The following is a 55281-nucleotide window of genomic DNA, read 5'->3' on the forward strand; positions in this document are numbered from 1 at the left end:
TCAGGGGCGGGTCGCTTCAACATGACCCAGTGAATCAAAAACCCCCGGCAAAAGCCAGGGGTTTGTCAGCAGTCTGAACCCGGCCTCGCGCCGGGTTTTTGTTTTTGGGGAAGGCCGCGATTGTCGCGCCTATGCGCCTCCCTCTTTCTCCGCCGCCTCCTGCTTCAGCGTGGCGATAAACCGCTTGGTGCGTTCGCGCTCCGGATTGCCGAACAGCTTGGCGGATGGCCCTTGCTCGACGATCACGCCAGCATCGAGGAACACCGCCTCCTGGGCGATCTTGGAGGCCAGGCGCAAATCATGCGTCGCCATCACCATGGTCGTTCCCTCGCTGGCGAGCTGACCCAGCACATCGACCACCTCCTGCGCCAGCTCCGGATCGAGCGCCGAAGTCGGTTCGTCGCACAGCAGCACCTTCGGCGACGGCGCCAGGGCGCGGGCGATCGCCACGCGCTGCTGCTGGCCGCCCGACAGCGTCGCCGGCCAGGCATCGGCCTTATGCACCATGCCGACCTTCTCCAGCAGCGCGAGTGCCCGCTCATGTGCCTTCTGCGGCGACCATTTGAGCACCGTAACCAAGCCTTCCATGACATTTTCGATGGCGGTGCGATGCGGAAACAACTGGAAATTCTGGAACACCATGCCGGTCTGCAGGCGCAGACGCCTTATGTCCGCCGCCGGCACCTTCCCGCCCGGGCGGAACTCAAGCGTCTCGTCACCGATCCGCACCGTGCCCGAGGTTGGGATCTCCAGCAGGTTGATGCAGCGCAGCAGCGTGCTTTTCCCCCCGCCGGAAGGGCCGACAAGCGCGGTGACGCTGCCTTCGGCGATGGCGACAGTCACCCCTTTCAGCACGAGATTGTCGCCGAAACGCTTTTCGATGTTGGTGAGGCTGATCATGAGCGTGCCTCCAGGAAGCCGCCGTAGCGGTTGAGCCGCTCCTCCAGTCGCGTCTGCAAGGCCGACAGTACCGAACTCATCGCCAGATAGAGGATCGCCGCCTCGACATAGAGGATGAGCGGCTCATAGGTGGTGGCGACGATGCGTTGCGCCGCCTGGAACATTTCCGGCACGGTGATGGCGGCGGCCAGCGACGTGTCCTTGACCAGCGAGATGAAGGTGTTGGAGAGCGGCGGCACCGCCACCCGTCCGGCTTGCGGCAGAATGGTGCGCCGCATCGCCTGGCTCCAGGTCATCCCGATCGAATAGGCGGCCTCCCACTGGCCCTTGGGCACCGAGCCGATGGCCGCGCGGATGATTTCCGACGTGTAGGCCCCGATGTTGAGCGTGAAGCCGATCAGCGCCGCGGTGAAGGCGTCAAGCAGGATGCCGACCGACGGCAGGCCGTAGAAGATCAGGAAAAGCTGCACCAGGAGCGGCGTGCCGCGGAAGATCCAGACATAGAAGCGCACGAGCGCAACCAGCGGCTTCGGGCCGAACAGCCTGCCGAGCGCCGCGCCCAGCCCTACCGTCAGGCCGAGCAGGAAGGACAGCAACGTCAGCGGCACGGTAAAGATCAACGCTGCCCACAGCAGCGAGGGCAGCGAGTCCAGCATCAGTTGCAGCCAGTGCGGCACGAAAGATCCTCCGGAATGGACGGGGAACGTCATCGAAGCGCGAATGCGCCAGCCATATCACGACAAAAGCGGCGAGCCGTCAAAGACGACTCGCCGCTGGATACGTCGCAGGACGACAGCCGGCCCCGCTTGGTGAATTACTTCGAGACGTCCTGGCCGAAATAGGTGTCGGCGATCTTCTGGTAGGTGCCGTCCGCCTTGATGTCGGCCAGCGCCTTGTTGATGGCCGCGACCAGCTCCGGATCGCCCTTGCGCACGATGACGCCGGAGTAATCGGCATTCTCTTCCTGGGCAGCGATCTTCACATTGGCGTCGGGCTTGTGCTTCTTGAAGTCGAGGAACGACAGGCTGTCATTGATGGTAGCGTCCGCACGGCCGGTCAAAAGCAGCTGGATCGACTGGTCGAAGCCGTCGGTGCCGACCAGTTCGGCGCCATTGGACTCGGCCAGCTTGCCGAAATTGGATGTCAGCGACTGCGCCGACTTCTTGCCCTTGAGGTCGGCGAAGCTCTTGATGTCGGTGTTGTCGCCGCGCACGATCAGCACTGCCTTGGAGGCGATATAGGGATCGGAAAAGTCGTACTTGGCCTTGCGGGCGTCGGTGATGCCGACTTCGTTGATGACGGCATCATAACGGTTGACGTCGAGGCCGGCGATCAGCCCGTCCCACTTGCCTTCGAGGAACTCAGCCTTGACGCCGAGCTTATCGGCGATCGCCTTGGCGATCTCGACATCGAAGCCAACCAGCGCGCCGGAAGCGTCATGGTAGGTGAAGGGAGCGTAGGTGCCCTCCGTACCGACCTTGATGATTCCGGCCTGCTTGATGTGGTCGAGATTGGCGCCGGCGTGGCCCGATGCGACGGCCAGGGCCTGCAACGTTCCGGCGATGATGAGTGACTTGAGCCATTTCATTTTTCTGTGATCCCGTCCTTGGCCGGTAACCCGGCATGTTGTGAGGGTTGGAAAATGACAGATGCAGGTCGAAAAAATAAGGAATGAAATTTCAAAGAGAGCGTGTTCCAGAAATCAAATTCTCCGGAAGGAATTCATTCGCAGGCTCGGAAGTTGCAGACAGCTGCGCGACGCTAGCGCTCGCCCTGCCCGCACCGGCGGAACCTTTCTCGCGCATGACAGTTTTGGCTGTTGTAGGGCACGCCGCCGTCATTTCAAGCCGGTGTCTGCCATTTGCCTCGCCGAGCCACGGAGCGCCTTATGATGGAAGACACGGCAGGACGGATCATGGTCCGCGCGGCAATGAAGGCGCCCTATCTCGAGCGCGAGGAAGAGCATCGGCTGGCATTGCTCTGGAAGAAAGACAACGACCAGAATGCGCTGCACAGCATCACCGTCGCCCACATGCGGCTGGTCATTTCCATGGCCTCGAAATTCCGCCATTACGGACTGCCGCTCGGCGATCTGGTTCAGGAGGGCCATGTCGGACTGCTCGAGGCCGCCGCCCGTTTCGAACCGGAGCGCGAGGTGCGGTTCTCGACCTACGCGACGTGGTGGATCCGCGCCTCGATGCAGGACTACATCCTGCGCAACTGGTCGATTGTGCGTGGTGGCACCAGTTCGGCGCAAAAGGCCCTGTTCTTCAATCTCAGACGCTTGCGTGCGCGTCTCGCGAACGGCGCCGAGCCGCTCTCCAACACAAATCTCTACCGCGAGGTTTCGGTTGCGCTTGGTGTATCCGAGGCTGATGTGGCGATGATGGATTCACGGCTGTCGGCTCCGGATTCTTCGCTGAACGTGCCGCTGGCCGACGATGCGGGCGGCACCGAGCGGATGGATTTCCTGGTCTCGGACGATCCCTTGCCGGACGAAATTGTCGGCGACAAGATCGATGTCGCGCGCCGCTCGCTTTGGCTGAAGGAAGCGCTTCACGCGCTCAACGCGCGCGAACTCAGGATCATCGAGGAACGCCGGCTGAATGACGAGGGGGCCACGCTCGAGGCGCTCGGCGAGACGCTCGGCATCTCCAAGGAACGTGTCCGCCAGATCGAGGCGCGCGCCATGGAAAAGCTCAAAGTCGCGCTGGTGAAGCAGAATCCGGAATTCATGGCGACCGCCGCCTGATCTCCCGCTCGGGCTTTTATTTGTCGGTGACGATCTTGACCTTGTCGCCGGCCGAAACCGCGGCCCCCGGCGACAGCGCATTGAGCACGCGGAACAGGTCGAGCTTGCGGTCGACGCCAACCATCTGCGCGGCAAGCGATCCCATGGTCTGTCCCGGCTGCACGGTGAGCACACGAATATGCAGTGGCTTCAGTGCCGCCTTCTCGGCGGGGCTGAGGATGCGGAAGGAGCCGCTGACCGAGCGCGCCACCGTTTCAAGCGAGGTGCTGGCCGAGGGGGCCGCGGTCAGCAATCGGTAGACCTGGCCGCCGGCGCGGATCACAGCGATATCGAACTGCCAGCCTTCGGCGCCTGCATGCGCAGTCGCCGCCTCATTGCCGTTGATGGTTTCCTGCTTGACGGTGCTGTCGTCGAGGCCGGCCACCCAGCCGCTTCTGATATAGTCGGTCAGGGCGCGGTTCTTGTCGATCGAAACGCCGTCGAAGCGGATCGCTATGTCGCCGGGACCGGTCGCCGTCACAGCCGCCGCCGAATTGTCGATGATGAAACCGTCCGGCACCGTGAACGACACGCCCAAGCCTGGATGCAGGAAGGTTTCGCCGCGCACATAGCCTTCTTCCGGCGTGTCGCCGTAAAGCAGGCCGTCTATGCCGGCGAGGAAGGAATCGCGGTCGCGTGTACCGAAGCCGGGCGCACCGAACTGGCGGGCGTGCCGCTGTGCCAAATCGATGCGTTGCGGCGTGTTGGGGTGCGTCGCCAGGAAGTCGAGGCTGGCGTCGGTGGCGCCGCTGATCGAGCGGAAATCGGTATAGGCCGACATCGACTGCAGGAAGCGGCCGGCGGCATAGGGATCATAGCCGGCTTCGCCGATCGACTTTATGCCGATGGCGTCAGCCTCAAGCTCCTGGTTGCGCGAGAACTGCGCCAGCCTGAGCTTGCCGCGGATGAGTGCAGCCTTGGCGGTCGGGCTGTCGCCAAGCACATCGGAAACGACCTTGGTCGCCAGACCTTCCTCGGCCTCCAGCTGCTGGCGCTGCAGCCCATGATTGGCGGTGACGTGGCCCATCTCATGCGCGATGACGGCGGCGAGCTCGGACGAATCATTGGCCAGCGCCAAGAGGCCGCGCGTTATGTAGAGATAGCCGCCCGGCAGCGCGAAGGCGTTGACGTTGGGCGAATTGAGGATGGTGATGCGATAGGTCTGGGTCGGGTTCGCCGACACCACGGTCAGATTGCCGACCACCTTGGCGACCATGCGTTCGAGCTTGGGATCGGAATATTCGCCGCCATAGGTCGCCAGGATGCGCGGATGCTGCGCCTTGGCGAGCTCCGCGAGCTTGTTGTTGGCGGCGACATTGTCGACCGTGATCGGCTTGTCGGATGGCTGGAAGCCTGATTCCTGGACTTCCGGAGGCGTGAACATCTGGCAGCTTGCCAGCGCCACGGCAAAGCCGGCCAGCGCCAGAAAGCGCGCCAGCGGGTTCATTCGTAGCCTGTCAACGCCGATCGCCAGAACGGCTTCCTTTCAGGTCCCTGCGCATGACCACATGCGCAAAACAAACTGCTACAGTATCCGTCACGCGCCCCTCGGAGCATGCGGCGGAAGCTGTAGGCAAATCACGGCCTGTGCCGGACCGGTATCGAGCGGACCTAGCCACACTACTCCAGTCATGGCAAGCAAGCGCCACATCGCATCGGGCCGGTTTGAGCGTAAATTATGTCCGCTTCCGGGCAATATCTCGTGATAAGGAATCCCCGGCCCCGGCTCCGATATAGCGCCGGAATGCCTCCGGACCAGCCCCGGCAAAGAAATCATCCGCCGTGCCGATAGCGGCGACCGCGCCGTTCTCGAGAAACACCACCCTCTGACCCATGCGGCGGGCATCTTGCGGCTGATGCGTGACGAACAGCACCGTCATGCCACGCTCGGCATGCAGGCCGGCAACCAGGTCGAGCATATCGTCTCGCAAGGCGGGCCCAAGCGAAGCGAAGGGCTCGTCGAGCAGCAGCACCGGGCGGTCACGCACCAGCACGCGAGCCAGGGCGACGCGCTGGCGCTCGCCGCCGGAAAGTTCGCGCGGCAGCCGCTTCTCCTTGCCGGCAAGGCCGGTGCGCGCAAGCGCATCGGCGATCGCAGCGCGATCGGCTTCGGCCAGCCGCAACGATGGCGAACGGCCGAGCCCGACATTCTGCTCGACGGAAAGATGCGCGAAAAGGTTGTTTTCCTGAAAAACCATCGACACTGGCCGCGTCGCCGGTGGCGCGGTGCTGACATCGGCCCCGCCGATCAGCACGCGACCGGATCGCGGCGGCTCGAACCCGGCCACCAGATTGAGCAGCGTCGACTTTCCGGAGCCGCTCGGTCCCATGATCGCGGTGATTTGCCCCGCCGTGAACTCGGCATCGAAGGTGAACAACGTCTCGCCATAGCTGAACGAAACCTTGTCCAGCCGCACCGAAACCCCTTTGCCGCCAGCCGCCCCGTCAGACATTGCGGGCCGTTTCCTTTCCCAGCCGGTCCGCTGCCAGCACCAGTGCCAGGCAGACAAGGCCGAGCAGCAGCGCCAAGCCGGCGGCGTCCTCGGTTCGGTAGCTGCCCATGCGCGCCAGGAGAAGGTAGGGCAAGGTCTGCACGGAATCACTGCCGAACAGGGCGATGACGCCGAGATCGCCGAGCGACAGTGCCATGGCGAAGGCAAAAGCGGTGGCCAGCGGGCGCCGCAACGTCGGCCAGTCGACCAGCCACAGTCTTGACCAGCCGGAAATTCCGAGCTGCGCGCAAAGCCGCTCGTGACGCTCGCTTGCCGCATCATAGGCGGGACGGATGGCGCGCAGCGCGAAAGGCATCGCCATGACAGCGTTGACGGTGACGACCATGAGCGGCGCGATGGCAAAGATATCGCCGACATGGCGCAGCAACAGGAACCAGCCGGCGCCGACGACGATCGGCGGCACGACCAGGACAAACCCGGCGCCGGTATCGGTGGCATGTTCGAGCAGTGTCCTTGCCCCGAAGCGGCGGTTCGACGCCAGCGCCCTGCGCGCCATGGTCAATGCCAGCGAAAGCATCACCGAAAGCAAGGCCGAAAGGAAAGCGAGCACAGCACTGGTCAGCGTCGCCTGACGGACAGTGGCCTCGCCGGCAAGCCGGCCGAGGTCGGCGCCAAGTCCGGCCGCCACGGTCGCCACCATCGGCCCGGCAACGAAGAGCAAGGCCAACACGATGAGCGTGGCATTCAGCCAGGCTTCGGTCCTGTTGACGGAGAGATAGCGGCGCGGCGCGACCGGCAGGTTGATGTCGGCGACGACGTCGGCTCCGAGCCGGGTCAACGCCAGCACCATGATGAAGGTCAAGGCGATCTGCAGCAGTGTCAGCGCGACAGCCCTCGCGGGATCGAAATCGAAGCGCAATGCCTGATAGATGCCGACTTCGAGCGTCGTCGCGGCCGGCCCGCCGCCGAGCGTCAGCACGATGGTGAAGGATGTGATGCACAGCATGAAGACAAGTCCGGCGACACCGGGCAGCGCAGCACGCAGCGTCGGCCATTCGATCAGCCGGAATGCCGGCTGCGCCCCCATGCCGAGTTGGCTCGCCAGCCGCCACTGGTCGGAGGGAATGGTCCGCAGCGCCTCGAGGAGCAGACGTGTGGCCAGCGGCAGGTTGAAGAAGACATGGGCGACGAGAATGCCGGACAGGCCATAGATGCCCGGCCAACCCTGGCCGCCGACGGCGCTGAGAAAGCCGGAGAAATAGCCGGCGCGGCCATAGAGCGCCAGGATGCCGAGCGCCGCGACGATCGCCGGCAGCGCCAGCGGCACGGCGAAGAGCTGCAGGATGAAGGCACGGCCGAAAAATCGTGGATGCCGCGACAGCGCCCGCGCCACGAACAGGGCCGGCCCGACCGAGAGCAGCGTCGACAGGGCCGCCTGCCAGAGCGTGAAGCGCACGACCCGGAACAGGTAGGGATCGAACGCAGCCCAAGCGCCGGAAAAATCGCGAGCGCCTTCGACAAGCAGCCCCGCAAACGCGCCGCCGATCAAAATGGCGATGGCGGCGAGCCCTATCATGCCGGCTGTGGTGCGGGGATCAGAGCGGGTTTGCACGCCGCACCGTCAACGATTGGGTGAAGCTTGTGGAGCGTCGCCGTAGAGCGTTCATCTCACGAGATTAGCCCACAAAACCTACTTGCTCATCACCGCCAGCCATTCATCGACCCAGGCTTTGCGGTTGGCCGCCACCTCCTCCGGGCTGAACAGCAAGGTTTTGGTCGGCTTGACCAGTTTGTCGAAGGCGGGGTTGAGCGGCTTGTCGGTCTTGCCGGCCGGGAACATCCAGTTGGTCTCGGGGATGGCGTCCTGGAATTTCGGCCCGGTCATGAAGGCCATGAACTTTTCCGCCAGCGGATTCTTGGCGCCGGCCGTGGTGATGCCCGCGACCTCGATCTGCAGATATTCACCTTCCTCGAACGACGCCGCCTGATAGCGCTCGGTGTTCTCGGCGACCATGTGGTAGGCCGGCGAGGTGGTGTAGGACAGCACCATCGGCGCCTCGCCCTTGGTGAACAGGCCATAGGCCTCGCTCCAGCCCGGCGTCACGGTCAGCACCTTGGTCTTGAGCTTGGCCCAGGCCTCCGGCGCCTTGTCGCCATAGACCGACTTCACCCACAACAGCAGGCCAAGACCGGGCGTCGATGTGCGCGGGTCCTGGATGACGATCTTGTCGTCGGCGCTACCCTCGACCAAATCCTTCAGGCTTTTCGGCGGCGATTTCAGCTTCTGGGTATCGTAGACGACGGCGAAGTAGCCATAGTCGAAGGGAACAAAAGTATCGTCGCTCCAGCCACCCGGCACGTTGACGTCCGTTATTGCGCCATGTGGCGCGAACAGGCCCGAGGCCTTGGCATCGGCGGTGAGATTGGTGTCGAGACCGAGCACGATGTCGGCTTTGGTCGAAGCGCCTTCCAGCTTGACGCGGTTGAGCAGCGCCACGCCATCGGCGACCGAGACGAACTCGAGATCGCAGCCGCATTCTGCCTCGAATTCCTTCTTCACCACGGGACCTGGACCCCAGTCGGCGGTGAAGCTCTCATAGGTGTAGACGGTGAGCTTATCCTTGGCCAAGGCCGGCCCGGACAGGGTCACTGCCGTGGCGGCGATCAGAAAATATAAAAGCGTGCGCATCGGCGCCTCCTTCGTTTGCGTTGAAAGGAATTGAGGCGTCGGAGTGTCCGAAACGTCTAATCCCTCCGCCGGTACAAACCGGATCAGGTTCAGCGGGTTGGCGACACTGCCTCTCAGCCGGCCCGCGAAATTCGCGTCCGGCACCCCGTTAGAGCGTTTCGACACATAGGCCGGGCCGATGACCCGCGCAAGTGGGACTTTGCCGCCTTCCGTTTCCCGTGCCGGGCTGGTAAGGCGACGGGATATGAGCACATTCACCATCCTGCTTGGCGGCGACCTCATCCGCACGCCTCGGCTCGACCGCCAGGTCGAAGGCTCGCGCGTCATCGCTGCCGACGCCGGCATCGGCCATGCGCGGATGCTGGGCCTCGTGCCGGAACTGTGGGTGGGTGATTTCGACTCGGTCCCGGCTGATCTGCCCGCCGACCTCGCCGCCGTGCCGCGGCAAACCTTCCCGGCGGAAAAGGACAAGACCGACGGCGAACTGGCGATCGCGGCCGCACTGGAGCGCGGGGCGACCCGCCTTGTGCTAGCGGGCGCCTTCGGCGGCAAGCGCGCCGACCACGCCTTCCTGCATCTGGCGCTTGGCCTGCGGCTGGCCGAAGCCGGAATGGATGTGTTTCTGACCAGCGGCGCCCAGGAAGGTGTTCCCTTGCTGCCCGGCAGGGCCGGCTTCGATTATGCCGACGGCACGCTGTTCTCGATTCTCGGCTTCTCCGAACTCTCCGGCCTGACCGTCACCGGCGCCAAATGGCCGCTCGACAAGGTCGAGGTGGCGTTCGGTTCGTCGCTGACCATTTCCAACGAGGTCAAGTTCGGCAAGACCGGGGGCCGCCTCGACATCGCGCTCGGCCATGGCCGCGCGCTGCTGCTCGCCCATCCCTATCCATTGCCCGAAAGCTGACATGGCCCCGCCTCTTCTCAATCTCGACGGGATAAGACTGACCTTCGGCGGCGCGCCGCTGCTCGACGGCGCCGCCTTGACCGCTTCGGCCGGCGACAAGATCGCGCTGGTCGGCCGCAACGGGTCCGGCAAGTCGACGCTGCTCAAGATCGCCGCCGGCCTGATCGAACCACAGGACGGCGAGGTGTTCCGCCAGCCTTCGGCGACGGTGCGTTATCTGCCGCAAATGCCCGACATGGACGGCTTTGCAACCGTGCGCGCCTATGTCGAGGCCGGGCTCGGGCCCGCCGACGATCCCTACCGCGCCAGCTATCTGATGGAGCATCTCGGCCTGTCGGGCGAAGAACGGCCTGGCGACCTGTCCGGCGGAGAGGCCAGGCGCGCCGCGCTTGCCCGCGTCATGGCGCCGGAGCCCGACATCCTGCTTCTTGATGAGCCGACTAACCATCTTGATTTATCTGTCATCGAATGGCTGGAAGAAGAGCTCGTCCGGACCTCCTCGGCGCTCATCGTCATCTCGCATGACCGCCGCTTCCTCGAGCGCGTGTCGCGCGCCACAGTCTGGCTCGATCGCGGCCAGACGCGCAGGCTGGACAAGGGCTTTGGCCATTTCGAGGAATGGCGCGACCTGGTGCTGGAAGAGGAAGAGCGCGAACAGCACAAGCTCGGCCGCCAGATCGTGCGCGAGGAGCACTGGCTGCGCTACGGGGTGACGGCGCGGCGCAAGCGCAACATGCGGCGCCTAGGCGAGTTGCAGACCATGCGCCAGCGTTTTCGCGGCCATCGCGGCGCCGAAGGCACCGCGATAATGGTGGCAAGCGACGCCGCCGAATCCGGCAAGCTGGTGATCGAGGCCAAGAACATCGAGAAGAGCTTTGGCGACCTCACCGTCGTCAAGGGGTTCTCGACCCGCATCCAGCGCGGCGACCGCGTCGGCCTTGTCGGGCCGAACGGCGCCGGCAAGACGACACTTCTGAAGATGCTGACCGGCGAATTGGCGCCGGACGCGGGTTCGATACGGCTTGGCACCAATCTGGAGATCGCCACGCTCGACCAGAAGCGCGAGGCGGTCGACCCGCAAGAGACGCTGGCGCAATATCTGACCGACGGGCGCGGCGAGAACCTCGTCATCAATGGCGAGCAGCGCCATGTCGTGTCCTATATGAAGGATTTCCTGTTCAAGCCGGAACAGGCCCGCACGCCGGTGCGCGAGCTGTCCGGCGGCGAACGGGCGCGGCTGATCCTGGCGCGCGTGCTGGCACGGCCAGCAAACCTCCTGGTTCTCGATGAGCCGACCAATGATCTCGACATGGAGACGCTGGAACTGCTGCAGGAACTGGTCGCCGGTTTTGCCGGCACCGTCATCCTGGTCAGCCACGACCGCGATTTCCTCGACCGCACAGTCACCAGCATCATCGCGCCGGACGGCGGCGGCCGCTGGGTCGAATATGCCGGCGGCTATTCCGACATGCTGGCGCAGCGCGGCGGCACCAAGCTTGACGACCGCAAGGCGCGCGCCAAGGCGGAAGCCGGCGATGCGCCGGCACCGGGCAAGAGCGATCCGGCGGCGCCAAAAGGGCCGGCGAAGAAATTGTCGTTCAAGCAGAAGTTCGCGCTGGAGTCCCTACCCAAGAAGATCGAGGCAGTGACCGCGTCGATCTCGCGGCTGGAGAACAACATCGCCGACCCGGCCTATTACGAACGCGACCCGGCCTCGTTCCAGAAGACGATCGCCGCCCTCGACAAGGAGCGTGCGACGCTGGCCGCGCTCGAGGAAGAATGGCTGGAACTGGAGATGCTGCGGGAGGAGATGGAAGGGTGAAGAGCGGTCGGCCGTAGGCCGATCGATTGACAACGATTTGTCGACTGAAGCGACGAGCGCCCGGAGCCATAGTGGGGCGCTCCTTGCTGCGCCTGAGCATTGCCTCCACATCGGAATGCGCATACATTATGCGCATGTTGCGGAGGCCATTATGCGTAAGATTGCCTTGAATGCGATCCGTCAGCCAGCAAATCTGTCGATCGACTCGAAGCTCATGCGGGAAGCCAAGGGGCTTAACGTGAATGTCTCGCGCGCTGCGGAAGCCGGCATCGCGGAGGCGGTGGCAGCTGAAAAGGGGCGGCTGTGGAAGCTTGAGAACCGTACCACGATGGATGCGTGGAACGACTACATCGACAAGAACGGCATCCCATTGGAAGAGTATCGGCAGTTCTGATGCCCCGCTATGATGTCTTCGCCGGTCGCGTTGAAGACAACTATTTGCTCGACGTCCAATCCGACCTGCTCGACAATTTCAAGACGCGGGTTGTCGTTCCGCTTCTGCCGGTCGCAACGGTGCCGCCGCCAATGCGAAAGCTTCATCCGATCTTCGAGATCAATGGACGGAAGCTGGTCATGGCGACACACCTGATCGCCACCGTTCCCGCAAGCGAATTGGTTGAAAGTCGGCTGAACCTGGCGAAGCATCACGATGACATCGTTGCCGCGCTCGACATGCTGTTCCAAGGATTCTGAACGGAGGCGACCGTCACGCCGCCCGTCTCAACCCGCCGTCTCAGCCCGCCGTCTTGGCCTGCCAGGCCTTGATCGCCTCGTCGAACACCTTCTCGCCGGGAATGCCCTTTTCCATGGTCAGCAGTGCCCGCCGTCCGGTCTTGTAGACGACCGGCACGTCGATCCAGTCCTGGCCGCGCAACAGGGTCATGTTGGCGTCTTCGTCGGCCTTGGTGTCGTTGAGCGCGACGAGGAAGAAGCCGTCGGCGATCTTGGCCGGGATGCCGATCAGCGGGCTGCCGGCGTCCTGTTCCGAACTCTTCATGGCAACGCGCAATATATTGTCGACGCCGCCGCCCTCGAACCCGTCTGGGGTCAGGAAGATCATCTCGATGATATGGCTGGCCGGCAGGGTCTGGTCGGTGTTGCGACGGATGGTCATGCGCAACTGGATGTCCTTGCCGGGAATGGTCGCCTCGGCACGGATCGCAGGCTCTGGCGGCAGGTCGCCGCCGGGCGATTCCTGCACCAGCGACCAAACGATGCTGCCGGGCTCGGCTGAACCCTGCGCGGTGCTGGTGCGCTCCTCATAGAAGATCGCCTTCTGGCCGACCGGAACCGAGGTTGGCGCCACGGCCGGAGCCGGTGCCGCCGGCGGCGTTGCGGCTGCCGGTGCGGGCGGCGGCGTGGCGGCGGCATCGGCCGGGGCCGCGGGCACGGTTCCGTTGGTGGGCGGTGTCGCGGGCGGGGTGCCCGCCGCGGGCGTGGTCGCGGCTGGCGCGCCTGCCGCGGGCGTACCGGCAGCAGGCGTATTGGCAGCCGGCGTATTGGCAGCCGGCGCGGGAACCGCCGGCGCTGCCGTGGCCGGCGCATTCGTTGCCGTTGGCGGTGTCGTCAGCGCGGCGACGGATTCGCCCTCGCCTACGCCGCTTTGCCCGCCGGCTGGGCCGGGGTCGGTCTCGCCGCCTTCAGGCGTCAGCCGCTGCGTGAACTTCGTGCCTTCCGCGCCGGTCGCGGGCGCCGGCGGCGTGGCCGCGGCATCGGTCGCCGGCTTGGCCGGCGTCGTTTTCACCGGCTCGGTTTTGGCAACAACCTTGCTGCTCTCCAGGCCCAGCATCTTGCCGAAGGCATCCTTGTTCAGCCAGATGCCGTAGCCGCCGCCGGCAACGACCAGCAGTGCGACGACGGCGGCGATCAGCCCGCCATAGCTGCGCTTGCGTTCGGCCGGCCGCAAACGCTCGAAAGTGTCGGTGGCGGCAGGCGCTTCGTCATCGGCAAAGACGTCGTCCTGGTCGTCGTCCCGATCCGCGTCCATCCCCGGCAAGGTCTTCTCGGAAAAGTCCGGAGCGGGCTGCACCGGCGCCGGCCTTTGCCAGCCAGGCTCGACCTTGGCGGCTGGAGCGGGCCGGTAGGGTTCGGGGTTCGCCGCCGGCTGTGCCGGCTTGTACGGCTCCGGCCTGACCGTGGCCGGGGCGGGCCGATACGGAGACGGAGCAGGAATTGCGGCAGCCTCCGCCTTGGCCGGCTGCTTGACGTGGTTCGACTGGTTCTTGTTGCGGTCGATGGAGGAAAAGATGTGTTCCAGTTCCGCGAGCGGATCCGGCTCGGGCACACTCTTGACATAGTCCCGCTCGACGCCGGCAATGGCGTCGTCCAGCGCGCGTTTCTGTTTGTCTATGGCCTCGGAAGCCAGCGGCGGCGAATATTCCGCCAGCTTCTTCGCCAGCATGGCGCGCACGCTGTTATAGATGCGCGTACGCTTCTCGGGCGTCTCGTCGCCGTGCTTCTCGAACGCGTTTTTCAGAACAGCAACGAAATCTGCCATGCTTCAGTCGACCTGTATTTTTTGCCTCCGCGCCGGCCCCCGCAAATCAGCCGCGATGCCCGGAAAGGCTTCAGAAACTAGTCTTGAAACGGATCGGTCACAAGTATCGTGTCGTCCCGTTCCGGGCTGGTGGAAAGGAGTGCGACCGGCGCGCCGATCAACTCCTCTATGTATCGGACATATTTGACGGCCTGGGCCGGAAGATCATTCCAGCTGCGTGCGCCGGCGGTGGTGCCCTTCCAACCCTCCAACGTCTCGTAAATGGGTTCCACGCGAGCCTGGGCGCCCTGGCTTGCCGGCAGATAGTCGATCGTCTCGCCGTCCAGCCTGTAGCCGGTGCAGACCTTGATCTCATCCAACCCGTCGAGCACGTCGAGCTTGGTCAGCGCGATCCCTTTGATGCCGTTGACGGCAACCGCCTGGCGCACCAGCACCGCGTCAAACCAGCCGCAGCGGCGCTTGCGCCCGGTGACGACACCGAATTCATGGCCGCGCGTGCCGAGGAATTCGCCGATCTCGTTCTTCTGCTCGGTCGGGAACGGACCTTCGCCGACACGCGTCGTGTAGGCCTTTGTGATGCCGAGAACATAGCCGATGGCGCCCGGGCCGACGCCGGAGCCGGCGGCGGCCTGGCCGGCGACCGTGTTGGACGAGGTGACGAAGGGATAGGTGCCGTGGTCGATGTCGAGCAGCGTGCCTTGCGCGCCCTCGAACAGGATGCGCTCGCCGGCGCGGCGCTTGTCGTCGAGCACCTTCCAGACGCGGTCCATGTAGGGCAGGATGTCGTTCGCGACCGAGGTCAATTCCTGCATGATCGCATCATGCGTGACTTCGTCATGGCCGAGCCCGCGACGCAGCGCATTGTGGTGCGTCAGCAGCCTGTCGACCTTCAAGGGCAAAGTTTCCAAATCCGCCAGATCCATCACCCGCACCGCGCGCCGCCCCACCTTGTCCTCGTAGGCGGGGCCGATCCCGCGTCGGGTCGTGCCAATCTTTGTTCCGGAATTTGAAGCGGCATCCTCGCGAAACCCGTCCAGCTCCCGGTGTATGGACAGGATAAGCGCCGTGTTTTCGGCTATTTTCAGGCGATCCGGCGTCACGTCCACGCCCTGGCCTTTCAGTTTCTGCACCTCGGCGACGAAAGCATGCGGATCGAAGACGACGCCATTGCCGATGATGGACAGCTTGCCTTCCCGCACGACGCCCGAAGGCAGCAGCGACAGCTTGTAGACCTTGCCGTCGACGACCAGCGTGTGGCCGGCATTGTGGCCGCCCTGGAAACGCACCACGACATCGGCGCGCTCCGACAGCCAGTCGACGATCTTGCCCTTGCCTTCGTCGCCCCATTGCGAGCCGACGACCACCACATTGGCCATGTTTCTTTTCCCTTGAGACGCCGCCGCGCGGCTTGGATATGGTTCGAAACGACAGGCCTCTATAACGTCAAGACCTCGCGAGTGCGACCTTTCTTTGCCGCCGAAAATGCCCTGAGGCACAACAATTTTCGGCTTTGACATCATTTACTTGGGCTGACCGGGGCAATAGGCCGGCAAACACCGCGGCCCATCCCGCGGCCGGAAGCCCGCGATGCATCGAAACGCCTACATGTTCCTGCTGCTCACCACCTTGCTGTGGGGCGGCAATTCGGTGGCCGGCAAGCTGGCGGTCGGCCACGTCTCGCCGATGACGCTGGTCTTCCTGCGCTGGATGCTGGCCGTGGCGATCCTGCTGCCGATCGGCTGGCGCACGATCCAGGAGGATTGGCCCGTCGTGCGCCGTCACTGGCTCGTGCTGGCGGCGCTTGGCGCCAGCGGCTTCACCCTGTTCAACACCATCTTCTACACCGCCCTCAACTACACCACAGCGATCAATGTCTCGATCGAACAGGCGGCGATGCCGATCCTGATCATGACAGCCAATTTCGTTTTCTTCCGCCTCCGCGTGAACTGGGCGCAGATCGCCGGCGTGGTGCTGACCATCTTGGGCGTCATCCTGACCGCCTGCCATGGTGATCCGCGCCGGCTGCTGACGCTGGAGCTCAATTTCGGCGACGCCATCATGCTCGTCGCGGTCGTTCTCTACAGCAGCTATTCGGTCGGGTTACGGCTGAAGCCGGCGATGCGCTGGCAAAGCCTGATGCTGGCCATGTCGTTCGCCGCGCTCATCACCTCACTGCCCTTCTTCCTGTGGGAAGCCGCCGTCGGCAAGGTGATCGTGCCCGACGCCCGCGGCTGGGCGGTCATCGTCTACACGGCGATCGGCGCTTCGGTCATCTCGCAGATAACCTATATCAGGGGCAACGAACTGATCGGCGCCAATCGCGCCGGCCTGTTCATCAATCTGGTGCCGATCTTCGGCACGCTGCTTTCGGTGCTGATCGTCGGCGAGACCTTCCAGCTCTATCAGGCGCTGGCGCTGGTCCTCGTTCTGGGCGGCATCGGGCTCGCCGAATACAGCGGCCGCAAGATGGCGTCTGGCTTCTGAGGTCGCGCCTAAAATTACTGCACCAATTCTTTGCGCACCGCCGCGATATCGTCCGACGAGACCGCCGGAGCGGAATTGCCCCAGCTGCCGCGCACATAGGTCAGCACGTCGGCGATTTCCTGGTCCTTCAGCCGCCATGCCAATGAGGGCATCGAAGGCGTCGTCGGCGCGCCGGCCGTGTGCACGGCCTGGCTTCCGGCGAGAACGATGCGGGCCAGGGTCTCGGGATTGCCCTGCGCGACGATCGAGTTGCCGACAAGCGCCGGGAAAAGCGCTCCGGCCCCGGCGCCATCGCCGCCATGGCAGGCCGAGCAATTGTCATGATAGATCGCCGCGCCCGCCACCATCCGCGCCTCGTCGGGCTTGGGCGCCTGCGCATTGCCGGTGTCCGGCCCCAGGCTCTTCAGATAGACGGCCACGGCCTTGAGGTCGGGATCCGTCATTTTGGAGGTCGAGTTCTCGATCGCCTCGGCCATCGGACCGGATGCGATCGAATGCGCGTTGACGCCGGTCTTGAGGTAGGCGACCACATCCTCTTGCGACCATTGTTCCAGGCCGGATTGAGCATTGTTGGTGATGTCGGGGGCGAACCAGCCTTGCAGCGAGGCGCCTTGCAGGAAGCCGCTGTCTTGGTCCGCTCCAAGGAACGATTTGGGCGTGTGGCAGGTGCCGCAGTGCCCGGCGCCCTGGACGATGTAGGCGCCGCGGTTCCATTCCGCCGATTTGGAGGGGTCGGCCTGGAAGCTTGCCTCGCTGAAGTTGAGAAGGTTCCAGCCCCACATCGCCAGCCGGATGTTCAGCGGGAACGGCAGCTGGTTGGCTTCGACCTTGTTCGAGACCGGGTCGACCGTGGTCATGTAGGCCCACAGGTCGGAAATGTCCTGCTCGTTCATCCTGGTATAGGCGGGGTAAGGCATGGCGGGATAAAGCCGCACGCCATTGTGGCCGACGCCGGTCTTCATCATGTTGCGGAAATCTGCCTCGGACCAATTGCCGATGCCCGTCTCGTGGTCGGGCGTGATGTTGGGCGGCACCAGTGTGCCGAAAGGCGTTTCGAGCGGCAGGCCGCCGGCCAGCGGCTTGCCGCCCGGCCTGGTATGACAGCCCGCGCAATCGCCGAGCACGGCCTGATACTGGCCACGGATGATCTGGTCGGCCTGGTCGGCGGCGAGCGCCGGGGTGATCGCCAGCATAGCGGCGCCGGCGGCGGCGGCGAGCGTCCTCATGCCTGCACCAAGGGCGCGCCGGGATTGCGCAAATAGTGATTGCGGATGCCGTCAGCGGCGCGGTAGGCGAGCGCGCCGACCGTTCCCGTCGGATTCTTGCCGGCATTCTGCGGAAAGGCCGAGGCGCCGATGACGAAGACGTTGGGCACATCCCAGCTTTGCAGGAAGCTGTTGACCGCACTCTTCCTAGGGTCCGTTCCCATGATGGCGCCGCCCGTATTATGGGTGCTTTGATAAGGGACGCTGTCCCAGCCCTTCTTGCGGCGGCCGACATTGTACTGCTTGCCCCCAAGCGTCTTCGCGATCTCCTCCATCCGGTCGCAGAGATAATTCGACATTCGGATATCATTGTCGGGAAAATCGAAGGTCATGCGCATGAGCGGCCGGCCGAAGCGATCCTTGTAGGTCGGATCGAGGTCGAGGTAGTTGGTGCGCGTCGCGTAGCTGCTGCCCTGCGAGGAGAAGCCGAGCGTGCTTTTGTAGCCCGCGACGGTCGCCTTCTTCCAGGCGCTACCCCACTTCGGCGTGCCGGGCAGCGTCGGCCTCGTCCCGATCGGACGTCCATTGGTAGGAATGCAGTTGATGCCCGCGCCGCCGACGAAATCGAGGCCGCCATGGTCGAAAGCGTCGCCATTATAGTCATCGATCGTCTGTCCGAGCGCGCCCGCGGCAATGAATGGGTTGAAGTTCTTGTCGTCGAAGAACACCTGCACGCCGGCATTGGTCTGGTAGCAATAATTGCGCCCGACGGTGCCCTCGCCGGTAGCGGGATCGTAGATCTTGCCGATGCCCGACAGCATCATCAGCCGGGCATTGTGCAGGCCGTAGGCGCACAGAAGCACGAGATCGGCCGGCTGGAAGAATTCCTGCCCCGACGTATCGACGTAAGTGACACCTCGCGCGGACTTGCCGCCGGCGGCGAGATCGACATGCAGCACCTCGCTGTCGGTGCGCACCTCGAAATTGGCCTTCTTCATCAGCACGGGAAGGATGGTGGTCTGGGCGCTGGATTTGGAATAGTTGGCGCAGCCGAACCGCTCGCAGAATCCGCAGTAGGTGCACTGCCCCATGGTGATGCCGAGCGGATTGACATAGGGCCGCGACATGTTGGCGGACGGTGTCGGGAACGGGTGCAGTCCCATGGACCTGCCGGCATTGGCGAACAGGGTCGGCGCGTAGGTCATCTCCATTGGCGGATTTGGGTAGTCCCGGGACCTCGGATCCTCGAACGGGTTGCCACCTTCCTGTATCTGTCCCTTGATATTGCCGGCCTTGCCCGAGATTCCCGCCAGATATTCGAACTGGTCGTAATACGGCTCCATCTCGGCGCCGGTCACGCCCCAGTCCTCGACCTGGAGATCGGCGATCCGCGCCGCGCCATACTTCTTGGTCAGGTTGGTCTTGATCTGGAAGTCGGAGTCCCAGAACCGCCAGGTGTGGCCGTTCCAATGGACGCCTGCGCCGCCGACGCCGTTGCCGGGCAGGAACGAGCCGAAATCGCGCATCGGCAGCGCCGTCTGCGAAGGGTCGTTGCGCATCGTCATGGTTTCGACTGCTGGCTGCAGGAACAGGTCGCGCCGCACGCTGTAGCGCAACTCGTCCTGCGCATAGCCGATGTTGAAATCGGTCGCCGTGTCGCGCCAGGGACCACGCTCGATGGCCAGCACGTCCAGGCCCTGATCGGTCAGTTCATGCGCAAGGATGGACCCCGTCCAGCCGAGGCCGACGATCACGACGTCCTTGCGGGGCAGTATCGTCGTCATGGTCAGCTCCTTTTTACGAGCCATTCCGGGCTGCCCTCGATCGAGACGGGCGGCCGCGGATAGGGCTGATTGTGCTTGCTGACGTGATCCCGGTAGTCATAGCGCGCGCCGGGGAAACCAAGCATGCGCCACGACACCATGTCCTTGTTGCCGCCATACACCGGATCGGCAAAGAACCCTTCCATCGTGTTCTGCAGCAGAAGTCCGAAGAAGCCGGCAGCCTTGACTCCATTGGGCAAGTCGACCTTTCCAGCTTCCATCGCGGCCAGGAACGTATCCTGATCGGCCGGCTGGAGTTCGGCGAATGTCTTGCCATCGCGCTGCTTCAGGAAAGCGTCGATGGCGGCGAGGCCGGAGCGGTAGCGCTGGGCGGGGTTTGCCTCGCCCTGGTAGCCCTGCGTGGGCAATCCCGGCAGAAACGGTCCTTTTGTGTAGAGCCGGCTCGACGTTCCGAACGCGCCCGTCAACTGACGGTCTATATAGACGGCGCAGCCGGCCTCCTTGCCGCCCATCGACAGATCGTCGGCGGGGATGATGCGGTCGACGATAGCCTCGACCAGCGCGGCTTCCTGCGGCGTGAAGAACTGCCAGCCGCCGGACACCACCTGCACCGGAGGATCGGAAGACAGCGGCGCCCAGGGCAGCGAGCCAGACAAGGATCGGGCAAAACCTGCCGATGTTGCCGTCACTGTAAACATCGCAGCCGAAGACAGAAAAAGACGCCGGCTCAGTCGGACAGTATTGCGATGATCCATCGAAGGCACCCCGACAGCAACAGAGGCGCGCCGGATGTTACGCGCAAAATCATGACCAACTCAGTTAAGTTTAGATCGCATCCATCAATTGACCGCAGCGTGCGGAAAGAAACCGGGATCGTCAAGCAGATCACAAAATCGTTAGATTGGGCCAGACCTTATGCTTATCTACATCCGCTAATGTACTGACGGCTAAAAAGGATATCTTGCAGCAGCTTGACGCAAGGACGCCGTTGGCGCGACGCCTGCGGCGGCGCCCGCAACGACGCAAGCCCTCGGGCGGCTCCAGCGGTCGTGGAGACGCCCCGCATGCATGCCGGCAAACGGGGCGTCTGATGTATGGCTTGTCACCTCAGAGGGCGTGGGGGAGCTAGATCCCGCCCACATCGAACCGCAGCCGCTTTGCCGAATCGATCGACTTGTGGCCGCGCACCTGCTCCAGCACCTTCTCGGGGAACGGGGCGTCGAGATAGAGCAGTGCGATAGCGTCACCGCCCGGCCGGTTGCGGCCGAGCTGGAAGTTGGCGATGTTGACGTCGTTCTCGCCGCAGACAGTGCCGAGCAGGCCGATAATGCCGGGCGCATCGGCATTGGTCGTATACAGCATGTGCTGGCCGACCTCGGCGTCGAGATTGATGCCCTTGATCTGAATGAAGCGCGGCTTGCCGTCCGAAAAGCAGGTACCGGCGATCGAGCGCGTCATGTGCTCGGTCTTGACGGTCAGCTTGATGTAACCGTCGAAGACGCCAGATTTGTCGCGCTTGACTTCGGCGACGATGATGCCGCGCTCCTTCACCATGATCGGCGCCGACACCATGTTGACGTCGGCGACCTGCGGCCGGATCAGGCCGGCCAGGGCGGCACTGATCAGCGCCCGCGTGTTCATCGTCGCGGTCGAGCCGTCGAACAGGATCTCGACCTCGCTGATCGGATCCTCGGTGACCTGGCCGACAAAGGCGCCCAGCACTTCGGCGAGCTTGACGAAAGGCTTCAGCCGCGGCGCCTCTTCCGCCGTGATCGAGGGCATGTTGATGGCGTTGGAGACCGCGCCCTTGATCAGGTAGTCGGCCATCTGCTCGGCGACCTGCAGCGCGACATTCTCCTGCGCTTCCGCCGTCGAGGCGCCAAGGTGTGGTGTCGCCACCACGTTCTCCATGCCGAACAGCGCATTCTGCTCCGCCGGTTCGACCTCGAACACATCGATGCCGGCGCCTGCCACCTTGCCGCTCTTCAGCGCCGCGACCAGGTCGGCCTCGACCACCAGCCCGCCACGCGCGCAGTTGATGATACGCACGCCATTCTTCATCTTGGCGATCGCCGCCGCATCGATGATGTTGCGGGTCTTATCGGTCAACGGCGTGTGCAGCGTGATGAAGTCGGCGCGGGCGAAGAGTTCGTCCAGTTCCACCTTGTCGACGCCGAGCTCCTCGGCGCGCTTGTCCGACAGGAACGGATCAAAGGCGACGACGTGCATCTTCAGCCCGACGCCGCGTGTGGCGACGATCGAACCGATATTGCCGCAGCCGATGACGCCCAGCGTCTTGCCGGTGATCTCGACGCCCATGAAGCGGTTCTTCTCCCATTTGCCGGCATGGGTCGAAGCGTTGGCTTCCGGGATCTGGCGGGCGAGCGCGAAGATCATCGCCACGGCGTGTTCGGCCGTCGTGATCGAATTGCCGAAGGGCGTGTTCATCACGATGATACCCTTGCGGCTTGCCGCCGGGATATCGACATTGTCGACACCGATGCCGGCGCGACCGACAACCTTGAGATTGGTGGCCGCGTTGATCAGCTTCTCGGTGACCTTGGTCGCCGAACGGATGGCGAGGCCGTCATACTTGCCGATCACTTCGAGCAGCTTTTCCTTGTCCTTGCCCAGGTCGGGCAGATAGTCGACCTCGACGCCGCGATCCTTGAAGATCTGCACGGCGGTGGGAGAGAGTTTGTCAGAGACGAGAACGCGGGGCGCCATGGCGGCCTCCTTGAAATGAAATTGATCCGGGAACGGACGGCCCTCAGGGCCGCCACGGAAACTCTCAGGCGGCCGCTTTGAGCGACGCCTTCTGGCTGGCAAAGGCCCAGTCGAGCCAAGGCAGCAGCGCTTCGAGATCGGAGGTCTCGACGGTTGCGCCGCACCAGATGCGCAATCCCGGCGGGGCATCGCGATAAGAACCGATGTCGTAGGCGACGCCTTCGTTGTCGAGCGTCGAGACGAGGCCCTTGGCAAACGCCGCCTGTCCATCAGCGTCGAGCGCCGCGATATCGGCGTCGGTGAAGGACAGACAGACCGACGTGTTCGAGCGTGTCGCCGGGGCCACCGCAAGATGGCCGAGCCAGGATGATCTTTCCACGAACCGGTCGAGCACGGCGGCATTGGCATCCGCCCTGACAATCAGCGCATCGAGGCCGCCGACCGACTTCGCCCAGTTCAACGCGTCGAGATAATCCTCGACGCAAAGCATCGACGGCGTGTTGATGGTTTCGCCCTTGAAAATGCCCTCGATCAGCTTGCCGCCCGAGGTCAGGCGGAAGATTTTCGGCAGCGGCCATGAAGGCTTGTAGCTCTCCAGCCGCGCTACGGCGCGCGGCGACAGGATCAGCATGCCATGCGCGCCCTCGCCGCCCAGCACCTTCTGCCAGGAGAAGGTCACGACATCGAGCTTTTCGAAGTCGAGCCTTTGCGCGAAGGCCGCTGAAGTAGCGTCGCAAATGGTCAGGCCCTTGCGATCGGCGGGAATGAAGTCACCGTCCGGCACGCGCACGCCCGAGGTCGTGCCGTTCCAAGTGAAGACCACGTCGCGATCGAAATCGATCTTGGTCAGATCAGGCAGCGCGCCATAACCGGCCTCGATCTTTCTGATATCGGCGAGTTTCAGCTGCTTGACCACGTCGGTGACCCAGCCGGAGCCGAAGCTTTCCCAGGCGACCATGTCGACGCCGCGTTCGCCAAGAAGAGACCACAGCGCCATCTCGACGGCACCTGTGTCGGAAGCCGGCACGATGCCGATGCGGTAATCGGCAGGAACCTGGAGGATTTCGCGGGTCAGCGCGATCGCCTGTTCGAGCTTGGTCTTGCCGATCTTGGCGCGGTGGGAACGGCCGAGCGCGGCAGCTTTCAGCGCCTCGACCGACCAGCCGGGACGTTTTGCGCAGGGACCAGAGGAAAAATTGGGATTTGCCGGACGGAGTCCGGGCTTCGTAAGCGTCGTCATCGTGGTCTATCCTTCCAGATAGTGGCCCCTCGTTGGGGAGGGGTGGCCCACGGACGGCGATATGCGTTCAGACATCGGGCGTCAAGAGGAAAGTTTTTGTCGCTGCCGGGATACCGGATGCATGTCGCCCAAAAGGTGCGCGGCGGTTTTGGGGCTACGACATGCGTCGAGAAGAAGGCCCGCAAGCAGTATTTCGTGATTCAAATGCAAACGGCGGACCACAGGGATCCGCCGTCAAAGCCCCGTCTTTCCCAAACCTTACCAGAGGTCGTAGCGTAGCCCGAGCTTGACCGTCTGGTAGTCTATGCCCTTGTGAATGTTGAAGGCGCCATTGTCATAGGCGACATACTTGCCGTCCGGCACCGAGAAATACTCATAGCCCAGATCGACGGAAACGTTCTTGGTAACCTGATAAGATAGCCCGGCGCCGATCGAGTAAGCGAAGTTGAATTTGGCAGCCGTATCGGTTTGGCCATCATACCCTGCGGGATCATTGCAGAAAAACCCGCCAGTTCCGGCGGAGTTGACCGGTGTTTCCACGCAATCCTTCGCGCCGATGCTCTTGTAATATTTGTTGTACGCAAGGCCGATGCCGCCGCCGATATAGGGAGTGATCCCAACATAAGTGCCGAGATCGACATAGCCATTGGCCATGAGACTGTACGCTTTGTTATTGCCATTGTCGACCTGATCGCACAACTGCGATGCGGGCGCGGAATTGATCGTTCCGAAACCGTCATCTACGAGCGTAGTGCCTTTGCAGGTGGTGGAAAGTTTCTGGTGATCGGCGAATTTATTGGTCGGCAGAATCCCGCCATTCAGTTCCACACGAAGATAGTCGTTGACGTGATAGCCCATGCCGACGCTGCCCGTAAAAAGGCTGCTCTCGGACGTAAAGCTGTTCAGAGGCCCGCTCGAGACCTCCTCGTGATCGAATGGATGGCTGAACGCATATCCAACGTCGCCGCGCAGATACCACCCCGAGCCGACTTCGACCGGCACATAATCCGGCGCCTGGTCGACATAGATCGGCGGATCGTAGTCGGCGGCGATTGCAGGCGTCAGCGGCAACAGCAGTGCGGCAAGCGCCAGCGCCATACGCGATATTGGTATCATGGTCCCCGGCTCCCGAATTCGGCGCCGTCAAACAAGCAACGGCGGCCAACGTTTCATGAGCCATTGTTAACCATAGTGGTTAAGTGCCGGTTAAGGCTAACAGAGGGTTAGCGAATTGATTTCGAACGGGCTGACCTCGGCTCATCTCAAACGAAAACCGCCCGGCTGATGCCGGGCGGTCGACGAATTCCTGGAAACTTCGAAGCGATTACTTGGTGTAGATCGGCTCGGGCTCCGGCTGATAGGCCACCACCGGCGCGGCGCAACCGTTGTTGCCGCCGAACTGGTAACGCAGACCGCCGCGCACCTCGTGGGTGTTGAAGCCGTGATCGAAGCCCGGCCCGGCGCCCGGCGTGGCGCCGGCTGGACCATACTCGAACATGCGACCGCCTTGAATATGGGAGAAACGGTAACCAGCATCGAGGATGACTTTGTCGGTCAAGCAGTAGGAGGCGCCGGCCATTACCGCGTACGCGAAGCGCCAGCTGGATGTTCCGGGGTTGGACTCGGTTGCGCCCGGGGTCGGGTCGTAGACAGTATCCCATTTGACGCGCGCTCCGCCGATACCGGCGCCGACATAGGGCGTGATGCCGTGCCAGGTGCCGATATCGACATAGGCATTTGCCAGAAGCAGCAAGGCGCTCATCTTCGACGACTCGACCGAGACCGTGGTGAGATCCGAGGTGCCGCCGTTGAAGTTCGACTTGAACCAGTAGTCGGCGGTCAGGTCGGTGCGGAAGTGTTCATTGATCTTGTAGCCGACGCCGCCGCCAAGCGAGAAGCCGCCCTTGAGCTTGCCATAGTCGAAGGACTTGCTCCCGGCGACCCCGACAGGAGGCCCGCACGGGCAAGGCGCGGCGCCGTAGGTGATGTAGTCGATGTCACCGACCTTCGACTTGTGATAGTCGAGGTCGCCACGGATATACCAGCCGCCGACATCGACCGGTTGCTCATAGACCGGCGGCGGCGCTTCTTCGACTTGCGGCTCGGGCAGGTCAGCTGCGAACACCGGCCAGGCCGAGCCCGCGAACAGCAGCGCGAACAGGGCCTTTCTTGCTGTATTGAACATGCTTGTCACCCCTAGAAACCTCGGAACGGCGATCGCGTCCGAATAAGATTGGCTTTCAGGCGTGGATAATGAATTGCAAAAGTTAAAAGGCGTTTAACCCTGTCGATTAACCACGAATCTCCAGAATCCCGGAGATCTGGCAAGGATTTCGACAGAAAGAGACCGATCCTTTGCCAACAAAAAAGCCCGCCGGAGGGGCGGGCTTCGATGCAATGTAGGCGGCGGCGTGACGCCTTCGAGGCTGGCGGGGATCAGGCGGCGCTGCTGCGGGTTTCCGAGATGACCCCGACGATGTCGTTGACGACGGCCTCGACCAGTTGCGGATCGTCGCCCTCGGCCATCACACGGATCAGCGGCTCGGTGCCGGATGGACGGATGACCAGCCGCCCGGCTTTGCCGAGACGATGGCGGGCGTCCTCGATCGCGGCCTTGACCGGGGCTTCCTCCAACGGTTTTCCGCCGGCGATGCGAACGTTCTTCAGCAGTTGCGGCACCGGCTCGAACTTCTTCGACAGTTCGCTGACCGGGCGGCCTTGCCGCTTGATGCAGGCCAGCACCTGCAGTGCCGAGACCAGCCCGTCGCCGGTGGTCGAGAAGTCGGACAGCACGATGTGGCCCGACTGCTCACCACCGACATTGAGCCCATGCGCGCGCATATGCTCCACGACATAGCGGTCACCGACCTTGGTGCGATGCAATTGCAGCTTCATGTCGCCGAGAAAGCGCTCGAGGCCGAGATTGGACATGACCGTCGAAACGACGCCACCGCCAGCCAGCCGCCCGCTCTGGTGCCAGGACTCGGCAATCAGCGCCATGATCTGGTCGCCGTCGACGATGGCGCCGTTCTCGTCGACGATGACGACCCGGTCCGCATCGCCATCAAGCGCGATGCCGATGTCGGCGCGCACTTCGTGCACCTTTTTCTGCAGATCGGCGGGATGGGTCGAGCCGCATTCCTTGTTGATGTTGAAGCCATTGGGTTCGACATTGATGGCCACGACTTCGGCGCCCAGTTCCCACAGCGCCTCGGGCGCCACCTTGTAGGCCGCGCCATTGGCACAGTCGACGACGATCCGCAGACCCGAAAGCGACATCGAGCGCGGCAAGGTGCGCTTGGCGAATTCGATGTAACGGTCATGCACGCCGTCGACGCGCTTGGCGCGGCCAAGCCCGTCGGAATCGGCGAGCGCCAGTTCGATATCCTTGTCGAGCATGCTCTCGATGCGCTCTTCGATCTCGTCGGACAGCTTGTAGCCGTCTGGGCCGAACAGCTTGATGCCGTTGTCGTAGTAGGGATTGTGAGAGGCCGAGATCATGACGCCAATGTCGGCGCGCAGCGAGCGCACCAGCATGGCAACCGCCGGGGTCGGGATCGGGCCGAGCAGAAACACGTCCATGCCGGCGGCGCAAAGGCCGGCCACCATCGCGTTTTCGATCATATAGCCGGACAGCCTGGTGTCCTTGCCGAGCACGACACGATGGCGATGGCTGCCGCGCTGGAACGAAAGGCCGGCGGCCATGCCGACCCGCATGGCGATTTCCGCGGTCATCGGAAACTTGTTGGCGCGCCCGCGAATGCCGTCCGTGCCGAAGTAATTCCCTGCCATGCCAGTCAGTTTCCTTGGTTGTCCTTAGCCGGCACGTCATGCCACAATTGGCCGTCGCGCCTCGATCACATTGTGTGATTATACGTTACCAATCCTTAGAAAATCATTGTTGTGCGTTGCACACAACATGGCCGCAGCCTAGCACGGAGACGCTGTGGCGTCACATATACCAGCTTTGCCAGCCATTCGGCGCGGATACATCCCGAGAATTCTTGCCTCGGCGGCAGTCAGGCCGAATGATTTCATCACCTTGTCGTTAGAAAGCGATTTCGGCGATATATAAGCCGCCTGGCATCTGGCGCAACCGACCGTTGAGCGTTATTGATTCGCTGGGACGTATAATGGGCTGCAGCCACGGAGAAACGCTATGCTCATCCACCGAATTGCTACTCTGACCGGCCTTGCGGTCGCGACGTTGTTCCTGGCCGCGCCAGCCAACGCGCTGACGATGGCCGAGTGCAGCACGAAGTACAACGCCGCCAAGGACGCTGGGACACTTGCCGGGGCGACCTGGAACCAGTTCCGCAAGGCACAGTGCGGCACTGACGCCGCCGCCACCACCGACACCAAGGCGGCCACGACCAAGGCTGCTGAAACCAAGCCGGCCGAAGCCAAGCCGGCCAAGACCACCAAGGCCGCCGCAGCGGCCAGCGACAGCACGGCCAAGGGCCTGACCGCCAAGGAATGCAGCACCAAGTACCAGGCGGCCAAGGCCGCCGGCACATTGAACGGCATGAAGTGGAACGACTTCCGCAAGGCCGAATGCGCCGCTGGCGCATCCGCCGCCGCCGACACCGTCAAGCCGGCGACCACCAAGGCTGCGACCACGACGGCCGCAGCTTCTGGCAAGGGCCTGAGCATGGCCGAATGCAGCACCAAGTACCAGGCTGCCAAGACGGCGAACACGCTGAAGGGCATGAAGTGGAACGACTTCCGCAAGGCCGAATGCGGCGCCAGTGCCTCGGATGACGACAGCGTGCCCGCTCCAAGCGAGGCGAGCTACACCAAGGAACCCGCAAAGCCGACGACGGTTGCCCCCAAGGGCGTCACCTTCCCGTCCGCGATCTCGGCGAAATATGCCAGCGAGACCCCCGGAAAAGGCCGCATGCATACCTGCCTTGACCAGTACTATGTCCTCAAGGACGCCAACGCACTCGGCGGTCTGAAGTGGATCCAGAAGGGCGGCGGCTTCTACAGCCTCTGCAATGCCAAGCTGAAGGGCTGAGCCGCGCATAGCATCCCCCCGGGATCGATGGGGCATGACGGTGAATTGAATTAGATGAAATCTGGCAAGGCCAGGCAAAGGCCCGCGATGCATCTGCTTCGCGGGCCTTTTGTTGCGCACGAAGACGCCAGGGTCTTGCTCGCGTCTGCATATCGCGGAAGCTGCCTGCATCATCAATTCGCTTACACTCTCGCCGCGAGGCTGATTGGTAACTCATGAAAATTCTGATTGAACATATCAGGAACAAACAGTATACAAAAGACGTCTGAACTTGTCATCAACCAGGAGGATCTTATGCCCAGTTTAAAATTGGCGGTATTGGCTGTGACGGCATTGGTTGCTTGCGGCGTCGCCCCTGCAAGCGCATTGACGATGAAGGAATGTGGGGAGACCTATCGGACAGCCAAGGAGAGCGGCACTCTGAATGGCATGGACTGGGCCGCTTTCCGCAAGGAGAAATGCGCGACGTCGGCTGCGGAGAGTGTCAGCGCGGATAAGGTCGAAACCGCACCGCAGCCGAAAAAGGAAACCAGCGCGGCACTTGCCCCCACCGTAGCGCCAGCGGGCGTAACATTCCCGACCACCCTCGCCGCCGAGTTCGAGACCGAAAAGCCCGCGAAGGCACGGATGAAGACCTGCCTGCAGGGTTACCATGGCAACAAGGAGGCAGGTACGTTGAACGGCCTTCGCTGGATCCAGAAGGGCGGTGGTTATTACAGCCTGTGCAATGCGCGGCTGAAAGCTGAATCATAAAAAGCGATAACGGCGGAAAGCGGTTCACCGTTTTTCCCGCAGACGTGGCCGTTATCCTCAGGCTGTCCCGAGGATCTGCTGTCGGGCGACATCTGGACCTCGGGCTAGCCCGAGGGTGACGTTCCAAATGTACGTCCGGCCAGCCTCCTGATGCGATGTCGCCCAAAGGTGGTTTGGGGGCGACGACATACTTAGAAGCAAAGACTTAAAGCGCGTCGGGGATAGCGTCAAAGAACAGAGCGGTTCTGCGTTCCGTGAAACGGTGAACCGCTCTGGTCTAGCTTGACGGCTGTGGCTCCATGCCGCCTTCGGGCTCGGGACCCTTCTTGCGGCGGCCGCCGGACTTCGGCACGGCCGAGCCACGGCTCGGCGGCGTGTCGTCGCCGAGGTCGCGCGAGGGCTTGTTGCCCGCGATCAGCTGCTTGATCTCCTCGCCCGACAGCGTCTCGTATTCGAGCAGGCCCTGCGCCAGCGCGATCCATTCCTTCTTCTTCTTGGTCAGCACCGACTTCGCCGTCGAATAGGCCTCGTCGATCAGGCGGCGCACCTCGCCGTCGATGATCTGCGCGGTCTCTTCCGAAATGTTCTGCGTGCGCGCCACCGAATGGCCGAGGAACACTTCCTCCTGGTTGTCGCCATAGGCGACATGGCCGAGCTTGTCGGAGAAGCCCCAGCGCGTGACCATGGCGCGCGCCAGCTTGGTCGCCTGCTCGATGTCGGAGGAAGCACCGGACGTGATGTTCTCCTTGCCGAACTTGAACTCCTCGGCAACGCGGCCGCCCATCATGATGGCGAGGCGCGAGACCATGTATTTGTAGCTCATGGAATAGCGGTCGCCTTCCGGCAACTGCATGACCATGCCGAGCGCGCGGCCGCGCGGGATGATGGTCGCCTTGTGCAGCGGATCGGCCGACGGCACGTTGAGCGCCAGGATGGCGTGTCCGGCCTCGTGATAGGCGGTCAGTTCCTTCTCGGCCTGGGTCATGGCCGACGAGCGGCGCTCGGCGCCCATCATGATCTTGTCCTTGGCGTCCTCGAACTCGGCCATGGTGACGAGGCGCTTGTTGCGCCGCGCCGCCATCAGCGCGGATTCGTTGACCAGGTTCATCAGGTCGGCGCCGGAGAAGCCGGGCGTACCACGGGCGACGACCTTGAGGTCGACATTGGGCGCCAGCGGCACGTTGCGCACATGCACCTTGAGGATCTTCTCGCGGCCGACGATGTCTGGGTTCGGCACCACCACCTGGCGGTCGAAACGGCCTGGACGCAGCAACGCCGGATCGAGCACGTCGGGCCGGTTGGTGGCGGCGATCAGGATGATGCTTTCGTTGGACTCGAAGCCGTCCATCTCGACCAGCAGCTGGTTCAGAGTCTGCTCGCGCTCGTCATTGCCACCGCCGAGGCCGGCACCGCGATGGCGGCCGACGGCATCGATTTCGTCGATGAAGATGATGCAGGGCGCATTCTTCTTGGCCTGGTCGAACATGTCGCGGACACGGGACGCGCCGACGCCGACGAACATCTCAACGAAATCCGAACCCGAAATGGTAAAGAACGGCACGTTGGCTTCACCGGCGACCGAACGGGCAAGCAGCGTCTTGCCGGTGCCGGGAGGGCCGACCAGCAGCACGCCGCGCGGAATCTTGCCGCCGAGGCGCTGGAACTTCTGCGGATCGCGCAGGAATTCGACGATCTCTTCGAGGTCTTCCTTGGCCTCGTCGACGCCGGCGACATCCTGGAAGGTGACGCGGCCATGCGCCTCGGTAAGCAGCTTGGCCTTCGACTTGCCGAAGCCCATGGCGCGCCCGGAGCCGGACTGCATCTGGCGCATGAAGAATATCCACACGCCGAGGATCAGGATCATCGGCAGCCACGAGATCAGATAGCCGAACAGCGAATTGGAGCCGTCGGTCTCGGGCCGCGCATTGATGGTGACGTTCTTGTCCTGCAGCCGCGAGACCAGCTGGGGATCGCCGGGCGAATAGGTCTGGAAGCCGCTGGAATTGTCGGTGTAGTTGCCGGTGATGCGGGCGCCCGCGATGGTCACCGTCTTGACCCGGCCGGCCGCGACGTCCTGCAGGAACTGCGAATAAGGCACATCGCTCGAAGCCCCGCGCGTCTGCGGCGTCTGGAACAGATTGAAGAGGGCGATGAGCAGGACCGCTATGATCGCCCAGAGCGCGAGGTTGCGATAGTTCGGATTCATCAATTGTCCCGTTGGCGTCCGCGAGCGGACAGCATCATGAGAGGAAACTTGGGCCTAACATAGGGAGAGCGTACCCCCTTGCCAAGCAGAACAGCATGTCTGGGTTAAGCTTTCGCCCAGCATCAACCGGCACGAGGGCCACGCAATGGCAGGGCGGGAAGCGGTGCCGCGCCGATCAACCCGGCGACGGCGCGAGCCGGGGCCAGGTCGAAGGACGGCAGGAAGCGGGCAAAGGGAGCAACGACCGGCGAGGCCGCGAACCCTTGCGATGTCGGCCAATCGGGCTCCGGACCCACCTTCTCTGCGGCTTGCAGCCAGCCTGGTTCCGCCGCCAATGCCGCGCGCAGCAGGCTTGGCGGGGTTTCGTCCCGGCCTACAGCCAGCCGCTTCGCCGCCATTGCCCCGAATGGCGCGATCAACAATGCGCCGCCGGCGTCGTTCAATGTGATTTGGCGGCGCCCATCCCAGATGGCGGCGTCGATCGTTGCCGCCGCCGCCGGCAAATCGCGCATCTCCCGACGCAGGAAGATGCCGGCGCGCCGGAAGTCGACCACTGTCCGCGACAATGTGGCGCAAAGAAATCCGGCTTTCAGCCGGGCGAACAACGCCCCGCCGCGGGCCTGGTCCGGCAGGAAGGCAATCCCGCCTGACGTCGCCAGGAGAACGCGCAGTGCGTATATCGCCGCCCGATCGGCGCCGGCGCCGAGCAGGGCCGGATCGAGCCGGATGAGGCCCGCCGCCGGCTGGCTGGCAAAGCGCTCGATCAGACGGGCGGCCTCACCGCCAAGCCGCGTCCGGTCGCCGGCCTGCCGCGCGGCCAACGCCAGCGCGTCGTTCACGCGCTGCGCGCCGGCCTCCCCGGCAAGGGCTGCGCGCATGCGCGGCCGCTCGAAGGCTTCATCGGCATTGGTCGGGTCCTCGGCCCAGCCGACCTGTTGGCGCCCCAGGAAATCGCGCAGCGCATGGCGCCGCACGCCGAGAAGCGGTCGCACGATCCAGTCGCGCCAGTCATGCAGGGTGGCGGGCGCCATGCCGGCGAGGCCCCGCCCCTCGTCGCGGATCGCATCGTTGCGATCGCGCCGCATCAGCACCGTCTCGGCCTGGTCGTCCGCTGTATGTCCGGTCACGATCAGGCCGATGCCTTCCGCCCGGGCGGCGCTGGCCAGCAGCCGGTAGCGCGCCTCGCGCGCCGCCGCCGGCAGGCCGGTCGACGGCTTGGCGCCGGACCAGGCCAGAATGCGGTGCGCCATGCCGCGATCCGCGCAAAGCTTCGCCACGGTCCGCGCCTCATCGGCCGAACCTTGCCGCAAACCGTGGTCGATTGTGACCGCGAGCAGCTTCGCGGACGGTGCGGTTTTGTCGAGATGCTGTTTGAGAAGGAGAAGGAGCGCAGTCGAGTCGCTGCCCCCGGATACGGCCGCTACGGCGCCGTTGGAAAAATCGATATGCGAAAAGAGTCCGGTCGAAAGATCAGGCCCGGTATCGAGCATCAATCCATGTCGCCAAAAAGCGGTCCCGGTTTTGGGACTGCGAGACCCCCAGAAAAAATCAGCACGCAGCCAGGGCCTTCTCCTGCTTGACGCGTTCCTTGAGTGTGCTGGAAATATCGGGATAGCGCTTGCCGACCTCGCTGAAGGTGGCGCAGGCAACATCGTGCTGCTTGAGACCGACCAGCGACACGCCCAGCTTCAACAGCATGTCGGGCGCCTTCTTGGCTTTGGGATAATCCTTGCTGGCGGCGAGGAACACTTCCGCCGCATCGCGGTATTTCTGCTGGCCAAGCAGCGATTCCCCCAGCCAGTAATGCGCGTCCGCCGCCTTCGCGTCCTTGGGGAAGCGCGAGATATGATCGCGGAAACCCTGTTCGGCGGTGCCGTAGTCACCCGACAGGATGAACTGGTAGGAGTTCCGATAGAGCTCTTCGGGATTGTTGGTCGCGGGCAGCGCCGCGACCACCGTGCCGCCGGACTTGCCGGCCTTGGCTGGCGCGCTGGCGGCTGGTGCCGTGTCCTGTGCCGGCACGGTTGCCTGCGTGCTGCCGCCGGCATCGATCACATTGCCGTTCTTGTCGACAGTGATGGATCCAAAGGTCTTTTCGGGCGCTCCCTTGCCGGGGATCACCTTGCCGGGGTCACCGTCGGGTGACTCGACGATGACGTCCTCGACCGTCTTGCCGCCTGTGGATTGATCGCCGCCCGGCGCGGCGCCGGCATCGGCCGGCGCCTGGGTTGCCGGGGCCGAGGCCACGTCGGTGTTGGTCCCGGTGGTGGCATCTGATTTCTTCTGCGCCGGCGGTTGTCCACCTTGCGAGCCGCCTTCAAGCTGCTGGAAGCGGAACTCGTTGTCTTCCTGCTGTTTGCGGATCTGCTCCTGCATCTGCAGGATCTGGAAATTGAGTTCCTCGACCTTGCCGGTCAGCTGCCGCATTTGGTCCTCGAGCCCGGTCACGCCGGCGCCGCTCGACTGGGCGAGCTGGACCTGATCTTGCTTTTTCTTCTCGCCGAAAAGGCTGGGCAACTCGAGTGTCGGCAGATGGAAGGAAAAGCCGGTCTCGGCTGTTTGCCCTGTACCGCTCGCCGAAGCGGTTACGCCTGATAGGAGCAGCAGCGCCAGCGTGCCGCTCAGAACCGATCTCAAATGCATGTGTCTCTCGCCGTCCAATCGTTAGCTTGTTCGCGCCTTCCAATCGATGTGAGACCAGCCAAGCGCCCTCGGCTCATAGCAGGGCGCGAGACTTCGGCCAAATTTTGTTTCGGGTGTCAGGACATGAAAAAGGCGGCCCGAGGACCGCCTTTCGCAAAGAGGTGTTGTATTTTTGCCATCTGTGCCGTGCGCGCCTTTCGGCGCGCGACGCCTCAGGAACCAGCGCCGCTGAGCGTGGTGACGGCGCGGCGATTCTGCGACCAGCAGGAGATGTCATCGCATACGGCGACCGGACGTTCCTTGCCGTAGGAAATCGTCTTGAGACGGCTCGCCGAAACGCCCTTGGAAACCAGGAAGTCGCGCGTGGCGGCGGCACGGCGGGCACCGAGCGCCAGATTGTATTCGCGCGTGCCGCGTTCGTCGGCATGGCCTTCGACGACGATGGCATACTGCTTGTACTGGTTCAGCCACTGTGCCTGGCGCGACAGCGTCGTCTGTGCGTCGGCACGGATCGAGGTCGAGTCCGTATCGAAGAAGATACGGTCGCCGATGTTGACGGTGAAGTCCTGTGCCGAGCCGGGTGTTGCGGCACCCGCGCCATTGAGGCCAAGGTCAGCGGCGCTGTTCGGGGTCTTCTTCGAAGCGCAACCGGTGATGGCGAGCATCGCCACCAGCGCGATCATGGCCGGGTTTCTGGTCAGTGCTGCGATACGGCCCATGCCGCCTCTCCTTCGTATTCGAGTGATCATGTTCGAGTGATTTCGTTGATCACCCAGTAACCACGTTTGGGTTAACCGGCATTCAAGAAACACGGTTAAAATTTGGTTTAGGCTGCCCGTCCGCAGCTGTTTTGTCATAGGCCACAGTTGGCGCGGACCCTAGGCGGAAATGCGGCCAAAACGCGACGAAGGCATGGAAAAGGGGAATGTAAGGGGGAATTGAAGAGTTGGAGAACTGAAGAATTGAAGAAGGATGTTCACCCTAGCTTCACTCTGAGGTTCACCAGCATTCCGTACACCTGGCCATACGATTGTAGCCACTCGTCCCGTTGCGCCTGGAGATGTATTCGAGATCGAACGCGTATGAAATCCACGTCTCCACTTCACTGCACGATCCTATGGCCATCGAAATGAACCGGGCAAATTCAGCTTTGGAGTGGGTCTGTTTGGCAAATCCCTCGGCCAGATTGGCGCAAATCCCTTTGCTGGAACGCCGCAACTGATCGGCCAGCGCGTATTGCTCTATCTTGGGAAAAGCGAGGGTGGCCTTGTGAACCGCCAGAGAGACCACGTAAGCGCGCTTGTAGACCTCTAGATCCTTTGCTCGCTTAACGTAGCCCTCTGCTTTCACCATCTCTTCAATTCTTCAGTTCGCTAATTCCCGTTCTATTCCAGCAGCGGTGACCAAGCCGGATCTGAAGCAAAATTCGTCGTCGGGATCGGCTGCTCGTTGCGGCCGGTGAGATCGACGGAAACCAGTTTCGGGCCGCCATTGGCGTCGCGGAAGAACATCAGCACGCGGCCATTCGGCGCCCAGGTCGGGCCTTCCTGCTGGAAGCCGGACGACAGGATGCGCTCGCCCGAGCCGTCGGTCTTCATGACGCCGATCTGGAATTCGCCGCCGCTCTGCTTGGTGAAGGCGATGAGGTCGCCGCGCGGCGACCACACCGGCGTCGAATAGACGCCGTCGCCGAACGAGATGCGGGTCTGGCCCGATCCGTCGGCGCCCATGACGTAGATCTGCGCGCGACCGCCACGGTCGGAGGTGAACACCACCTTGGTGCCGTCGGGCGAGTAGGAAGGCGAGGTGTCAATGGCGGTCGAGTTGGTCAGCCGCGTCGTCGAACGGCTGCGCAGGTCCATGGCGAAGATGTTGGAATTGCCGTCGTCGCGCAGCAGGCTCATGATCACCTTCTGGCCGTCGGGCGAGAAGCGCGGCGCAAAGGTCATGCCTGGAAAATTGCCTACCAGTTCACGCTGCCCGGTCTCGATCTGCAGGAGATAGACCCTGGGCTGGCCGCTCTCATAGGACATGTAGGTGATTTCCTGCCGGTTCGGCGAGAAGCGCGGCGTCAGCACGATCGATCTGCCGTCCGAAAGATAGCGGACGTTGGCGCCGTCCTGGTCCATGATGGCGAGGCGCTTCTTGCGCGCGTTCTTGGCGCCGGACTCGTCGATGAACACGACACGCGTGTCGAAATAGCCCTTCTCGCCGGTCAGCCGCTCATAGATGGCGTCGGCGATGATATGGGCGACGCGGCGCTGATTGGCGTCGTTGGCGAAGAACTGCTCACCGGCCATCTGCTGCCCCGCGAATGTGTCCCACAGCCGGTACTGGGCGCGGATGCGGCCGTCTGCTTCCTTGCTGACGCTGCCGGTGACCAGAGCCTGCGCATTGATCACCTTCCAGTCGTCGAAGCGGGGGGTTGCGTCCGGATTGGCGATCTTCTCGATGAAGGCGCTCTTGTCGATCGGCGCGAACAGCCCGGAGCGCTTCAAGTCGGCGGTGACGATCTGGGAAATCTGCGCGCCAAGTGCGTCGCCGCCCTGGAAATCGGTGATGGCGATCGGCAACGGCTCGACATTGCCCTTGTTGACGTTGAGTTCGACCAGCGCCCAGGCAGGCATCGGAACGATGGCCGTCATGCCCAGCGCCATGGCTGCAATCGTCAGGAGCGGCTTGAGGATTGATTTCATGTCTTCTCGCTTCTCATACTGATCTTCGGATATCAGGGCCTAGAGGCCGAGCATCTCCCTTGGGTCGAATGTGACCCGGATGTCGTTCCAGATGTCCTGCTTGCCGGCGGGAACCTGCAGGCCGGCCATGTCGCATTTCTGAACGGCGCGCACCGCGCTCTCGTCGAACTGCCTGTTGCCGCTCGACGTTTCAACGGAAGGACGGCCGTCGAGCTTGCCGGAGGTGTTCAGGTTGAAACGGACGACGACGACGAAATTCTCCGAACCTTCGAGCCCGGCCGGTAAGGTCCAGCAACCGCCGAGCTGGCTTTCCAGGGCGCCCTGCTCCGACTTCGACAGCTTCTGGCCCTGATCCTTGTCGCCGCCGAGCGACGCTTGCTGCGTCGAGCGCTTGGCGCCGCCTCCGGACGGCTTCTGCTTGTCGAGCAGCGCCGATATCTCGTTGGCGTTGAACTGCTTGTCGTCCGACTTTGGCTTGGACGAGGCTTCCTTGACCGGCTTCTCGGCATCCTTGCGTTCAGGCGCCTTGGCGCTTTCGGCCTGTGCCGGCTGCGGCTTCGGCCGGGCCTCCGGCGCGGGCGCCGAATTCGGCAACTGCGTCTCCTCGGTGGGCGGGTCCTTGGCTATGGCCTCGGCGACGGCGTCGGGCTTGACCTCGGGCGTCGGATCGATGGCGGCGGTCTTGTCCTGCGGCGGCGGTGTCGGCGCGGGCTTTGCCGGAGTGGGCTTCGGCTCGGTCTGCTTGACCGGCTCAGGCTTGACCTCTTCCTTGGGCGTCGGCGCTGGCGCCACTTCCGTCGCCGGAATGGGCTTGGGCTTTTCCTGCGGCTTCGGCACGTCGTCGGTCTTCGGGATTTCCTTCGGGGTCGGCGCTGGCGCCGGAGCCGAGGTCGTGTCGACGGGTTTCGGCTTGGCTTCAGGCGTTATCGGCTTGTCGGTGTCGACGCTGTTTTCGCCGACCTTCTGCGCATTCGGCACGATATCGGGACGCTGCGTCGGCAATGGCGCCGGCTTTTCATGCATGACGGCCTTCTTGTCGCCCTGCAGGGTCTGCGCAATGGCTTCCATCGGCACGATGTCGACCGCGACGGACTCGACATCGGCGGACGGAAGCGCGGCCGGCGCCGACAGCGTGAACAGGCCGAAGGCCAGCACCGCCGTATGCAAGATCACCGATGTGGTGAGGCCGGTCCTCATCGTGCGTCTATTGATCCTGTTCCTGCAGTGAAACCAGGCCGATGTTCTTGTAGCCAGCGGCCGAAATGCGGGCCATCACCTTCATCGCCGTGCCGTAGTCCGTCGACCTGTCGCCGCGGATGAAGATGCGCTCTTCATAGCCGGTCTTCGAAATCGCCTGCAGCTTGGCCACCAGCTCCTCGATCGGAATCTCGGTTTCCTGCAGGAAGATCTTGCCGGTCGCATCGATCGAGACGGTGATCGGCTGGGTGTCGGCATTCATCGCCTTGGCCTGCGTGTCGGGCAGGTCGATCGGCACGCCGACCGTCAGCATTGGCGCCGCGACCATGAAGATGATCAGCAGCACCAGCATCACGTCGACCATCGGCGTAACATTGATCTCCGACATCAATGCATGGTGACGGCCGCGCCGTCGATGACCCCTGCCGCCACGTCCACCACCTGCGCCTACAGACATTCCCATGATCGTCCCTCAGGCCTTCGGCGCGACTTTTTCATCGATTTGGCGCGAGAGTATGGCGGAGAACTCGTCGGAGAACCCCTCCATCCGCACGGCGATCTTGCTCGCATCCGATGACAGCTTGTTATAGGCGATGACCGCCGGAATGGCGGCGAGCAGGCCGATGGCCGTCGCCAGTAGCGCCTCGGCGATGCCGGGCGCGACCACCGCGAGACTGGTGTTCTTTGAGCCGGCGATGGCCTGGAACGAGGTCATGATGCCGATGACGGTGCCGAACAGGCCGATGAAAGGTGCCGCCGAGCCGGTGGTGGCGAGAAAGCCGAGGCGGCCCTCCAGCTTTTCCATCTCACGGGTCAGCGCCAGGTCCATGGCCTTGTCGATGCGGGTCTGCAGGCCGAGCGGCGACTTGGCGCCTTTCTCGAAACTCTTCTTCCATTCGCGCATGGCGGCGACGAAGATGGCGCCCATGCCTGTCGTCTTGCGGTCGGCAAGGGTGCGATAGAGCTCCTCCAGCGACTGCCCGGACCAGAAAACCTGCTCGAAGCGGTTCAGCGCCAGGCGCATGCGGCCATAGGCAACCAGCTTGTCGACGATGATCGCCCATGTCCACACCGAGGCGCAGAGCAGCCCGATCATGACCAGCTTGACCACCCAGCTGGCCTGCATGAACAAGGCCCAAATCGACAATTGCGCGCCCGGTTCGGCGAGTGCGATATTTTCCATCGTTACGTCCTTAAGATTTTCCGGGCGAAGCTGGCGGCTGGCCCATGGCATCCCTTGTGGTCGGTTCGCACGAAGCTACCGGACACCCCAAACCGTGCCGTTAGCGGCCTTTTCGGGGCAAATATTGGTGAAAGGAAGGCGCTGGATAACGCCAATCTTCACCAATCTCTTCATGAACCGTTATGGTTAAGGATGGGTTAGTCCATAAGGCGCGGCGCATTGCCGCGCCCCGGCACCGCCGCCGGCGAAGTCAGCACGCGATCCGTCCAATCAGTCCTGGGGAACGACCTTGGGCATGAACGCCGCCACCCATTCCCTGGGAAAACGCCTCGGCCGGCCATTCTCGCCAATGATCGCCGCCTCGACCTTGGCCTCGACCAGCACCTCTTCGCCGCGCTTGAGCTGCTGCGCCATGAAGATACGCGCGCCGGAAATGGTCTCGGTGCGGGTGTCGACGGTCAGGATGTCATCGATACGGGCGGGGATGCGGAAGTCGATCTCCATGCGGCGCACCACCCACACGATCTTCTCGCCGTGCTTGCCGTCGGCGAGTTCGGTGTGATGCACGCCGGTGAGCCTGAGATAGTCGGAGCGGCCGCGCTCGAGGAATTCCAGATAGCGCGCGTGATAGACGACACCCGAGAAATCGGTATCGGCATAATAGACCCGCGCCATCAGCCGGTGGCCGAACGCGGTCAGCGCACCGGAAAGCCCTGCCAGCAATGCCGCGGATTCACCATGATCGCCCATTGCGCTTCCCTTTTGGATGCCGACGCGGCAGGTATTTTTGGCGCATGAACCCGATGGCACTGTTAACGACGATGATCAAGACCTTGATGGCGGTCGTGCTGGCGCTGGCCGCTTCTACACTGTCGGGTGAGGCGGCGACCTTCACGATGAAGCGCGGTCTCAATCTCGACCAGTGGGTCACCTGGCCCGGCGAGGACCAGTGGGGTGATGCCAAGGCCATCCTGCCCTACCCGGAATGGCGCAAATTCCTCAACGAGGACGACCTCAAGGCGCTGAAGGATGCCGGCTTCGATTTCCTGCGCATGCCGGTCGATCCGTCGCCTTTTCTCTCGGACAAGACAACGGACCTTCGTGACCAACTCTATGCCAGCGTGCTGGACTCGGCGCGCATGATCAATCGCGCCGGACTGAAGGTCATCGTCGACATGCACCTGATCCCGGCCGGCGGCGGCCGCAAGATCGGCATGGGCGAAGTGATGGACGACCCCGCGACCTTCGACCGCTATGTCGAGGTGGTTCGCGGCATGGCGCGCACGCTGGCCGCCGAAGATCCCGAGAAGGTCGCTTTCGAACCGATGAACGAGCCGATCGTCGATTGCGACAGCGACGGCACCAGCCTGTGGCCCGACCGCCAGCGCAAGCTGTTCGCGGCGGCGCGCGCCTCGGCGACGAAACTGACGCTGATCCTGACCGGAGCTTGCTATTCCGCTGCTTCGTCTCTGGAAAAGATCGACCCGAAGACGATCCCCGACGACAACGTCATCTGGACCTTCCACTCCTACGACCCGTTCCTGCTCACCCATCAGGGCGCGACCTGGGCCGGCGACTTCATTCCCTATGTGACCGGCCTGCCCTATCCTTTGACCGCGGTGCCGAAGGCGCAGCTTGATGTGACGCTGGACACCATCCGCGCCCGGATCAAGGCCGAGGCGCCGTGGACACGGCAGAATGGCCTGCTTGCCTATCTCGACGAGCAGGTCGCCAGCATGGACAGCGCCGACAAGCTGCTTGGCCTGATGGATGCGCCGTTCAAGGCTGTCGAGGCTTGGGCGAAGGCCAACGGCATCAAGCCGGAAGACATCACGCTGGGCGAGTTCGGCATGATCCGCCAGGAGTATGGCAATGCCTATGTGGTGCCGGCCGAATATCGGGCCGCCTATGTCAGGGACATGATCGCTCGGGCCGAAGCGCATGGCTTCTCATGGTCGGTGTGGAGCTATGGCGGGGCTTTCGGCATCGTCGACGCATTCAATGGCGACAAGGCCGAGCCTGACGTGCTGGACGCAATCCGAAGCCTGCCATGACCCGAAGCCTGCCATGACGCGCCGGTCAGCCGAGGTCTATCTGCAGGATTTCCGGGCGCATTCCGAAACGGATCGGCAAATTGCTGAAGCCAAGCCCGCCCGAGACGATGAGGTTGCGGTCGTTCTCGACGACATGGCCATAGGCGTAGCGATTGCCGAACTGGGATGGCACGATCGGCGAATAGCCGAACAGCCGCACCTGCCCGCCATGGGTGTGTCCCGATAGCGTCAGCGACACACGCCACGGCACTTTTGGAAAAATGTCCGGTTCGTGCGCCAGCAGGATGACGGGCGCGGCGTCGCTGATTTTGGCCAGCGTGCCGTCGAGATCGTCCAATCCCCTGGGAGGCTCGTGCTTCTTTTTCGGCAACAGCGCCAACTGATCGGCGAGGCCCGCGATCCAGACGCCATGTCCGTCCTTTTCCAGACGCACGGCGTCGTTCTCCAGCACCGGGATGCCGGCTTTCTCCAGAGCCTTGCGCGCGATCGTCGGGCCGACTTCGGCACGCTGCGCAAAGCCGTCGGCCCACCAGTCGTGATTGCCGAGGATCGACACCACGCCGAGCGGCGCCTTGAGGCCCGACAGGGCGCCAGCCCATTCCGGCGGCGTCACCCTTTGCGACACCAGGCGCATGCCGGCTATGTAGTCGCCGAGCAGCACGATCAGGTCCGGCTGCAAGGCATTCGCCTCTTCGGCAAGCGAAGCGATCCGCTCCGGCGTCATCCATGGCCGGCAGGCATGGATGTCGGCGAGCGCGACGACGCGCAGCTTCAATCCGGCCGGCCAATGCGGTGGCGTCAGCGCATAGCGCTTCACATGCGTCAGCAGCATCGGCTCGATACCGACGGCGTAGGCGCTGAAGGAGGCGACCGACAGGAACGACCCGCCGATAAAGCGCAGGAACCCGCGTCTGGTTATCATCAAGTGGCTCCGGCACCTCATTTCGGCATGCGCTGCTACATGTCGCCCAAAAGCGATCTCGGTTTTGGTTGGACGACATGCATGGATGCAGCGAACCCGATAAAATCCAGCAATACGCCGGTAAGCCGGCGAAGATGAGGAGAATTTGCGCAGGCCCGTTCACTGATGCTTGATCGCTAGTCCGCGAAAGCCGCGCCTGATCGCTTGCGTGGCTATTCTTCCTGGAACAGATTGATCTGCTGCTGTGCCAAATCCTTCGGCGCATCGAGGCCGAGATGGCGCCAGGCATTGGCGGTCAGCATGCGTCCGCGTGGTGTGCGCTGGATGAACCCCTGCTGGATCAGATAGGGCTCGATGATGTCCTCGATGGCATCGCGCGGCTCGGACAGGCCGGCGGCGATGGTCTCGATGCCGACCGGACCGCCGCCGAAATTACGGGCGATCATGCTGAGATAGCGGCGGTCGAGGGCGTCGAGGCCAAGCGCGTCGACTTCGAGCCGGGTCAAGGCCTCGTCGGCGATCAGGCGGTCGACATGGCCGTCGCCGGCCACCGAGGCGAAATCGCGCACGCGCCGCAGCAGCCGTCCGGCAATGCGTGGCGTGCCGCGCGCGCGCCGCGCGATTTCCAGCGCACCGTCGTCGCCGAGTGGCATCTGCAGGATGCGCGCGCCGCGCCGCACGATCTGCTCCAACTCCTCGACGGTGTAGAAGTTGAGCCGCACCGGGATGCCGAAGCGGTCGCGCAGCGGATTGGTGAGCAGGCCGAGCCGCGTGGTGGCGGCGACCAGCGTGAAGTGCGCTAGGTCGATCTTCACCGAACGCGCCGCCGGACCCTCGCCGATGATCAGGTCGAGCTGGAAATCCTCCATCGCCGGATAAAGGATTTCCTCCACCGCCGGGTTGAGCCTGTGGATCTCGTCGATGAACAGCACGTCGCCTTCTTCGAGATTGGTAAGCAATGCCGCGAGATCGCCGGCCTTGGCGATGACCGGCCCGGAGGTCGAGCGGAAATTGACACCGAGTTCGCGCGCCATGATCTGCGCCAGCGTCGTCTTGCCCAGCCCCGGCGGTCCGACGAACAGCACATGGTCGAGCGCTTCCTTGCGGCCCTTGGCGGCCTCTATGAAGACCTTGAGATTGGCCCGCACCGCCGCTTGGCCGACGAAATCGTCAAGCGTTTGCGGCCGCAGGGTCTGCTCGGCATCCTCGCCGCGCTTTTCCGGTGCAATGAGGCGGGGGGAAAGGCTCATGGGACCTTCCTTGCACAGGGCAGCGCCCCGGACAAGCGATGGCTCACCGTGCCAGTTCCTTCAACCCAAAACGGATCAGTTTGGACGCATCGGCGCCCTCGCCCGCCGTCTTCAGCGCTGCTGACACCGCATTGGCGGCGGTGTCGCGGGAATAGCCGAGATTGACCAGCGCCGAGACGGCGTCGGTGATCGGCGCCGGCGCTACGCCTTCGCCGAGTTCCTGCTTGAGCCCAATGGTGCCGGTGGCGGTGCCCGCATAGGCCGGCGCCTTGGCCTTCAATTCGGTGACGATGCGCTCGGCCACCTTCTTGCCGACGCCGGGCGCGCGGGAAACCATGGCGATGTCGCGCAGTGCAATGGCATTGGCAAGGTCAGCCGGCGCCAGCGTCGACAGGATGGCCAGCGCCACCTTGGCGCCAACACCCGGCACATTGTTCATCAGCAGCCGAAACCATTCGCGCTCGAGCTGCGACTGGAAACCATAGAGCCGGATCATGTCCTCTCGCACATAGGTCTCGATGAACAGCACCACCGCTTCGCCAGGCGAAGGCAGCGCGGCAAGCGTGCGGGTCGAGCAGTACGCGACGTAGCCGACGCCGTGGATATCGACGAGACAATGGTCTTCGTCGACCTCGTCGAGCGTACCCTTGAGCTTGCCGATCATGCCAGATCTTTCATGGAGATAAGCCCCTCATGGGTGCGTTTCCGGAGAGATGATATCGAGATCGGGGAAATAACTGCGATAGCGCGCGGCGTCGCGGGTCAAAAGACGATGTCCGGCAACAGCCGCATGAGCACCAATAAAGAAATCAGGCAAGATGCGTTCCCGAACGCCGCCGGCCCGGCGATAGCGGGAATGCGTGACGCCCGCAAGGAATGCCGCGTCCCAAGGTACAAGTTCGCGATCCATTCGAGCATGTCGACGGCTCTTCGAAGCGCCGTCTCCGTCGGGATCAGCGGCGCGAGCTCAGACCAGACGATTGTATTGACGACCAATGCGCCGTCGCTACGGCATGAAACGATTGCAGACGCTGACCATTCCGTCAGCGGCCCGGTTGGCCCCCAAACGTCGATGAGGACATTGGTGTCAATCAACGTCGAGATCTTCACGCGGGCCTCTCAACCACTCCATGTAAGCGTCGGCGGTCATGCCTCCCAGATCCAGTGTGCCCGCCATGCCGTGGAGAATATTCCTGAACCTGCGCGCGACTTCTTCGTCGGACAGGTTTTCATTGACGGCAACGAGCCGAGCCCCTTCCTCGGTGGCCACGAACGCAACCTCGGAGCCCGGTCCGATGCCCAGATGGTCCCTTATCGGCTTGGGGATTGTGACTTGGCCCTTGGTGGTCACGCGCATGGTAATACCTCTAGGGTATTACTACACGCGCAGCGTGAACAAGTCAAGAACATTGCTATTCGGCAAGCGCCATCCGGTAAGCGGCACTTTGCCGGTGATGCGCGTGACAAATCGCGATGGCCAGCGCGTCGGCGGCATGTTCGGTGTCGAAGATCGCTTTCGGCAACAGCACCTTCACCATCATGTGGATCTGCTTCTTGTCGCCATGACCGACGCCGATCACCGCTTTCTTCACCGCGTTCGGCGCATATTCGGCGACGACGAGGCCGGCGCGCGCCGGCACCAGCATGGCGATGCCGCGCGCCTGGCCGAGCTTCAGCGTCGCCACGGCATCCTTGTTGACGAAGGTCTGTTCGACCGCGGCTTCATGCGGCATCGCCCGATGCAGGATCTCGGCAAGCCCGTCATGCAGCTGGCAAAGCCGCGTCGCCAGCGCCGCCTTGTCCTCCGAGCGCACGGTGCCCGCAGCAACAAAGCGCAAGGAATTGCCGAGGCTCTCGACGATGCCCCAGCCGGTGCGCCTGAGCCCCGGATCGATCCCGATGATGCGAATCGCGTCCCCCATGCCGTGAGTGTACCTCCGGCGGACAGCGATGCCAGCGAAAAGTGAACAAACCGGAAACGTTCAGCCAACCGGGAGGCCTCGACGTTTCTCAGTTGCGGGCGAAAGCCGTGTTGAGCAGGCTGATCTGGTCCGACACCGGATTGGGCCGGCGGGCCACGGGCTGCATGTCGACCACGGCGCCTGCGCCATAGATCTCTTCGTCCATGCGGCGCACCAATGCCTGCAGGCGCAACGACCGGTTGACGAGATCGAGGAAATCGGTCGGCAGTTCGGCCCAGCCAGCCGCCTCGTCATGGGCGGAAGCGGTGTCGAGACGCACCTTGGATTTTTCCGAAGCGACCTGATCGCGCGTCATCTCGCCGGAATTCGCCGCACGCTGCAAAAGCAGCCACGAGGCAACCTGCATCAGCCTGGTGGTCAGCCGCATCGATTCGGCCGCGTAGAGCGTGGCCGCCAGCCGCGACAGTTTCTTGGCCTCTGCCCGGCCCTTGCCGTCGAGATACTCCGCCGCCTGTTCGACCAGGCCCATGCCTTCCTGGTAAAGCGGTTTGAAGGAGTGCGAAAACACCCGGCGTTCCGCCAGCTTGACGGTTTTCGCAATGCCCTTCGAAGGCTCGTTCATTGATACGCCCCTGCACTTGCGACCGGCCGATTCGGCTCTCTGCCGATACACCCGTGACCCTATAAAACTGAAGCTTGAAAATGCGCTTCGTCCGGGGTGAAGGCAAGCACATGTTTAACAGAAGGTTAACGGCGTTCGGCCGTGCGGAATGCCGCCTGGGTCCGGACAAAAAAAGAGCCGCGGATAAGGCGGCTCTCAGGAGTTTAACAGGGAGGCGTCAAACAAAGTGGCTCCAACCACTCGGTAAGAATCCAGATCACTGGATGGACATAGTAAACGCCTGTAAAGCTTAATGAACCCTTAACGGCCCTGATGTTTTTTTATCCAACACCGTGCTCCTGTGCCGTAACAACACAGCCGCACCGGCTGGGTTTCAGCCTTCTCTCAGGCTTTTTTCCACACTACCGGCAAGGCGATGAAGGCAAACAGCAGCATGCCTGCGTAGAAGCCGATCGAAGATATCCCCAGCAACGGCTCGATCCCCGGATTTCCGGCAAGCAGTATATAAAGGCCGATCATCAGCCCGATGCCGCTGATTGCCGTCAGCCAGAAATGGACAAGGGCCAGCGTCTTTTGCCCGGCAGCCGGAAACAGGTGGTAAAAGAACGCGAAAACCGCCGACATCAGCCAACCGGCCACCATCGTGTGGGCGTGGGTCGGCATCTGGCCGTGGTCTTCGCTGATCGCCATGTGGATGCCGAGCGCCATGCCGCACAGCGCGTAGATGATCGCCAGCGTGAAGAAATTCCGTGCTACCCCTTGCATATTAGTCCCCCGAATTGCCTTTTCCCAAGCTGGGAATGGATTGATCGTCAGGCGAACGCTGTCGCCGCCGGACTCCGGCTTCGGCACTAGCATCGGCAGTGTTTCCGGACGATGTCGCCCCCCGACGCTGCCGACGATAGCAGAAAACCGGGCGGTGGGTTCATCATATTAGTTTCTCCTTTCGTTAGCCGGCAGCCTGAAACACAGCCGGTTTTTCCACGACATCGTCCTGAAACAGCCGCGCCGCTAAACGCTGCGGCATCGAAGCGGCGGGCGGGCAATGGCGCGGCCTCGCCAGCAACCATTGGACATCGGGGAGAAAGCCATGGATTGGTATTCCATCGTCAAATTGCTGCACATCCTTTCGGCGATGCTTTGGGTCGGCGGCGGCTTCACGCTGATGGTGCTGGCGACGCTGGCGGATCGCGCCGGCAACATCCAAGGAACGCTGCAGGCGATGCGCGCCACTGGCGAACTGGGCAACCGCTTCTTCGCTCCGATGTCGATGCTGACATTGGTCTTCGGATTGATCATGTGCTCGTTCTGGGTCGGCTTCTCCGATCTCTGGGTCCTGATCGGGCTTGCCGGCTACGCCACGACCTTCTGCATCGGCATGTTCGTCTTCAAGCCGACCGCCGACCGCATGGGCGCGATGATCGCCAGGGATGGCGTGACGCCTGCGGCACTTGGCTATGGACAGCGCATCCTGCGGGCGGCGCGCTTCGACTATGCGGTCATGCTCATCATCATCACCGACATGGTTCTGAAGCCTACCCTGCACGACGTCGGGATTCTCGCCGGCATGGTGGTGGTCCTTGCCGCCGGTGCCACAATGGCGCTCAGCCGGCCAAGACGCATGGTGCCCAGCGCCGCCTGACGCGGCTGGAGCGCTACATGATGCCGGCGATCCCGTCCCACAGAAGCTTCACTGCCACGACCGCCACGGTCGCATAGGTGAAGGGATAAAAAATTTCTGGCCGCATCCGCCGCACCAGCCAGGCACCGGCGATGGTCGACAGTGGCGCCAGCGGCATCAGCACGGCGGACGCCGTCAGATTGGCGGTGTCGAACTGGCCGAGCGCGAAATAGGGGATGAGTTTCAGCGCGTTGGTAGCGGCGAAGAAGATCGCTGCCGTGCCCGACAACACCTTGGGGTCGAGCCGGATCGGCAAGGCATAGACCTGGAAGGGCGGGCCGCCGACATGGGCGACGAAGCTGGTGAAGCCTGCGACCGTGCCCCATATGGCCGCGGCCACGCGATTAGGTGCGGCCGCATGGTCGGAACCATGACGAAATTGCAGGTAAAGCCAGCGCAGCACGAAGATGATGGCAACGGCGCCGACGATGAGCCGCACCGCTTCCTCGGTGACCAGTGCCGCCGTCAGCCAGCCAAGCCCGATGCCCACGATGGCGCCCGGCATCATGTCGACCAGCATCTTGCGGTCGTACACGCCCCACCATGTCCACACCGAGACGATGTCCATCAGGCACAGGATGGGCAGCAGGATGGCGGCCGCTTGAACCGGCGGCATGGTCAGCGCCATCAGCGGCACGCCGACGAAACCGACCGCGCCGCCGAAGCCGCCCTTGGACAGGCCGACCAGGATGACCGCCGGAATGGCGGCCGCGTAGAACCACGGATCGAGAAGCAGGCCTGACATGAGGAGGAACTGATCTGGAGGGAAAGCGCGTCGACGCCTGAATAGCCCACAATCTTGAGTCGAGCGACAGCAAAAGCAACCCGCGCGCCTCGCCATGCCCCTATTCTATCGGCACGCCGAAACCAGCAGGAACATCGGCCGCTCGAGTTCTTCCGCCAGGTCCGGTCTGGCCGCGATCTGCGCGTCCGTCGGACGGAATTCCTCGACATGCTCGATCGTGAAACCCGCGCGGATCAGGGCGTTGAGCGTGGTGCCGATGGTGCGGTGATGTTTCACCACCCCCTTGGTCAGCCAGTTGATCTTGCGCGGCCCTTCCACCAGATATTGGTCGACAGGCCAGGTCCTTTTCCCCTCCCCATCGATCGACCAGCCCGGATTGGTCGGCGCCGTGTAGATCGGATGCTCGGTCGATAAGACGAAATGCCCGCCGGGCAACAGGGCTTCGTGCACGGCCCCGAACAGGCGCTCAATGTCTTCGACGTAATGCAAGGCGAGCGAACTGTGGGCGAGGTCGAAGCCGCCTTGCGGCAGGCTGAGCTGGTCGAGGTCGGCTCTCTCGTAGGTGATGCCGGTGTCCGGGCCGGCCGCTCTCGCACGGGCCAGCATCTTCTCCGAGAGGTCCAGCCCAAGGACTTCCCTCGCTCCATTTTCATGTGCCCAGCGGCAGAACCAGCCAAAGCCGCAGCCGAGGTCGACGACCCTCAGGCCACCGACATCGGGCAGCATCGCGCGCAACGCCGGCCACTCGGCGGCACCATCCAGGCCTTCGACGGAGCGGCTAAGCTGGCTGTAGCCCGCAAAGAAATCGGGTTGATCATAAATGTTCTGCGCCATCTTTTTTTGGCTCCTCGGACGGTCATCCGGCGGAAGACTGACATATGGTGGACTGGCCGCGCCTTTCCACCACTGCCATGCCGTGTCAAGCCTACGAGGCCGCCGGCAACCCCAGTGGCGGCGGTCGCCGCCGGATCGGCTGTGCCTTGATAATGGCGGTGCTGGTCTCGGCCTTGTCGGCGATGCGATCGAGAATGCCGTCGAGGTCGCCGATCGAGCGCACGAACAGCCGGGCGACGAAGCAGTCGTCGCCGGTCACCTTGTCGCATTCGCCAAACGCCTCAATCTCCTCGATCAATTTCTGAACGATGTGCAGCTTGCCCGGCAGAGGCTTGATCCGCACGATCGCCTGCAGCGTATAGCCGAGCGCCAGCGGATCGATCTCGACGGTGAACGCCCGGATGACGCCGCGCTCCTCGAGGCGCCGCAGCCGCTCCGAAACGCTCGGCGACGATAGCCCGACCTGGGCCGCCAGATCCTTCAGCGAGGTTCGCGCATCCCTGACCAGGATTTCCAGCAGATTTCGGTCTAAATCATCCAGCATTTTCTATTTCTCGTTGATTTCGAGCGGATGCCTAATTTAATTAGGCACTATCATTATATTGCCTTTCCTAGGAGATGGATAGCCCAGACCTCACATGAGATTATGCCGCCTCAACGGGTTCAGAGGCTTATTATGAACGATACGGTACGAGGCACGGTCGAAATGTCGGCCGCAATGGCGATCCTGGGAACGATCGGCTGGTTCGTCATCATGTCCGGTCAGCCGATCATGGATGTCGTGTTCTGGCGCTGCGCGTTCGGCGCGCTGACGCTGCTCTTCATCTGCGCTTCGCTTGGATTACTGCGCAACAGGCTGTCGTTGCGCGTCATCGGCCTTGCCGCGCTAGGGGGTGCGGCGATCGTCATCAACTGGCTGCTCTTGTTCAGCGCCTTCTCCCGCGCGTCGATCTCGATCGCCACCGCCGTCTACAACACGCAGCCTTTCATGCTGGTCGGCTTCGGCGCGCTCTTGTTCGCCGAGCGGCTGACATTGACCAAGCTGACATGGCTGGCAATCGCCTTCGCCGGCATGCTGCTGATCGTCGCCGCAGCTCCCGATGCCGCTGATGTCGGCACGAACTATTTCGCCGGCATCCTGATGGCCCTGGCCGCCGCCTTTTTCTGGGCCGTCGCGGCAATCGTCACCAAGAAGCTCAAGGGCACGCCACCGCATCTGATCGCGCTGATTCAGGTCTGCGTCGGCGTCGTCATGCTCGCGCCCTTCGCCAATCTCGCGCATCTCCCCGGCGATCCATGGAACCGGGCCATGCTGGCAACGCTCGGTATCGTCCACACCGGCCTGATGTACATCCTCATGTACGGCGCCATCCAGAAGCTGCCGACGCATTTGCAGGGGTCGCTGTCCTTCATCTATCCGGTCGTTGCCATCCTGGTCGATGTCACCGCCTTCGGCCATCGGCTGCATCTCAGCCAGGTCGTCGGCGCCGCCGCCATCCTGATCGCGGCCGCCGGCATGAACCTCGGCTGGACATTGTGGAAACCGAGACCGGCCGCCGCGAACCCCGAGCCGATCAGGTAAGGCGACGCGCCGGCTGTCCGGCGGATCAAAAATCGCGATCCCGGCTGCCCGCCTGTTCAAAGCGGGCAGTTTGCTCTATGCCGCAATCCAACCATCTTCGCCCGGCATAGGCGAAACCCGGGATCGAAGAACCATGAATGACGCAACGCCCCCCAACCGCTGCCGCATCGTGCTGATCGCGCCGTCCGGCGTGTCGGCGGATCGGATCACGGCCGCATTCGATGGCGGCGATGTCGCCTCGCTGATCCTGCCCGAGAACGGCATGGACGAGGCCTCCTTCCAGGCCTTCGCCGAGCGTATCGTGCCGGTCGCGCAGGCCGCCGGAGTGGCCGTCATTATCGCTGGCGACACCCGCATCGCGGGCCGCGTCCAGGCCGACGGCATCCATGTCGAGGTCTCCAAGGCCGAACTCGCCGAGACGATCGAACATTTCCAGGCGAAAATGACGGTCGGCGCCGGCGGCGCCAAGACGCGTGACGACGCGCTCGAACTCGGCGAAGCCCGGCCCGACTACATTTTCTTCGGCCGGTTCGGCTACGACAACAAGCCCGAGCCGCATCCGCGCAACCTGTCATTGGGGCAATGGTGGGCGCAGATGATCCAGATCCCCTGCATCGTCGAGGCCGGTTCCGATCTTGCCTCTGTCGAAACCGTGGCCGCCACCGGCGCCGAATTCGTCGCGCTGTCGAGCGCCGTGTTCGCCGACGGCATCGATCCGAAGGCGGCGATCGCCCGGGCCAATGCGCTGCTCGACGAAACAGCGCCGCGCCTCGAGGACTGACGTGTTCCTGGCAAGGCTTTCCCTTCAGGCCCTGCTCGCGGCGGTGATGATCCAGGCCGCCGCCGCCGAAACCATACCCTTGCCGCAGCCCAAGCCTGAAACCGGCGTGCACACCGACAAGCCGATCGAAAAGCAGCTGCCGCAGCCCGCCACCACATCCGAACCCGCGCCGTTGCCATCGGCCGACAGCGTCAATCCCGACCGCTTTGGCGCCAAGCCGGCGGACGCTGCCTATGGTGCCTTCCAGCGTGGTCTTTACAAGACCGCCTACAATCTGGCGCTGGTCCGCGCGCAGAATGGCGATCCGGCGGCGCAGACGCTGGTGGCCGAGATCCTGTCGCGTGGGTTGGGCGTGCCGTTGAACGCGGCCGAGGCCGCGAAATGGTACGCGCTTGCCGCCGAGCAGGGTGTGCCGGAATCGCAGTTTCAATATGCGTTGATGCTGCTCGACGGCCGCTACGTCAAGAAGGACGCGAAGGAAGCCTATGCCCTGATGCAGGCTGCCGCCGAGGCCGGCAACCAGCTGGCGCAGTTCAATTTCGCGCAGATGCTGGTCCAGCAGGATCCCGGGAACGCCGGCCTGGCCAAGGCGGTTTCCTACTATGAGCGCGCCGCCGCGACCGGTCTCGCCGACGCGCAGTACGCCATGTCGCAGATCTATGCCAACGGCGTCGGCGGCAAGCCGCGCGACGATGCACAGGCACGGCGGCTGCTGGCGCAGGCCGCCCGTCAGAACTACGACACCGCGCAGATCGATCTCGCCGCCTGGATGATCGAGGGCCGCGGCGGCGCGCGCGACCTGAAATCGGCCTTCGGCTGGACGAAGCAAGCCGCCGAAGGCGGCAATGTCGCGGCGCAGAACCGGCTGGCAAAACTCTATATGCAAGGCATCGGCACCGATCCCGACCTCGTGCTCGCCGGCGCCTGGTACATCGTCGCCCGCCGCGCCGGCCTGATCGATCAGCAGATGGACGATTTCCTGCAAGGGTTGAGCGACGACCAGACCAAGCAGGCCCTGCAGAAGGCCAACCGTCTGCCCTGATGGCGGTAGGCGGAACCCGCCGGTGCCCGCCCCCGTTGCTCAGCCGCAACCCGCCCTCCCTTGCCTCTCCGGGCGATTTGTGGTCTTGGAGCCTCAAATCGCCTGTCACGGCGAACATCCCATACCAATGGCCCGGCCGTTGGCAGCATCCCGGATCCCATCATCATGGCCAAGATCAATGGCAACGAAATCCGCCCCGGCTACGTCATCGAACACGATGGCGGCCTCTGGGTGGCGGTCAGGACCAACACCGTCAAGCCCGGCAAGGGCGGCGCCTACAACCAGGTTGAGCTGAAGAACCTCATCAACGGCACCAAGCTCAACGAGCGCTTCCGTTCGGCCGAAACGGTCGAGCAGATCCGGCTAGACCTGAAGGACTTCTCCTTCCTCTACGAGCAGGACGACGCGCTGGTGTTCATGGACACCCAAAGCTACGAGCAGCTCGAACTGAACAAGGATTTCGTCGGCGACCGCGCCGCGTTCCTGCAGGACGGCATGATGGTGACGGTTCAGCTCTACGAGGAGCGGCCGATCGGCATTTCGCTGCCCGATTACGTGACACTGACCATCACCGAGGCGGATCCCGTGGTGAGAGGCCAGACGGCGGCATCCTCCTACAAGCCGGCGGTCCTGGAAAATGGCATTCGCGTGCTGGTGCCGCCCTTCATCGGCGCCGGCGAACGCATCATCGTCGACACCAACGAAATCACTTACGTGCGCCGCGCCGACTGATGCATGCATGTCGCCCGGAAGTGGCCCCGGTTTGGGTCACCGGCATGCATCGAGACAGAATTTAAAGCGCCGCACCAGGAAGAAGCACTATGGCACGCTCAGCCCTCCTCAACGTCATGGTTCAGGCCGCAATGAAGGCCGGCCGCTCGCTGTCGCGCGACTTCGGCGAGGTCCAGAACCTGCAAGTCTCGATGAAGGGCCCCGGCGACTATGTCAGCCAGGCCGACCGCAAGGCCGAGGACATCGTTTTCGCCGAACTGTCGAAGGCACGTCCTGGCTACGGCTTCCTGATGGAAGAGCGCGGCGCCATCGCCGGCGATGACAGCCAGCACCGCTGGATCGTCGACCCGCTCGACGGCACCACCAATTTCCTGCACGGCATCCCGCTGTTCGCCGTCTCGATCGCGCTCGAGCGCCAGGGCCAGATCGTGGCTGGCGTGGTCTACAATCCCGCCATGGACGAGCTCTACACCACCGAGCGCGGCGGCGGCGCCTTCATGAATGATCGGCGCCTGCGCGTTGCCGGCCGCACCAAGCTTGTCGACACGGTGATCGGCTGCGGCGTGCCGCATCTCGGCCGGGGCCATCACGGCAATTTCCTGGTCGAACTGCGCAACGTCATGGCCGAGGTCTCCGGCGTCCGCCGCATGGGCTCCGCCTCGCTCGATCTTGCCTATGTCGCCGCCGGCCGCATGGACGGCTTCTGGGAAGTGGGCCTGTCGGCCTGGGACATGGCCGCCGGCCTGCTCTTGATCCGCGAAGCGGGCGGCTTCGCCTCCGACATGGATGGCGGACAGGACATGCTGGACACCGGCACGGTCGTCGCCGGCAACGAGATCATCCAGCGCGCATTGCTGAAGACGGTGAAAAAGCCGCTCCCGCCGCGCTGAAGCAATTCCGGAAAAAATGTTCGCGGTTTTGCATCTGGCATTGCGTCGAGGCAAAGCGCGCAGTCGTAAAACCGCAAACAAAGCTTGAAATACTGTCCGTCGGTTGCCCAGATATGGGGTGATGCAGGACGATAGATGACCAACACCCCGCCACAGATCGAGATTCCGTTCATCGGACGCTGGCACTATTCGCGCGCCGAGATGATCGCCGACGGGATCGTCCATGCTATCGGGATCGTGCTGGCGATCGCGGCCGGTTCGGCACTGCTGGCGCTCGCTGCCTTCCGGGTCGGGCCTGGCGAATATATCGCCGCCGCCTTCTATGTCGTGTCGCTGCTCACCGTGCTCTCGGTATCGCTGACCTACAATCTGTGGCCGGTGACCTCGCCCGCGAAATGGATCCTGCGGCGCTTCGATCATGCCGCTATCTATCTCTTGATCGCCGCCACCTACACACCCTTTCTCGCCCAGTTGGGAAACTCTGCGCTGGCGCGCTGGATGATCGTCCTGGTCTGGGCCGCGGCCGCAACGGGCATTGCCATCAAGGTGTTTTTCCCCGGCCGTTTCGACAGGCTGGCGATCGTCTTCTATCTTGCCATCGGCTGGAGCGGCATCGTTCTCGTCAAGCCGCTCGTCGAGACGCTGCCGACCACGTCGATCGTGCTCATCGTCGCCGGGGGCGTCGTCTATTCCTGCGGCGTGATTTTCTTCGCCTGGAAGGCGCTGCGCTTCCACAACGCACTGTGGCACGGCTTCGTCGTCACCGGCGCCGGCCTGCATTTGGCGGCCATGGTCGACTGCCTCGTCATCAACCGCCTCTGATGCGCCGGCTCCAAAGGCCGCCTGTGGCAATATTGCCAAGCACCATTCAATTTGGTCATAATTCCGTTTAGAGTTGCCAACTACGTGATCGGCGGCAGCGGCAGCGGAAACGGGGCACGGATGGCTTTTCTCAGATCCTTCGGCATGGGCAGGCGCTCCGACGTGCTGATCTACGACCCGCATAAACTGTCCAGTCCGCAGGTCTTCCTGC

The 55281-nt window shown here is 63.3% G+C and carries 54 protein-coding genes, 1 pseudogene and 1 riboswitch (1 of these 56 only partly in view); of the genes and pseudogenes, 17 read left to right on the forward strand and 38 right to left on the reverse strand.

The window, feature by feature from the left end:
• Positions 1 to 129 precede the first annotated feature (129 nt).
• The 3 genes from FJ936_RS15145 to FJ936_RS15155 all read right to left on the reverse strand — a co-directional run bounded on the left by FJ936_RS15145 (position 130) and on the right by FJ936_RS15155 (position 2488).
• Complete coding sequence (locus FJ936_RS15145) at positions 130 to 900, reverse strand: amino acid ABC transporter ATP-binding protein (protein WP_140874794.1); 771 nt, start codon at positions 898 to 900, stop codon at positions 130 to 132.
• Positions 897 to 1577, reverse strand: coding sequence for an ABC transporter permease subunit (locus FJ936_RS15150; RefSeq protein ID WP_141906739.1), 681 nt, complete (start codon positions 1575 to 1577; stop codon positions 897 to 899). The genes FJ936_RS15145 and FJ936_RS15150 overlap by 4 nt, the downstream gene beginning before the upstream one ends.
• A 137-nt stretch (positions 1578 to 1714) precedes the next feature.
• Positions 1715 to 2488, reverse strand: coding sequence for an amino acid ABC transporter substrate-binding protein (locus FJ936_RS15155; protein WP_141906740.1), 774 nt, complete (start codon positions 2486 to 2488; stop codon positions 1715 to 1717).
• Between the two features lie 300 nt (positions 2489 to 2788).
• Between FJ936_RS15155 and FJ936_RS15160 the strand changes: the two genes are divergently transcribed.
• Complete coding sequence (locus FJ936_RS15160) at positions 2789 to 3652, forward strand: RNA polymerase factor sigma-32 (protein ID WP_141906741.1); 864 nt, start codon at positions 2789 to 2791, stop codon at positions 3650 to 3652.
• Between the two features lie 16 nt (positions 3653 to 3668).
• On the opposite strand, the gene FJ936_RS15165 is transcribed toward FJ936_RS15160, so the two are convergent.
• The 4 genes from FJ936_RS15165 to thiB form a co-directional block, all read right to left on the reverse strand.
• Positions 3669 to 5138: a M48 family metalloprotease gene (locus tag FJ936_RS15165; protein ID WP_023784820.1), complete on the reverse strand. Its 1470-nt coding sequence runs from the start codon at positions 5136 to 5138 to the stop codon at positions 3669 to 3671.
• Positions 5139 to 5367: 229 nt separating this feature from the next.
• A complete protein-coding gene (thiQ, locus tag FJ936_RS15170; protein WP_140616656.1) occupies positions 5368 to 6144 on the reverse strand; it encodes a thiamine ABC transporter ATP-binding protein in 777 nt (258 codons plus the stop codon).
• A complete protein-coding gene (gene thiP, locus FJ936_RS15175) occupies positions 6137 to 7720 on the reverse strand; it encodes a thiamine/thiamine pyrophosphate ABC transporter permease (protein ID WP_141906810.1) in 1584 nt (527 codons plus the stop codon). Before thiP ends, thiQ begins: the two co-directional genes overlap by 8 nt.
• Before the next feature lie 114 nt (positions 7721 to 7834).
• Entirely contained in the window at positions 7835 to 8833 is a 999-nt protein-coding gene (gene thiB, locus FJ936_RS15180; protein WP_141906742.1) for a thiamine ABC transporter substrate binding subunit, read from the reverse strand.
• Positions 8834 to 8876: 43 nt separating this feature from the next.
• Positions 8877 to 8991: riboswitch (TPP riboswitch) on the reverse strand.
• An 86-nt stretch (positions 8992 to 9077) separates the two neighbouring features.
• Between thiB and FJ936_RS15185 the strand changes: the two genes are divergently transcribed.
• The 4 genes from FJ936_RS15185 (at position 9078) to FJ936_RS15200 (ending at position 12252) form a co-directional block, all read left to right on the forward strand.
• The gene (locus tag FJ936_RS15185) at positions 9078 to 9737 is read left to right on the forward strand and encodes a thiamine diphosphokinase (RefSeq protein WP_140662666.1); all 660 of its coding nucleotides are present in this window, start codon (positions 9078 to 9080) and stop codon (positions 9735 to 9737) included.
• 1 nt (position 9738) lies between these two features.
• Positions 9739 to 11559 carry an ABC-F family ATP-binding cassette domain-containing protein gene (locus tag FJ936_RS15190; RefSeq protein ID WP_141906743.1) on the forward strand — a complete coding sequence of 607 codons (1821 nt, stop codon included), beginning with the start codon at positions 9739 to 9741 and terminating at the stop codon, positions 11557 to 11559.
• 151 nt (positions 11560 to 11710) lie between these two features.
• Entirely contained in the window at positions 11711 to 11953 is a 243-nt protein-coding gene (locus FJ936_RS15195) for a type II toxin-antitoxin system CcdA family antitoxin (RefSeq protein ID WP_140791710.1), read from the forward strand.
• Positions 11953 to 12252, forward strand: a complete 300-nt coding sequence (locus FJ936_RS15200; RefSeq protein ID WP_015315289.1) for a CcdB family protein — start codon at positions 11953 to 11955, stop codon at positions 12250 to 12252. Before FJ936_RS15195 ends, FJ936_RS15200 begins: the two co-directional genes overlap by 1 nt.
• A 40-nt stretch (positions 12253 to 12292) precedes the next feature.
• On the opposite strand, the gene FJ936_RS15205 is transcribed toward FJ936_RS15200, so the two are convergent.
• Both FJ936_RS15205 and FJ936_RS15210 read right to left on the reverse strand, forming a co-directional pair.
• The gene (locus FJ936_RS15205) at positions 12293 to 14056 is read right to left on the reverse strand and encodes a hypothetical protein (RefSeq protein ID WP_015315288.1); all 1764 of its coding nucleotides are present in this window, start codon (positions 14054 to 14056) and stop codon (positions 12293 to 12295) included.
• Positions 14057 to 14133: 77 nt separating this feature from the next.
• On the reverse strand, positions 14134 to 15432 hold the full coding sequence (locus tag FJ936_RS15210; RefSeq protein WP_140791712.1) for an adenylosuccinate synthase: 1299 nt from the start codon (positions 15430 to 15432) through the stop codon (positions 14134 to 14136).
• Positions 15433 to 15643: 211 nt separating this feature from the next.
• On the opposite strand from FJ936_RS15210, the gene FJ936_RS15215 reads away from it, so the two are divergent.
• Positions 15644 to 16540 carry a DMT family transporter gene (locus FJ936_RS15215; protein ID WP_140712607.1) on the forward strand — a complete coding sequence of 299 codons (897 nt, stop codon included), beginning with the start codon at positions 15644 to 15646 and terminating at the stop codon, positions 16538 to 16540.
• A 14-nt stretch (positions 16541 to 16554) separates the two neighbouring features.
• Here FJ936_RS15215 and FJ936_RS15220 read toward each other — a convergent pair whose 3' ends face one another.
• The 8 genes from FJ936_RS15220 to glmM form a co-directional block, all read right to left on the reverse strand.
• On the reverse strand, positions 16555 to 17766 hold the full coding sequence (locus FJ936_RS15220; RefSeq protein ID WP_140791714.1) for a cytochrome c: 1212 nt from the start codon (positions 17764 to 17766) through the stop codon (positions 16555 to 16557).
• Positions 17763 to 19529, reverse strand: a complete 1767-nt coding sequence (locus tag FJ936_RS15225; RefSeq protein ID WP_140791716.1) for a GMC family oxidoreductase — start codon at positions 19527 to 19529, stop codon at positions 17763 to 17765. The genes FJ936_RS15220 and FJ936_RS15225 overlap by 4 nt, the downstream gene beginning before the upstream one ends.
• Positions 19530 to 19531: 2 nt before the next feature.
• Positions 19532 to 20227, reverse strand: coding sequence for a gluconate 2-dehydrogenase subunit 3 family protein (locus FJ936_RS15230; RefSeq protein ID WP_348642610.1), 696 nt, complete (start codon positions 20225 to 20227; stop codon positions 19532 to 19534).
• Between the two features lie 427 nt (positions 20228 to 20654).
• Positions 20655 to 22256: a phosphoglycerate dehydrogenase gene (serA, locus tag FJ936_RS15235; protein ID WP_015315282.1), complete on the reverse strand. Its 1602-nt coding sequence runs from the start codon at positions 22254 to 22256 to the stop codon at positions 20655 to 20657.
• 64 nt (positions 22257 to 22320) lie between these two features.
• Positions 22321 to 23496, reverse strand: a complete 1176-nt coding sequence (locus FJ936_RS15240) for a phosphoserine transaminase (protein ID WP_140791718.1) — start codon at positions 23494 to 23496, stop codon at positions 22321 to 22323.
• Positions 23497 to 23754: 258 nt separating this feature from the next.
• Entirely contained in the window at positions 23755 to 24594 is an 840-nt protein-coding gene (locus tag FJ936_RS15245) for an outer membrane beta-barrel protein (RefSeq protein WP_348642611.1), read from the reverse strand.
• A gap of 226 nt (positions 24595 to 24820) precedes the next feature.
• Positions 24821 to 25681 carry an outer membrane protein gene (locus FJ936_RS15250; protein ID WP_140791721.1) on the reverse strand — a complete coding sequence of 287 codons (861 nt, stop codon included), beginning with the start codon at positions 25679 to 25681 and terminating at the stop codon, positions 24821 to 24823.
• A 251-nt stretch (positions 25682 to 25932) separates the two neighbouring features.
• Positions 25933 to 27288 (reverse strand): phosphoglucosamine mutase, encoded by a 1356-nt coding sequence (gene glmM / locus FJ936_RS15255; RefSeq protein WP_015315278.1) that lies wholly within the window; start codon positions 27286 to 27288, stop codon positions 25933 to 25935.
• 367 nt (positions 27289 to 27655) lie between these two features.
• On the opposite strand from glmM, the gene FJ936_RS15260 reads away from it, so the two are divergent.
• Positions 27656 to 28513, forward strand: a complete 858-nt coding sequence (locus tag FJ936_RS15260) for a hypothetical protein (RefSeq protein ID WP_015315277.1) — start codon at positions 27656 to 27658, stop codon at positions 28511 to 28513.
• Positions 28514 to 28807: 294 nt separating this feature from the next.
• Complete coding sequence (locus tag FJ936_RS15265; RefSeq protein WP_015315276.1) at positions 28808 to 29266, forward strand: hypothetical protein; 459 nt, start codon at positions 28808 to 28810, stop codon at positions 29264 to 29266.
• A 277-nt stretch (positions 29267 to 29543) separates the two neighbouring features.
• Here the strand turns inward: FJ936_RS15265 and ftsH are convergent, their stop codons facing one another.
• The 10 genes from ftsH to ybgC all read right to left on the reverse strand — a co-directional run bounded on the left by ftsH (position 29544) and on the right by ybgC (position 39941).
• Positions 29544 to 31472 (reverse strand): ATP-dependent zinc metalloprotease FtsH, encoded by a 1929-nt coding sequence (gene ftsH, locus FJ936_RS15270; RefSeq protein WP_015315275.1) that lies wholly within the window; start codon positions 31470 to 31472, stop codon positions 29544 to 29546.
• Between the two features lie 122 nt (positions 31473 to 31594).
• A complete protein-coding gene (gene tilS, locus FJ936_RS15275; protein WP_141906811.1) occupies positions 31595 to 32962 on the reverse strand; it encodes a tRNA lysidine(34) synthetase TilS in 1368 nt (455 codons plus the stop codon).
• A gap of 58 nt (positions 32963 to 33020) precedes the next feature.
• Positions 33021 to 34115, reverse strand: a complete 1095-nt coding sequence (gene ybgF / locus FJ936_RS15280) for a tol-pal system protein YbgF (RefSeq protein WP_140791725.1) — start codon at positions 34113 to 34115, stop codon at positions 33021 to 33023.
• Between the two features lie 212 nt (positions 34116 to 34327).
• On the reverse strand, positions 34328 to 34834 hold the full coding sequence (gene pal / locus FJ936_RS15285; protein WP_015315272.1) for a peptidoglycan-associated lipoprotein Pal: 507 nt from the start codon (positions 34832 to 34834) through the stop codon (positions 34328 to 34330).
• 280 nt (positions 34835 to 35114) lie between these two features.
• Positions 35115 to 35468 carry a four helix bundle protein gene (locus FJ936_RS15290; protein WP_140791727.1) on the reverse strand — a complete coding sequence of 118 codons (354 nt, stop codon included), beginning with the start codon at positions 35466 to 35468 and terminating at the stop codon, positions 35115 to 35117.
• A 32-nt stretch (positions 35469 to 35500) separates the two neighbouring features.
• Positions 35501 to 36811, reverse strand: coding sequence for a Tol-Pal system beta propeller repeat protein TolB (tolB, locus tag FJ936_RS15295; protein ID WP_140791729.1), 1311 nt, complete (start codon positions 36809 to 36811; stop codon positions 35501 to 35503).
• A gap of 39 nt (positions 36812 to 36850) precedes the next feature.
• Positions 36851 to 38008, reverse strand: a complete 1158-nt coding sequence (locus FJ936_RS15300; protein ID WP_140791731.1) for a TonB family protein — start codon at positions 38006 to 38008, stop codon at positions 36851 to 36853.
• Between the two features lie 7 nt (positions 38009 to 38015).
• Complete coding sequence (gene tolR / locus FJ936_RS15305; protein WP_015315268.1) at positions 38016 to 38471, reverse strand: protein TolR; 456 nt, start codon at positions 38469 to 38471, stop codon at positions 38016 to 38018.
• Between the two features lie 9 nt (positions 38472 to 38480).
• The gene (gene tolQ, locus FJ936_RS15310; protein WP_015315267.1) at positions 38481 to 39191 is read right to left on the reverse strand and encodes a protein TolQ; all 711 of its coding nucleotides are present in this window, start codon (positions 39189 to 39191) and stop codon (positions 38481 to 38483) included.
• Positions 39192 to 39461: 270 nt separating this feature from the next.
• Positions 39462 to 39941, reverse strand: coding sequence for a tol-pal system-associated acyl-CoA thioesterase (gene ybgC / locus FJ936_RS15315; RefSeq protein WP_015315266.1), 480 nt, complete (start codon positions 39939 to 39941; stop codon positions 39462 to 39464).
• Positions 39942 to 39994: 53 nt separating this feature from the next.
• On the opposite strand from ybgC, the gene FJ936_RS15320 reads away from it, so the two are divergent.
• Positions 39995 to 41245, forward strand: coding sequence for a cellulase family glycosylhydrolase (locus FJ936_RS15320; RefSeq protein ID WP_140791733.1), 1251 nt, complete (start codon positions 39995 to 39997; stop codon positions 41243 to 41245).
• A 25-nt stretch (positions 41246 to 41270) separates the two neighbouring features.
• Here the strand turns inward: FJ936_RS15320 and FJ936_RS15325 are convergent, their stop codons facing one another.
• From FJ936_RS15325 to FJ936_RS15360, 8 genes and pseudogenes are all read right to left on the reverse strand, one after another.
• Positions 41271 to 42167 carry a metallophosphoesterase gene (locus FJ936_RS15325; protein WP_140616637.1) on the reverse strand — a complete coding sequence of 299 codons (897 nt, stop codon included), beginning with the start codon at positions 42165 to 42167 and terminating at the stop codon, positions 41271 to 41273.
• A 212-nt stretch (positions 42168 to 42379) separates the two neighbouring features.
• Positions 42380 to 43417: a Holliday junction branch migration DNA helicase RuvB gene (gene ruvB, locus FJ936_RS15330; RefSeq protein ID WP_015315263.1), complete on the reverse strand. Its 1038-nt coding sequence runs from the start codon at positions 43415 to 43417 to the stop codon at positions 42380 to 42382.
• A gap of 43 nt (positions 43418 to 43460) precedes the next feature.
• The gene (gene ruvA, locus FJ936_RS15335) at positions 43461 to 44081 is read right to left on the reverse strand and encodes a Holliday junction branch migration protein RuvA (protein ID WP_015315262.1); all 621 of its coding nucleotides are present in this window, start codon (positions 44079 to 44081) and stop codon (positions 43461 to 43463) included.
• Positions 44082 to 44108: 27 nt separating this feature from the next.
• Positions 44109 to 44527, reverse strand: a pseudogene (locus FJ936_RS15340) (type II toxin-antitoxin system VapC family toxin).
• Positions 44505 to 44774 (reverse strand): AbrB/MazE/SpoVT family DNA-binding domain-containing protein, encoded by a 270-nt coding sequence (locus tag FJ936_RS15345; protein WP_140791735.1) that lies wholly within the window; start codon positions 44772 to 44774, stop codon positions 44505 to 44507. Before FJ936_RS15345 ends, FJ936_RS15340 begins: the two are co-directional and overlap by 23 nt.
• Before the next feature lie 55 nt (positions 44775 to 44829).
• Positions 44830 to 45339 (reverse strand): crossover junction endodeoxyribonuclease RuvC, encoded by a 510-nt coding sequence (gene ruvC, locus FJ936_RS15350; protein ID WP_140719994.1) that lies wholly within the window; start codon positions 45337 to 45339, stop codon positions 44830 to 44832.
• Positions 45340 to 45427: 88 nt separating this feature from the next.
• Positions 45428 to 45961 (reverse strand): DUF1465 family protein, encoded by a 534-nt coding sequence (locus FJ936_RS15355; protein ID WP_015315258.1) that lies wholly within the window; start codon positions 45959 to 45961, stop codon positions 45428 to 45430.
• 384 nt (positions 45962 to 46345) lie between these two features.
• Positions 46346 to 46726: a hypothetical protein gene (locus FJ936_RS15360; RefSeq protein WP_023771684.1), complete on the reverse strand. Its 381-nt coding sequence runs from the start codon at positions 46724 to 46726 to the stop codon at positions 46346 to 46348.
• A gap of 325 nt (positions 46727 to 47051) precedes the next feature.
• Here FJ936_RS15360 and FJ936_RS15365 point away from each other — a divergent pair, with 325 nt between their 5' ends.
• Positions 47052 to 47603: a DUF2269 family protein gene (locus tag FJ936_RS15365; RefSeq protein ID WP_141906744.1), complete on the forward strand. Its 552-nt coding sequence runs from the start codon at positions 47052 to 47054 to the stop codon at positions 47601 to 47603.
• A 13-nt stretch (positions 47604 to 47616) separates the two neighbouring features.
• Here FJ936_RS15365 and FJ936_RS15370 read toward each other — a convergent pair whose 3' ends face one another.
• The 3 genes from FJ936_RS15370 to FJ936_RS15380 form a co-directional block, all read right to left on the reverse strand.
• A complete protein-coding gene (locus FJ936_RS15370; RefSeq protein WP_015315255.1) occupies positions 47617 to 48387 on the reverse strand; it encodes a sulfite exporter TauE/SafE family protein in 771 nt (256 codons plus the stop codon).
• Positions 48388 to 48492: 105 nt separating this feature from the next.
• Positions 48493 to 49221, reverse strand: a complete 729-nt coding sequence (locus tag FJ936_RS15375) for a class I SAM-dependent methyltransferase (protein WP_140791737.1) — start codon at positions 49219 to 49221, stop codon at positions 48493 to 48495.
• Positions 49222 to 49312: 91 nt separating this feature from the next.
• A complete protein-coding gene (locus FJ936_RS15380) occupies positions 49313 to 49765 on the reverse strand; it encodes an Lrp/AsnC family transcriptional regulator (protein WP_015315253.1) in 453 nt (150 codons plus the stop codon).
• Between the two features lie 132 nt (positions 49766 to 49897).
• Between FJ936_RS15380 and FJ936_RS15385 the strand changes: the two genes are divergently transcribed.
• From FJ936_RS15385 to FJ936_RS15415, 7 genes are all read left to right on the forward strand, one after another.
• On the forward strand, positions 49898 to 50803 hold the full coding sequence (locus FJ936_RS15385; protein ID WP_141906745.1) for a DMT family transporter: 906 nt from the start codon (positions 49898 to 49900) through the stop codon (positions 50801 to 50803).
• Between the two features lie 133 nt (positions 50804 to 50936).
• The gene (locus tag FJ936_RS15390; protein ID WP_140791742.1) at positions 50937 to 51584 is read left to right on the forward strand and encodes a thiamine phosphate synthase; all 648 of its coding nucleotides are present in this window, start codon (positions 50937 to 50939) and stop codon (positions 51582 to 51584) included.
• Between the two features lies 1 nt (position 51585).
• The gene (locus FJ936_RS15395; protein ID WP_015315250.1) at positions 51586 to 52626 is read left to right on the forward strand and encodes a tetratricopeptide repeat protein; all 1041 of its coding nucleotides are present in this window, start codon (positions 51586 to 51588) and stop codon (positions 52624 to 52626) included.
• Positions 52627 to 52791: 165 nt separating this feature from the next.
• On the forward strand, positions 52792 to 53358 hold the full coding sequence (gene efp, locus FJ936_RS15400; RefSeq protein ID WP_015315249.1) for an elongation factor P: 567 nt from the start codon (positions 52792 to 52794) through the stop codon (positions 53356 to 53358).
• Positions 53359 to 53447: 89 nt separating this feature from the next.
• A complete protein-coding gene (locus FJ936_RS15405) occupies positions 53448 to 54248 on the forward strand; it encodes an inositol monophosphatase family protein (RefSeq protein ID WP_140616630.1) in 801 nt (266 codons plus the stop codon).
• Between the two features lie 135 nt (positions 54249 to 54383).
• Positions 54384 to 55070: a hemolysin III family protein gene (locus FJ936_RS15410; protein WP_140793040.1), complete on the forward strand. Its 687-nt coding sequence runs from the start codon at positions 54384 to 54386 to the stop codon at positions 55068 to 55070.
• Positions 55071 to 55190: 120 nt separating this feature from the next.
• Positions 55191 to 55281, forward strand: partial view of a MotA/TolQ/ExbB proton channel family protein gene (locus FJ936_RS15415; protein ID WP_041163650.1) — the 5' portion only. The gene runs 935 nt beyond the window's last position; the window shows 91 of its 1026 coding nt (coding positions 1-91); the start codon lies at positions 55191 to 55193; its stop codon lies beyond the right edge, outside the window.

The sequence above is a fragment of the Mesorhizobium sp. B2-4-13 genome, assembly GCF_006658535.1.
GTDB lineage: Bacteria > Pseudomonadota > Alphaproteobacteria > Rhizobiales > Rhizobiaceae > Mesorhizobium > Mesorhizobium australicum.

What these genes read in the sequence shown, in the direction of transcription:
- FJ936_RS15145 (WP_140874794.1), bottom strand. Translation starts at nt 900, where the DNA reads ATGATCAGCCTCACCAACATCGAAAAGCGTTTCGGCGACAATCTCGTG.
- FJ936_RS15155 (WP_141906740.1), bottom strand. Translation starts at nt 2,488, where the DNA reads ATGAAATGGCTCAAGTCACTCATCATCGCCGGAACGTTGCAGGCCCTG.
- FJ936_RS15160 (WP_141906741.1), top strand. Translation starts at nt 2,789, where the DNA reads ATGATGGAAGACACGGCAGGACGGATCATGGTCCGCGCGGCAATGAAG.
- FJ936_RS15165 (WP_023784820.1), bottom strand. Translation starts at nt 5,138, where the DNA reads ATGAACCCGCTGGCGCGCTTTCTGGCGCTGGCCGGCTTTGCCGTGGCG.
- thiQ (WP_140616656.1), bottom strand. Translation starts at nt 6,144, where the DNA reads ATGTCTGACGGGGCGGCTGGCGGCAAAGGGGTTTCGGTGCGGCTGGAC.
- thiP (WP_141906810.1), bottom strand. Translation starts at nt 7,720, where the DNA reads ATGATAGGGCTCGCCGCCATCGCCATTTTGATCGGCGGCGCGTTTGCG.
- thiB (WP_141906742.1), bottom strand. Translation starts at nt 8,833, where the DNA reads ATGCGCACGCTTTTATATTTTCTGATCGCCGCCACGGCAGTGACCCTG.
- FJ936_RS15185 (WP_140662666.1), top strand. Translation starts at nt 9,078, where the DNA reads ATGAGCACATTCACCATCCTGCTTGGCGGCGACCTCATCCGCACGCCT.
- FJ936_RS15190 (WP_141906743.1), top strand. Translation starts at nt 9,739, where the DNA reads ATGGCCCCGCCTCTTCTCAATCTCGACGGGATAAGACTGACCTTCGGC.
- FJ936_RS15195 (WP_140791710.1), top strand. Translation starts at nt 11,711, where the DNA reads ATGCGTAAGATTGCCTTGAATGCGATCCGTCAGCCAGCAAATCTGTCG.
- FJ936_RS15200 (WP_015315289.1), top strand. Translation starts at nt 11,953, where the DNA reads ATGCCCCGCTATGATGTCTTCGCCGGTCGCGTTGAAGACAACTATTTG.
- FJ936_RS15205 (WP_015315288.1), bottom strand. Translation starts at nt 14,056, where the DNA reads ATGGCAGATTTCGTTGCTGTTCTGAAAAACGCGTTCGAGAAGCACGGC.
- FJ936_RS15210 (WP_140791712.1), bottom strand. Translation starts at nt 15,432, where the DNA reads ATGGCCAATGTGGTGGTCGTCGGCTCGCAATGGGGCGACGAAGGCAAG.
- FJ936_RS15215 (WP_140712607.1), top strand. Translation starts at nt 15,644, where the DNA reads ATGCATCGAAACGCCTACATGTTCCTGCTGCTCACCACCTTGCTGTGG.
- FJ936_RS15220 (WP_140791714.1), bottom strand. Translation starts at nt 17,766, where the DNA reads ATGAGGACGCTCGCCGCCGCCGCCGGCGCCGCTATGCTGGCGATCACC.
- FJ936_RS15225 (WP_140791716.1), bottom strand. Translation starts at nt 19,529, where the DNA reads ATGACGACGATACTGCCCCGCAAGGACGTCGTGATCGTCGGCCTCGGC.
- FJ936_RS15230 (WP_348642610.1), bottom strand. Translation starts at nt 20,227, where the DNA reads ATGTTTACAGTGACGGCAACATCGGCAGGTTTTGCCCGATCCTTGTCT.
- serA (WP_015315282.1), bottom strand. Translation starts at nt 22,256, where the DNA reads ATGGCGCCCCGCGTTCTCGTCTCTGACAAACTCTCTCCCACCGCCGTG.
- FJ936_RS15240 (WP_140791718.1), bottom strand. Translation starts at nt 23,496, where the DNA reads ATGACGACGCTTACGAAGCCCGGACTCCGTCCGGCAAATCCCAATTTT.
- FJ936_RS15245 (WP_348642611.1), bottom strand. Translation starts at nt 24,594, where the DNA reads ATGGCGCTGGCGCTTGCCGCACTGCTGTTGCCGCTGACGCCTGCAATC.
- FJ936_RS15250 (WP_140791721.1), bottom strand. Translation starts at nt 25,681, where the DNA reads ATGTTCAATACAGCAAGAAAGGCCCTGTTCGCGCTGCTGTTCGCGGGC.
- glmM (WP_015315278.1), bottom strand. Translation starts at nt 27,288, where the DNA reads ATGGCAGGGAATTACTTCGGCACGGACGGCATTCGCGGGCGCGCCAAC.
- FJ936_RS15260 (WP_015315277.1), top strand. Translation starts at nt 27,656, where the DNA reads ATGCTCATCCACCGAATTGCTACTCTGACCGGCCTTGCGGTCGCGACG.
- FJ936_RS15265 (WP_015315276.1), top strand. Translation starts at nt 28,808, where the DNA reads ATGCCCAGTTTAAAATTGGCGGTATTGGCTGTGACGGCATTGGTTGCT.
- ftsH (WP_015315275.1), bottom strand. Translation starts at nt 31,472, where the DNA reads ATGAATCCGAACTATCGCAACCTCGCGCTCTGGGCGATCATAGCGGTC.
- tilS (WP_141906811.1), bottom strand. Translation starts at nt 32,962, where the DNA reads ATGCTCGATACCGGGCCTGATCTTTCGACCGGACTCTTTTCGCATATC.
- ybgF (WP_140791725.1), bottom strand. Translation starts at nt 34,115, where the DNA reads ATGCATTTGAGATCGGTTCTGAGCGGCACGCTGGCGCTGCTGCTCCTA.
- pal (WP_015315272.1), bottom strand. Translation starts at nt 34,834, where the DNA reads ATGGGCCGTATCGCAGCACTGACCAGAAACCCGGCCATGATCGCGCTG.
- FJ936_RS15290 (WP_140791727.1), bottom strand. Translation starts at nt 35,468, where the DNA reads ATGGTGAAAGCAGAGGGCTACGTTAAGCGAGCAAAGGATCTAGAGGTC.
- tolB (WP_140791729.1), bottom strand. Translation starts at nt 36,811, where the DNA reads ATGAAATCAATCCTCAAGCCGCTCCTGACGATTGCAGCCATGGCGCTG.
- FJ936_RS15300 (WP_140791731.1), bottom strand. Translation starts at nt 38,008, where the DNA reads ATGAGGACCGGCCTCACCACATCGGTGATCTTGCATACGGCGGTGCTG.
- tolR (WP_015315268.1), bottom strand. Translation starts at nt 38,471, where the DNA reads ATGGGAATGTCTGTAGGCGCAGGTGGTGGACGTGGCGGCAGGGGTCAT.
- tolQ (WP_015315267.1), bottom strand. Translation starts at nt 39,191, where the DNA reads ATGGAAAATATCGCACTCGCCGAACCGGGCGCGCAATTGTCGATTTGG.
- ybgC (WP_015315266.1), bottom strand. Translation starts at nt 39,941, where the DNA reads ATGGGCGATCATGGTGAATCCGCGGCATTGCTGGCAGGGCTTTCCGGT.
- FJ936_RS15320 (WP_140791733.1), top strand. Translation starts at nt 39,995, where the DNA reads ATGGCACTGTTAACGACGATGATCAAGACCTTGATGGCGGTCGTGCTG.
- FJ936_RS15325 (WP_140616637.1), bottom strand. Translation starts at nt 42,167, where the DNA reads ATGATAACCAGACGCGGGTTCCTGCGCTTTATCGGCGGGTCGTTCCTG.
- ruvB (WP_015315263.1), bottom strand. Translation starts at nt 43,417, where the DNA reads ATGAGCCTTTCCCCCCGCCTCATTGCACCGGAAAAGCGCGGCGAGGAT.
- ruvA (WP_015315262.1), bottom strand. Translation starts at nt 44,081, where the DNA reads ATGATCGGCAAGCTCAAGGGTACGCTCGACGAGGTCGACGAAGACCAT.
- FJ936_RS15345 (WP_140791735.1), bottom strand. Translation starts at nt 44,774, where the DNA reads ATGCGCGTGACCACCAAGGGCCAAGTCACAATCCCCAAGCCGATAAGG.
- ruvC (WP_140719994.1), bottom strand. Translation starts at nt 45,339, where the DNA reads ATGGGGGACGCGATTCGCATCATCGGGATCGATCCGGGGCTCAGGCGC.
- FJ936_RS15355 (WP_015315258.1), bottom strand. Translation starts at nt 45,961, where the DNA reads ATGAACGAGCCTTCGAAGGGCATTGCGAAAACCGTCAAGCTGGCGGAA.
- FJ936_RS15360 (WP_023771684.1), bottom strand. Translation starts at nt 46,726, where the DNA reads ATGCAAGGGGTAGCACGGAATTTCTTCACGCTGGCGATCATCTACGCG.
- FJ936_RS15365 (WP_141906744.1), top strand. Translation starts at nt 47,052, where the DNA reads ATGGATTGGTATTCCATCGTCAAATTGCTGCACATCCTTTCGGCGATG.
- FJ936_RS15370 (WP_015315255.1), bottom strand. Translation starts at nt 48,387, where the DNA reads ATGTCAGGCCTGCTTCTCGATCCGTGGTTCTACGCGGCCGCCATTCCG.
- FJ936_RS15375 (WP_140791737.1), bottom strand. Translation starts at nt 49,221, where the DNA reads ATGGCGCAGAACATTTATGATCAACCCGATTTCTTTGCGGGCTACAGC.
- FJ936_RS15380 (WP_015315253.1), bottom strand. Translation starts at nt 49,765, where the DNA reads ATGCTGGATGATTTAGACCGAAATCTGCTGGAAATCCTGGTCAGGGAT.
- FJ936_RS15385 (WP_141906745.1), top strand. Translation starts at nt 49,898, where the DNA reads ATGAACGATACGGTACGAGGCACGGTCGAAATGTCGGCCGCAATGGCG.
- FJ936_RS15390 (WP_140791742.1), top strand. Translation starts at nt 50,937, where the DNA reads ATGAATGACGCAACGCCCCCCAACCGCTGCCGCATCGTGCTGATCGCG.
- efp (WP_015315249.1), top strand. Translation starts at nt 52,792, where the DNA reads ATGGCCAAGATCAATGGCAACGAAATCCGCCCCGGCTACGTCATCGAA.
- FJ936_RS15405 (WP_140616630.1), top strand. Translation starts at nt 53,448, where the DNA reads ATGGCACGCTCAGCCCTCCTCAACGTCATGGTTCAGGCCGCAATGAAG.
- FJ936_RS15410 (WP_140793040.1), top strand. Translation starts at nt 54,384, where the DNA reads ATGACCAACACCCCGCCACAGATCGAGATTCCGTTCATCGGACGCTGG.